General features: G+C 69.0%; 60 protein-coding genes (1 of these 60 cut by a window edge). 24 read left to right on the forward strand and 36 right to left on the reverse strand.

What is annotated here, in order from left to right; genetic code table 11:
* Window positions 1-371: 371 nt before the first annotated feature.
* From ACFP3H_RS18335 to ACFP3H_RS18345, 3 genes are all read left to right on the forward strand, one after another.
* Window positions 372-986: a YdcF family protein gene (locus ACFP3H_RS18335; RefSeq protein WP_378607651.1), complete on the forward strand. Its 615-nt coding sequence runs from the start codon at window positions 372-374 to the stop codon at window positions 984-986.
* 149 nt (window positions 987-1,135) lie between these two features.
* A complete protein-coding gene (locus ACFP3H_RS18340) occupies window positions 1,136-1,945 on the forward strand; it encodes an SAM-dependent methyltransferase (protein ID WP_378607653.1) in 810 nt (269 codons plus the stop codon).
* A 35-nt stretch (window positions 1,946-1,980) separates the two neighbouring features.
* The gene (locus tag ACFP3H_RS18345; protein WP_378607655.1) at window positions 1,981-3,273 is read left to right on the forward strand and encodes a diguanylate cyclase domain-containing protein; all 1,293 of its coding nucleotides are present in this window, start codon (window positions 1,981-1,983) and stop codon (window positions 3,271-3,273) included.
* A gap of 17 nt (window positions 3,274-3,290) precedes the next feature.
* Here ACFP3H_RS18345 and ACFP3H_RS18350 read toward each other — a convergent pair whose 3' ends face one another.
* Window positions 3,291-4,283: an acyl-ACP desaturase gene (locus tag ACFP3H_RS18350; protein ID WP_378607657.1), complete on the reverse strand. Its 993-nt coding sequence runs from the start codon at window positions 4,281-4,283 to the stop codon at window positions 3,291-3,293.
* A 218-nt stretch (window positions 4,284-4,501) separates the two neighbouring features.
* Between ACFP3H_RS18350 and ACFP3H_RS18355 the strand changes: the two genes are divergently transcribed.
* Both ACFP3H_RS18355 and fadD32 read left to right on the forward strand, forming a co-directional pair.
* A complete protein-coding gene (locus ACFP3H_RS18355; RefSeq protein WP_378608403.1) occupies window positions 4,502-5,749 on the forward strand; it encodes a KasA/KasB family beta-ketoacyl-ACP synthase in 1,248 nt (415 codons plus the stop codon).
* A 59-nt stretch (window positions 5,750-5,808) separates the two neighbouring features.
* Window positions 5,809-7,683 (forward strand): long-chain-fatty-acid--AMP ligase FadD32, encoded by a 1,875-nt coding sequence (fadD32, locus tag ACFP3H_RS18360; RefSeq protein WP_378608405.1) that lies wholly within the window; start codon window positions 5,809-5,811, stop codon window positions 7,681-7,683.
* A 16-nt stretch (window positions 7,684-7,699) separates the two neighbouring features.
* Here the strand turns inward: fadD32 and ACFP3H_RS18365 are convergent, their stop codons facing one another.
* The 4 genes from ACFP3H_RS18365 to ACFP3H_RS18380 form a co-directional block, all read right to left on the reverse strand.
* Window positions 7,700-8,854 carry an LCP family protein gene (locus tag ACFP3H_RS18365; protein WP_378607659.1) on the reverse strand — a complete coding sequence of 385 codons (1,155 nt, stop codon included), beginning with the start codon at window positions 8,852-8,854 and terminating at the stop codon, window positions 7,700-7,702.
* Between the two features lie 124 nt (window positions 8,855-8,978).
* Window positions 8,979-9,524 (reverse strand): YceI family protein, encoded by a 546-nt coding sequence (locus tag ACFP3H_RS18370; protein ID WP_378607661.1) that lies wholly within the window; start codon window positions 9,522-9,524, stop codon window positions 8,979-8,981.
* A 72-nt stretch (window positions 9,525-9,596) separates the two neighbouring features.
* Entirely contained in the window at window positions 9,597-9,809 is a 213-nt protein-coding gene (locus tag ACFP3H_RS18375) for a hypothetical protein (protein ID WP_378607663.1), read from the reverse strand.
* A gap of 109 nt (window positions 9,810-9,918) precedes the next feature.
* The gene (locus ACFP3H_RS18380) at window positions 9,919-11,139 is read right to left on the reverse strand and encodes an MFS transporter (RefSeq protein ID WP_378607665.1); all 1,221 of its coding nucleotides are present in this window, start codon (window positions 11,137-11,139) and stop codon (window positions 9,919-9,921) included.
* Window positions 11,140-11,262: 123 nt separating this feature from the next.
* Here ACFP3H_RS18380 and ACFP3H_RS18385 point away from each other — a divergent pair, with 123 nt between their 5' ends.
* Window positions 11,263-12,105, forward strand: coding sequence for a DUF72 domain-containing protein (locus ACFP3H_RS18385; protein ID WP_378607667.1), 843 nt, complete (start codon window positions 11,263-11,265; stop codon window positions 12,103-12,105).
* Between the two features lie 238 nt (window positions 12,106-12,343).
* A complete protein-coding gene (locus ACFP3H_RS18390; RefSeq protein WP_378607669.1) occupies window positions 12,344-12,757 on the forward strand; it encodes an Rv3235 family protein in 414 nt (137 codons plus the stop codon).
* A 5-nt stretch (window positions 12,758-12,762) separates the two neighbouring features.
* Here the strand turns inward: ACFP3H_RS18390 and ACFP3H_RS18395 are convergent, their stop codons facing one another.
* From ACFP3H_RS18395 to ACFP3H_RS18405, 3 genes are all read right to left on the reverse strand, one after another.
* Window positions 12,763-13,278 carry a DUF4254 domain-containing protein gene (locus ACFP3H_RS18395; protein ID WP_378607671.1) on the reverse strand — a complete coding sequence of 172 codons (516 nt, stop codon included), beginning with the start codon at window positions 13,276-13,278 and terminating at the stop codon, window positions 12,763-12,765.
* Window positions 13,279-13,358: 80 nt separating this feature from the next.
* A complete protein-coding gene (locus tag ACFP3H_RS18400) occupies window positions 13,359-14,504 on the reverse strand; it encodes an acyl-CoA dehydrogenase family protein (RefSeq protein ID WP_378607673.1) in 1,146 nt (381 codons plus the stop codon).
* Window positions 14,505-14,616: 112 nt separating this feature from the next.
* Window positions 14,617-15,177: an HD domain-containing protein gene (locus ACFP3H_RS18405; RefSeq protein WP_378607674.1), complete on the reverse strand. Its 561-nt coding sequence runs from the start codon at window positions 15,175-15,177 to the stop codon at window positions 14,617-14,619.
* A gap of 360 nt (window positions 15,178-15,537) precedes the next feature.
* Between ACFP3H_RS18405 and ACFP3H_RS18410 the strand changes: the two genes are divergently transcribed.
* Window positions 15,538-16,824 (forward strand): hypothetical protein, encoded by a 1,287-nt coding sequence (locus tag ACFP3H_RS18410; RefSeq protein WP_378607676.1) that lies wholly within the window; start codon window positions 15,538-15,540, stop codon window positions 16,822-16,824.
* A 56-nt stretch (window positions 16,825-16,880) separates the two neighbouring features.
* On the opposite strand, the gene ACFP3H_RS18415 is transcribed toward ACFP3H_RS18410, so the two are convergent.
* From ACFP3H_RS18415 to ACFP3H_RS18460, 10 genes are all read right to left on the reverse strand, one after another.
* Window positions 16,881-18,287: an AIM24 family protein gene (locus ACFP3H_RS18415; protein WP_378607678.1), complete on the reverse strand. Its 1,407-nt coding sequence runs from the start codon at window positions 18,285-18,287 to the stop codon at window positions 16,881-16,883.
* An 80-nt stretch (window positions 18,288-18,367) separates the two neighbouring features.
* Entirely contained in the window at window positions 18,368-18,916 is a 549-nt protein-coding gene (locus tag ACFP3H_RS18420) for a GNAT family N-acetyltransferase (RefSeq protein ID WP_378607680.1), read from the reverse strand.
* The gene (locus tag ACFP3H_RS18425; protein WP_378607682.1) at window positions 18,913-19,893 is read right to left on the reverse strand and encodes an ABC transporter substrate-binding protein; all 981 of its coding nucleotides are present in this window, start codon (window positions 19,891-19,893) and stop codon (window positions 18,913-18,915) included. The genes ACFP3H_RS18420 and ACFP3H_RS18425 overlap by 4 nt, the downstream gene beginning before the upstream one ends.
* A gap of 38 nt (window positions 19,894-19,931) precedes the next feature.
* Window positions 19,932-21,020 (reverse strand): FecCD family ABC transporter permease, encoded by a 1,089-nt coding sequence (locus ACFP3H_RS18430; RefSeq protein WP_378607684.1) that lies wholly within the window; start codon window positions 21,018-21,020, stop codon window positions 19,932-19,934.
* A complete protein-coding gene (locus tag ACFP3H_RS18435; RefSeq protein WP_378607686.1) occupies window positions 21,017-21,862 on the reverse strand; it encodes an ABC transporter ATP-binding protein in 846 nt (281 codons plus the stop codon). The genes ACFP3H_RS18430 and ACFP3H_RS18435 overlap by 4 nt, the downstream gene beginning before the upstream one ends.
* A complete protein-coding gene (locus ACFP3H_RS18440; protein WP_378607688.1) occupies window positions 21,859-22,812 on the reverse strand; it encodes a GHMP family kinase ATP-binding protein in 954 nt (317 codons plus the stop codon). Before ACFP3H_RS18440 ends, ACFP3H_RS18435 begins: the two co-directional genes overlap by 4 nt.
* On the reverse strand, window positions 22,805-24,151 hold the full coding sequence (locus tag ACFP3H_RS18445; RefSeq protein WP_378607690.1) for an MFS transporter: 1,347 nt from the start codon (window positions 24,149-24,151) through the stop codon (window positions 22,805-22,807). The genes ACFP3H_RS18440 and ACFP3H_RS18445 overlap by 8 nt, the downstream gene beginning before the upstream one ends.
* The gene (locus ACFP3H_RS18450; RefSeq protein WP_378607692.1) at window positions 24,148-25,188 is read right to left on the reverse strand and encodes a pyridoxal-phosphate dependent enzyme; all 1,041 of its coding nucleotides are present in this window, start codon (window positions 25,186-25,188) and stop codon (window positions 24,148-24,150) included. Before ACFP3H_RS18450 ends, ACFP3H_RS18445 begins: the two co-directional genes overlap by 4 nt.
* On the reverse strand, window positions 25,185-26,003 hold the full coding sequence (locus tag ACFP3H_RS18455) for a hypothetical protein (protein WP_378607694.1): 819 nt from the start codon (window positions 26,001-26,003) through the stop codon (window positions 25,185-25,187). The genes ACFP3H_RS18450 and ACFP3H_RS18455 overlap by 4 nt, the downstream gene beginning before the upstream one ends.
* Window positions 26,000-27,250: an ATP-grasp domain-containing protein gene (locus ACFP3H_RS18460; RefSeq protein WP_378607696.1), complete on the reverse strand. Its 1,251-nt coding sequence runs from the start codon at window positions 27,248-27,250 to the stop codon at window positions 26,000-26,002. Before ACFP3H_RS18460 ends, ACFP3H_RS18455 begins: the two co-directional genes overlap by 4 nt.
* A gap of 99 nt (window positions 27,251-27,349) precedes the next feature.
* On the opposite strand from ACFP3H_RS18460, the gene ACFP3H_RS18465 reads away from it, so the two are divergent.
* Together ACFP3H_RS18465 and ACFP3H_RS18470 are read left to right on the forward strand one after the other, a co-directional pair.
* Window positions 27,350-28,051: a DUF8020 domain-containing protein gene (locus ACFP3H_RS18465; RefSeq protein ID WP_378607698.1), complete on the forward strand. Its 702-nt coding sequence runs from the start codon at window positions 27,350-27,352 to the stop codon at window positions 28,049-28,051.
* A 113-nt stretch (window positions 28,052-28,164) separates the two neighbouring features.
* Window positions 28,165-29,592, forward strand: coding sequence for an amidase (locus tag ACFP3H_RS18470; protein ID WP_378607700.1), 1,428 nt, complete (start codon window positions 28,165-28,167; stop codon window positions 29,590-29,592).
* Here ACFP3H_RS18470 and ACFP3H_RS18475 read toward each other — a convergent pair whose 3' ends face one another.
* Both ACFP3H_RS18475 and ACFP3H_RS18480 read right to left on the reverse strand, forming a co-directional pair.
* Window positions 29,593-29,817, reverse strand: coding sequence for a hypothetical protein (locus tag ACFP3H_RS18475; protein WP_378607702.1), 225 nt, complete (start codon window positions 29,815-29,817; stop codon window positions 29,593-29,595).
* A gap of 199 nt (window positions 29,818-30,016) precedes the next feature.
* Window positions 30,017-30,457 carry a MarR family winged helix-turn-helix transcriptional regulator gene (locus tag ACFP3H_RS18480; protein WP_378607704.1) on the reverse strand — a complete coding sequence of 147 codons (441 nt, stop codon included), beginning with the start codon at window positions 30,455-30,457 and terminating at the stop codon, window positions 30,017-30,019.
* Between the two features lie 79 nt (window positions 30,458-30,536).
* Between ACFP3H_RS18480 and ACFP3H_RS18485 the strand changes: the two genes are divergently transcribed.
* The 5 genes from ACFP3H_RS18485 (at window position 30,537) to ACFP3H_RS18505 (ending at window position 33,921) form a co-directional block, all read left to right on the forward strand.
* On the forward strand, window positions 30,537-30,911 hold the full coding sequence (locus tag ACFP3H_RS18485) for a cupin domain-containing protein (RefSeq protein WP_378607706.1): 375 nt from the start codon (window positions 30,537-30,539) through the stop codon (window positions 30,909-30,911).
* 68 nt (window positions 30,912-30,979) lie between these two features.
* Window positions 30,980-31,921, forward strand: coding sequence for a metal ABC transporter substrate-binding protein (locus tag ACFP3H_RS18490; RefSeq protein WP_378607707.1), 942 nt, complete (start codon window positions 30,980-30,982; stop codon window positions 31,919-31,921).
* Entirely contained in the window at window positions 31,918-32,652 is a 735-nt protein-coding gene (locus ACFP3H_RS18495; RefSeq protein WP_378607709.1) for a metal ABC transporter ATP-binding protein, read from the forward strand. Before ACFP3H_RS18490 ends, ACFP3H_RS18495 begins: the two co-directional genes overlap by 4 nt.
* A complete protein-coding gene (locus ACFP3H_RS18500) occupies window positions 32,649-33,524 on the forward strand; it encodes a metal ABC transporter permease (RefSeq protein WP_378607711.1) in 876 nt (291 codons plus the stop codon). Before ACFP3H_RS18495 ends, ACFP3H_RS18500 begins: the two co-directional genes overlap by 4 nt.
* A gap of 37 nt (window positions 33,525-33,561) precedes the next feature.
* Window positions 33,562-33,921: an MmcQ/YjbR family DNA-binding protein gene (locus ACFP3H_RS18505; RefSeq protein ID WP_378607713.1), complete on the forward strand. Its 360-nt coding sequence runs from the start codon at window positions 33,562-33,564 to the stop codon at window positions 33,919-33,921.
* Here the strand turns inward: ACFP3H_RS18505 and ACFP3H_RS18510 are convergent.
* Together ACFP3H_RS18510 and ACFP3H_RS18515 are read right to left on the reverse strand one after the other, a co-directional pair.
* On the reverse strand, window positions 33,907-34,092 hold the full coding sequence (locus ACFP3H_RS18510; RefSeq protein WP_378607715.1) for a hypothetical protein: 186 nt from the start codon (window positions 34,090-34,092) through the stop codon (window positions 33,907-33,909). The genes ACFP3H_RS18505 and ACFP3H_RS18510 overlap by 15 nt on opposite strands.
* Window positions 34,093-34,104: 12 nt before the next feature.
* Entirely contained in the window at window positions 34,105-34,641 is a 537-nt protein-coding gene (locus ACFP3H_RS18515; protein WP_378607717.1) for a hypothetical protein, read from the reverse strand.
* Between the two features lie 185 nt (window positions 34,642-34,826).
* Between ACFP3H_RS18515 and ACFP3H_RS18520 the strand changes: the two genes are divergently transcribed.
* Both ACFP3H_RS18520 and ACFP3H_RS18525 read left to right on the forward strand, forming a co-directional pair.
* Window positions 34,827-35,369: a YaeQ family protein gene (locus ACFP3H_RS18520; RefSeq protein WP_378607718.1), complete on the forward strand. Its 543-nt coding sequence runs from the start codon at window positions 34,827-34,829 to the stop codon at window positions 35,367-35,369.
* A 70-nt stretch (window positions 35,370-35,439) separates the two neighbouring features.
* Window positions 35,440-36,345, forward strand: a complete 906-nt coding sequence (locus ACFP3H_RS18525; RefSeq protein ID WP_378607720.1) for an alpha/beta hydrolase fold domain-containing protein — start codon at window positions 35,440-35,442, stop codon at window positions 36,343-36,345.
* Here ACFP3H_RS18525 and ACFP3H_RS18530 read toward each other — a convergent pair whose 3' ends face one another.
* Window positions 36,346-36,927 (reverse strand): TetR/AcrR family transcriptional regulator, encoded by a 582-nt coding sequence (locus ACFP3H_RS18530; protein WP_378607722.1) that lies wholly within the window; start codon window positions 36,925-36,927, stop codon window positions 36,346-36,348.
* A gap of 89 nt (window positions 36,928-37,016) precedes the next feature.
* Here ACFP3H_RS18530 and ACFP3H_RS18535 point away from each other — a divergent pair, with 89 nt between their 5' ends.
* Window positions 37,017-38,054, forward strand: a complete 1,038-nt coding sequence (locus ACFP3H_RS18535; RefSeq protein ID WP_378607724.1) for a beta-ketoacyl-ACP synthase 3 — start codon at window positions 37,017-37,019, stop codon at window positions 38,052-38,054.
* Here ACFP3H_RS18535 and ACFP3H_RS18540 read toward each other — a convergent pair.
* The 6 genes from ACFP3H_RS18540 to ACFP3H_RS18565 all read right to left on the reverse strand — a co-directional run bounded on the left by ACFP3H_RS18540 (window position 38,033) and on the right by ACFP3H_RS18565 (window position 40,851).
* Window positions 38,033-38,572: a DUF1990 family protein gene (locus tag ACFP3H_RS18540; protein WP_378607726.1), complete on the reverse strand. Its 540-nt coding sequence runs from the start codon at window positions 38,570-38,572 to the stop codon at window positions 38,033-38,035. The two genes, ACFP3H_RS18535 and ACFP3H_RS18540, sit on opposite strands and share 22 nt — an antisense overlap.
* A 19-nt stretch (window positions 38,573-38,591) precedes the next feature.
* The gene (locus ACFP3H_RS18545; RefSeq protein ID WP_378607728.1) at window positions 38,592-38,921 is read right to left on the reverse strand and encodes a hypothetical protein; all 330 of its coding nucleotides are present in this window, start codon (window positions 38,919-38,921) and stop codon (window positions 38,592-38,594) included.
* A 98-nt stretch (window positions 38,922-39,019) separates the two neighbouring features.
* Window positions 39,020-39,601 (reverse strand): TerD family protein, encoded by a 582-nt coding sequence (locus ACFP3H_RS18550; protein WP_378607730.1) that lies wholly within the window; start codon window positions 39,599-39,601, stop codon window positions 39,020-39,022.
* Between the two features lie 47 nt (window positions 39,602-39,648).
* The gene (locus tag ACFP3H_RS18555; RefSeq protein ID WP_378607732.1) at window positions 39,649-39,927 is read right to left on the reverse strand and encodes a hypothetical protein; all 279 of its coding nucleotides are present in this window, start codon (window positions 39,925-39,927) and stop codon (window positions 39,649-39,651) included.
* A gap of 24 nt (window positions 39,928-39,951) precedes the next feature.
* Window positions 39,952-40,353, reverse strand: a complete 402-nt coding sequence (locus tag ACFP3H_RS18560; RefSeq protein WP_378607734.1) for a DoxX family protein — start codon at window positions 40,351-40,353, stop codon at window positions 39,952-39,954.
* A 21-nt stretch (window positions 40,354-40,374) separates the two neighbouring features.
* Window positions 40,375-40,851 (reverse strand): MarR family winged helix-turn-helix transcriptional regulator, encoded by a 477-nt coding sequence (locus ACFP3H_RS18565; RefSeq protein WP_378607736.1) that lies wholly within the window; start codon window positions 40,849-40,851, stop codon window positions 40,375-40,377.
* Window positions 40,852-40,880: 29 nt separating this feature from the next.
* Between ACFP3H_RS18565 and ACFP3H_RS18570 the strand changes: the two genes are divergently transcribed.
* The 4 genes from ACFP3H_RS18570 (at window position 40,881) to ACFP3H_RS18585 (ending at window position 44,098) form a co-directional block, all read left to right on the forward strand.
* Complete coding sequence (locus ACFP3H_RS18570; protein WP_378607738.1) at window positions 40,881-41,357, forward strand: cupin domain-containing protein; 477 nt, start codon at window positions 40,881-40,883, stop codon at window positions 41,355-41,357.
* Between the two features lie 53 nt (window positions 41,358-41,410).
* Window positions 41,411-41,803 carry a nuclear transport factor 2 family protein gene (locus ACFP3H_RS18575; protein ID WP_378607740.1) on the forward strand — a complete coding sequence of 131 codons (393 nt, stop codon included), beginning with the start codon at window positions 41,411-41,413 and terminating at the stop codon, window positions 41,801-41,803.
* Window positions 41,804-41,888: 85 nt separating this feature from the next.
* Complete coding sequence (locus ACFP3H_RS18580) at window positions 41,889-43,712, forward strand: alkyl/aryl-sulfatase (RefSeq protein ID WP_378607742.1); 1,824 nt, start codon at window positions 41,889-41,891, stop codon at window positions 43,710-43,712.
* Window positions 43,713-43,723: 11 nt separating this feature from the next.
* Window positions 43,724-44,098, forward strand: coding sequence for an SHOCT domain-containing protein (locus tag ACFP3H_RS18585; protein WP_378607744.1), 375 nt, complete (start codon window positions 43,724-43,726; stop codon window positions 44,096-44,098).
* Between the two features lie 18 nt (window positions 44,099-44,116).
* On the opposite strand, the gene ACFP3H_RS18590 is transcribed toward ACFP3H_RS18585, so the two are convergent.
* Window positions 44,117-46,291: a glutamine synthetase III family protein gene (locus tag ACFP3H_RS18590; protein WP_378607746.1), complete on the reverse strand. Its 2,175-nt coding sequence runs from the start codon at window positions 46,289-46,291 to the stop codon at window positions 44,117-44,119.
* Between the two features lie 166 nt (window positions 46,292-46,457).
* Between ACFP3H_RS18590 and ACFP3H_RS18595 the strand changes: the two genes are divergently transcribed.
* Window positions 46,458-46,898, forward strand: a complete 441-nt coding sequence (locus ACFP3H_RS18595; protein WP_378607748.1) for an RDD family protein — start codon at window positions 46,458-46,460, stop codon at window positions 46,896-46,898.
* Window positions 46,899-46,929: 31 nt separating this feature from the next.
* Here the strand turns inward: ACFP3H_RS18595 and ACFP3H_RS18600 are convergent, their stop codons facing one another.
* From ACFP3H_RS18600 to ACFP3H_RS18625, 6 genes are all read right to left on the reverse strand, one after another.
* A complete protein-coding gene (locus tag ACFP3H_RS18600) occupies window positions 46,930-47,823 on the reverse strand; it encodes a metallophosphoesterase family protein (protein WP_378607750.1) in 894 nt (297 codons plus the stop codon).
* Window positions 47,820-49,508: an ABC transporter permease gene (locus ACFP3H_RS18605; RefSeq protein WP_378607752.1), complete on the reverse strand. Its 1,689-nt coding sequence runs from the start codon at window positions 49,506-49,508 to the stop codon at window positions 47,820-47,822. Before ACFP3H_RS18605 ends, ACFP3H_RS18600 begins: the two co-directional genes overlap by 4 nt.
* Window positions 49,505-50,557 (reverse strand): extracellular solute-binding protein, encoded by a 1,053-nt coding sequence (locus ACFP3H_RS18610; protein ID WP_378607754.1) that lies wholly within the window; start codon window positions 50,555-50,557, stop codon window positions 49,505-49,507. Before ACFP3H_RS18610 ends, ACFP3H_RS18605 begins: the two co-directional genes overlap by 4 nt.
* Window positions 50,558-50,587: 30 nt before the next feature.
* Window positions 50,588-51,634 (reverse strand): ABC transporter ATP-binding protein, encoded by a 1,047-nt coding sequence (locus tag ACFP3H_RS18615; RefSeq protein ID WP_378607756.1) that lies wholly within the window; start codon window positions 51,632-51,634, stop codon window positions 50,588-50,590.
* 114 nt (window positions 51,635-51,748) lie between these two features.
* On the reverse strand, window positions 51,749-52,828 hold the full coding sequence (locus ACFP3H_RS18620; RefSeq protein WP_378607758.1) for a hypothetical protein: 1,080 nt from the start codon (window positions 52,826-52,828) through the stop codon (window positions 51,749-51,751).
* A gap of 313 nt (window positions 52,829-53,141) precedes the next feature.
* The gene (locus tag ACFP3H_RS18625; protein ID WP_378607760.1) at window positions 53,142-53,717 is read right to left on the reverse strand and encodes a TerD family protein; all 576 of its coding nucleotides are present in this window, start codon (window positions 53,715-53,717) and stop codon (window positions 53,142-53,144) included.
* A gap of 470 nt (window positions 53,718-54,187) precedes the next feature.
* Between ACFP3H_RS18625 and ACFP3H_RS18630 the strand changes: the two genes are divergently transcribed.
* Window positions 54,188-54,637, forward strand: partial view of a DUF1206 domain-containing protein gene (locus tag ACFP3H_RS18630; protein WP_378607762.1) — the 5' portion only. The gene runs 390 nt beyond the window's last position; only the first 450 of its 840 coding nucleotides appear in the window; it begins with the start codon at window positions 54,188-54,190; its stop codon lies beyond the right edge, outside the window.

Consider the following 54,637-nt stretch of genomic DNA (forward strand, 5'->3'; position numbering starts at 1 on the left):
CTTTTTGCGTTCCCGTGACAACTGATTTCGCGGGCACATGGGTAACTCACCGGGCACGCCCAGAGCGCAACGAATTACAGACCGCATGCCCGATCGAGAACGCACACCTTCGGGAGCCGCCGGCCGAGTTTCGGGGAGGCGGTACTGTTTCGCTCCGCGCTGTTCCCCCTGGTGGCGCTCCCGATCATGCTGCTCGGACTGCTGTCCGGCCAACCGTTCTGACCTCGGCGCGAAGGTCCTCCGGTTGCGGCCGGAGGGCTTTCGGCCTTCCGCGGTGACTGCTTTCAAAGCGAAGATGCAACATTTCAAAAAGCCTCATGCGCGGCGCCTCGGTGCGCGACGATTATGCGACGTCGCCTCGGGAGGTCCCCATGGATTGGTTCCGCACTCACCAGACACTGCGTCGTCGCGCGGCCGCGGTAGCCGTGCCCGCCGCGCTGCTCGGCGCGCTGGTCGCCACCGCACCGCCCGTGACGGCCGAACCGGATCCGCTGATCGGGGTGGTCGATGCGGTGGCCGATATCGCCGGCATCGATCTGCCCGCCACCTACGGTCCCGAGACCGCGATCGTGGTCCTCGGCTACGGGTTGCTCCCCGACGGCACCATGCGCCCCGAACTCGGAAATCGCTTGCACGCGGCCCTGATTCAGGCCTTCATGTCCCCGGCCTCGCCGGTGATCGTGACCGGCGGCAACCCGCGCAACGGCATCACCGAAGCCCAGGTGATGGCCGACTGGCTCAATGTCCGTGGCATCGCCAGGGATCGGCTGCACGCCGAGACCGAGGCGGGTTCGACGGTCCAGAACGCCGCGTTCTCCGCCCGGATGATGGCCGCGCTCGGCGTGACCAAGGCGGTGCTGATCACCTCCGCCGACCATATGCGCCGCGCCCTGGACAACTTCCTCGACGCCGGAATCCCGGTGGTGGCCACCATGACTCCCGATGTCGCGCCCCTCTGGGCGAAACCGTTCGGCCCCGCTCAGTAGCGCTCGCTTCGCAAGAACCTGAGTCACCGCGCGGGTACGCTCAGCCGTGTACCGACACAGATTCCGTCGGTCCGATCGCTACAGGCTCGTGGGCCAGTCTCCCGGCGGAAGTCTCGGGAGGGCCGAACAGGGCGGAACGGGGAGTGGACGTGCAGAGGCCACAGTGGGCGCCCGAAGGTGTCGACATGCAGTATCCGAGTCCGGCGCGAATGTATGACGCGCTACTCGGCGGTTCGCACAACTTCGCGGTGGATCGCGAAGCGGCGGAGACGGCCATCAAGATGGTCCCTGACCTGCCTCGGCTGGCACTGAGCAATCGTGCCTTCCTGCGCCGGGCGGTGCGGTTCATGCTCGACGCCGGGATCCGGCAGTTCCTCGACATCGGGTCGGGCATCCCCACCGCGGGCAATGTGCACGAGATCGTGCACGAGATCGATCCGCTGGCCCGGGTGCTCTACGTCGACATCGATCCGGTCGCGGTCGCGCACGCGCGCACCATCCTGGCCGGCAACGAGCGGGCGGGCGCGATCGAGGCCGACCTGCGCAAACCCGATGATCTGATCGCCGCGGTGCGCGAGACCGGGCTGATCGACTTCGACGAACCGGTGGGCTTGCTGCTGATCGCGGTGCTGCACCTGGTCGCCGCCGACGACGATCCGATCGGCAAGGTCGCCGCGCTGCGGGAGGTGGTCGCGCCGGGCAGTTTCATTGCCATTTCACATCTCACCTCCGAGCTTCGGCCCGACGACGCCGGTAAGCTGGGGACACATTCGGTGAACCAGTCCAAGGTCGGTATCCACTTCCGGTCCAAGGAAGAGATCGTGGCACTGTTCCAGGGGTGGGGGTCGATCGAACCCGGTGTGGTCGAGTTGCCGCTGTGGCGGCCCGAATCGGATCGCGATCAGCACGAGAAGCCCGGCCGATCGCTGGGGCTCGGCGGGGTCGCGCGCAAGGATTGAGCCGCCTGGACAAGGCGGGCGGTACACGATGACAGGTGGATGAGGCAGTGGGGTCGTGGGAGTTGGCGCGTCGGTGGGCCGACGCCCTCGACGGCGTCGTCGCTCCCACCCTCAACCGCACCCAGATCGAGGAGATGCTGGCGGCGGTGTGCATCGGGCTGATCGACGCGGTGCGCGGCGGGGAGGATCCCGATATCGCGCGCCGGGCCGCGCGCATGCTGGTCGCCGTCAACTATCGCGATCCCGCGGCGGTGAGTCGCTCGGTGCGCATCCTCGCCGCCGAGCTGGTCGAGGTCGCCGCCGACGGTCCCGACGATCCGGCGCTGCCACGGATCCGCGATCGGGCGATCGGCTTGGCCGCCGATTTCGCGGCGGGCTTCACCGCCGCGCTGCGGGGCGCCTCGCTCGAGGAGCAGGAGCAGACGTTGGCGGCGGTGCTCGACGCCGCGCAGGAGGCCGACACCCGCCGCGCGCTGTCGGAGGCCCGGTTCGAGGCGGTGTTCGACGGCGCGCTGGTCGGGATCGGCACCGTCGACATGACCGGTCGGGTGGTCAACTGCAACGCCACCATGGCCCAGATGCTCGGTCAGACCCCGGAGACCATGCCGGGGCGCACCGTCGCCGACATCCTCGGCCCGCAGAATCTCACCTTCGCGTTCGAGCAACTCCAACTCATGGTGGCGGGCGAGTCCGAGAGTTTCCGCACCGAGACCGAGCACCTGCACACCGACGGCCGGGTGACCGCGATCGACCTGTCGATGTCGGCGGTGCGCGGCACCGACGGCGGCATCGAGTTCCTGATCGGGGTGGCGGTCGACGTCACCGAGCGCAAACAGCTCGCCGACCAGCTGTGGCACGACGCCAACCACGACGCGCTCACCGGCCTGCCCAACCGTCCGCACCTGTTCAACCGGCTCGCGCACGCGCGGTCGCCGATCGGGATCTGCTACCTCGACCTCGACGGTTTCAAGGAGATCAACGATCTGTGGGGGCACGCGATCGGCGACCGGGTGCTGACGGTGGTGGCCGATCGGATGCGCGAGGTGGCGCGCCCGGTGGACGCGTTCGCCGCCCGGATCGGTGGTGACGAGTTCCTGGTGCTGGTCGAGAACTGTTCCGGCGAAACGCCGTTGGCGAGACTGGCCGACGAACTGTTGGCCGCGCTCATCGAGCCGCTGGAGGTGGACGGGCACATGCTCGCGGTCGGCGCCAGCATCGGCACCGCGTATTTCGCCGAATTACCCAGCGAGGTGGACGAATTGGTGCACGCCGCCGACGCGGCGATGTATCGCAAGAAGAACGACACCCGTCGCGACCCGGCCAGATAGCGACCGGGCCGGACGGCTCACACGAGTTGGCGGCCGCGTTGCGCCGCGCGCGCCAGGGAACGATCCCGCTGCTCCTCGAACCGCAGCACATCGCCGCGCAACCGCTCGAGGAAGGCGGCGAGACTCTCACGCGCCGCCTCGCCGCGCGGCCCGAAGTCGGTGCGCTCGAAGATGTTCCACTTGCGCAGCACCGGCAGCAGGACCTCTTCCAGATGCTGGCGCAGGTCGTAGATGCCGTGCTTGGCCATCAGCACGCCGTTGCGTCGCCAGCCCGGCATGCCGGCACCGGGCATCTGGAAGTTCTGCACGATGGTGTTGATCGCCTCGATGGTCTGGTCGGGGGCCAGGTCCAGCGAGGCGGCGCACAGGTTTCGGTAGAAGATCATGTGCAGGTTCTCGTCGGCGGCGATGCGGGCCAGCATCCGGTCGGCGACGGGGTCGTCGCACACGCGACCGGTATTGCGGTGGCTCACCCGGGTGGCCAACTCCTGGAATGTCACATAGGCGACCGAGAACAGGAATCCCGCGCCCGAAGCGGAATTGACGTCGAAGCCAGGGGCCTTGTCATCGACCACGGCCATCGCCGAATACCCGGTGGTCATGTGGATCATCCGAGCCTGCTCGAGCGCGACGGGGTCGACGCCGCGGGTGACCACGAGGTAGTCGCGCATCACGATGCCGTGGCGGTTCTCCTCGGCGGTCCAGCGGCCGACCCAGGTGCCCCACGCTCCGTCGCGGGAGAAGTTCTCGGCGATCTCACGGTGATAGGAGGGCAGATTGTCCTCGGTGAGCAGGTTGGTGACCATCGCCGCCTTGGCGAGTTCGCTGAGCCCGGATTGCTCTGGCTCCCAATCGATTCCGCCCAGCGCGGCGAAGTTGCGGCCACGTTCCCACGGCACATAATCGTGCGGGTGCCAGTCCTTGGCCATCGCCAGATGGCGGTCGACATTGCTCGCGGCGACGGGTTCGAGCTCGATCAGTAGTTCCAGTTGGGTCAGGTTCGGTGCCACGCTCGTTTGCCCTTTCCGGTCAGTGAAAAGCGAGACTTGCGTCGGTCCGGTAGTGTTGCCCGTCGTCACAATAGACCCGGCCTCGCGCACCTGAAAAGCGAACGCCTGGAAACGACACGGTGCGCTCGAGCGCCGTGCGAAGAATTTGGGCGCGTCGCGCCGTGTGCGGATACGCTCCACCGGTTCAGCTCCATCAGCGGTTCCCGATCAGTCGTGGCATAGCTAGAGAGAGTGAGCGAAAAATTATGACGGATATCGTGGTCACGAGCCTGGCGGCGACCACGTCGATCGCGGGTGACGTCGACTCGACCTGGAAGGGTCTGCTCAACGGCGAGAGCGGAATCGACGTCTTGGAGGATGCCTTCATCGACGAGTTCGAGTTGCCGGTGCGGATCGGCGGCCATCTGAAGGTCTCGCCTGCCCTCTCGCTCACCCGCGAAGAGGCGCGCAAACTGTCCTATGTCGAGCAGATGGCCGTGGTGCTCGGGCGCGAAGTATGGCGCAACGCAGGCAATCCCGAGGTCGACGGCGATCGGCTCGGCGTCTCGATCGGCACCGGGCTCGGCGGCGCGGAATCGCTGATCTACGCGCGCGACCGGCTGCGCAACGGCGGCTACCGCAAGGTCTCCCCGCTCACCGTGCAGGCCATCATGCCCAACGGTCCCGCGGCCTGTGTCGGCATCGAATTGGGTGCTCGCGCAGGGGTTTACACGCCGGTCTCGGCGTGCTCGTCGGGTTCGGAGGCGATCGCCAACGCGTGGCGGATGATCGTGATGGGCGATGCCGACATGGTGGTCACCGGTGGGGTGGAGGGGTCCATCCAGGCGGTGCCGATCGCGGCGTTCACCCAGATGCGGGCCATGAGCACCCGCAACCACGATCCCAAGGCGGCGTCGCGGCCGTTCGACGTCGATCGCGACGGCTTCGTCTTCGGCGAGGCGGGCGCGATGATGGTGATCGAGACCGAGGAGCACGCCAAGGCGCGCGGCGCGACGATCCACGCGCGGCTGCTCGGCGCGGGCGTCACCTCCGACGGATTCCACCTCGTCGCACCGGATCCCGAGGGCACCGGCGCCGCGCGCGCGATGACGCGGGCGATGCAGACCGGCGGGATCACCCGCACCGACGTGACCCACATCAACGCCCACGCGACCGCCACCCCGATCGGGGACACCGCCGAGGCCAACGCCATCGCCAAGGCCATCGGTTCGCACGCCTCGGTGTACGCGCCGAAATCGGCACTCGGCCATTCGATCGGCGCGGTCGGCGCGCTCGAATCGGTGCTGACGGTGCTCAGTGTGCGCGACGGGATCATTCCGCCCACCCTGAATTTGGACAATCAGGACCCGGCCATCGATCTGGATGTGGTGTCGGGGCAGGCGCGGCGCGGGCGGATCGATTACGCGGTGAACAACTCCTTCGGATTCGGCGGCCACAATGTGGCGATCTCGTTCGGGCGGTATTGACGATTTGCCGTGATTACGGCGGGCAGTGGTCATTACGGCGGTGAAAAGGATGGGGAATGATCGGCGAGACTTTCGACGACTATGTGGACGAACTCGGGACCATCCGGATTCCCGGTGATCAGACCTTGATCGACTTCGTCGACAAACACAGCGAGGCCAACGGCGACGACCTGGCCTACCGCTTCATCGACTATTCGACCGAACGGGAGGGTCGATACCAGGAGCTGACCTGGCGGGAATTCGGCGTGCGATTGCGCGCGGTGGCCGCGCGTCTACAGCAGGTGACCCGGCCCGGCGACCGGGTGGCGGTGCTGGCGCCCCAAGGGCTCGACTATGTGGTGGCGTTGTTCGCGGCGGTGTACGCGGGCAATGTGGCGGTGCCGCTGTTCGATCCGGAGGAGCAGGGCCACAGCGACAGGTTGCGCGCGGTGCTCGGCGACTGCGAGCCCGCCGCGGTGCTCACCGTCGGTAGCGCGGCGGCGGGCGTGCGGAACTTCTTCCGGGAACTGCCCGCGGCGCAGCGGCCCAGAATCATCGCGGTCGAGGCGATTCCGGATACGGTCGGCGCGCGGTGGCGCAGGCCCGACATCAATATCGACAGTGTCGCCTACTTGCAGTACACCTCCGGGTCCACCCGGGTGCCCGCCGGGGTGGAGATCACGCACCGCTCGGTGGGCACCAACCTGTTGCAGATGATCGATGCCATCGGGATCACCGAGAACGCGCGCGGGGTCACCTGGTTGCCGCTGTTCCACGACATGGGGCTGCTCACGGTGATCCTGCCGACCATCGGCGGCAAGTTCATCACCATCATGTCGCCGAGCGCGTTCGTGCGCAGGCCCGCGCGCTGGATCAAGGAGTTGGCCGCCCAGGCCGACGGGGCCGAGATCTATTCCGCGGCACCGAACTTCGCGTTCGAGCACGCGGCTACGCGGGGGCTGCCCAAGGCGGACGAGAACCTCGATCTGTCGAATGTGATCGGGCTGATCAACGGCAGCGAGCCGGTGTCGGTGGCCTCGATGCGCAAGTTCAACGAGGCGTTCGCGCCCTACGGGCTGTCCAAGACCGCGATCAAGCCCTGCTACGGGATGGCCGAGGCGACGCTGTTCGTCTCGGCGACCAAGCGCGACGACGAGGCGCGGGTGGTCTACGTCGATCGCGGGCAGTTGAACGCGGGGCGGATGGTGGAGTGTGACGAGCACGCCGCCGACGCGGTGGCGCAGGTGTCGTGCGGGTATGTGGCGCGCTCGCAGTGGGCGGTGATCGTCGACCCCGAGACCGGGGTGGAGCGGCGCGACGGTGAGGTCGGCGAGATCTGGTTGCACGGCGACAATATGGGCGTCGGATACTGGGGTCGACCGGCCGAGACCGAGCAGACCTTCCACGCTCGGGTGCGCGCGCGGGTGCCGGTGGGCAGCCGCGCCGAGGGCACGCCCGAGGACGCGAAGTGGATGCGGACCGGCGACTTCGGCGCGTATCACGACGGCGAGCTGTTCATCACCGGTCGGGTGAAGGACCTGGTGATCGTCGACGGCCGCAACCACTACCCGCAGGACCTCGAATACTCCGCGCAGGAAGCGAGTTCGGCCCTGCGACCGGGCTTCATCGCGGCCTTCTCGGTGCGGGCGGGGGAGTTGCCCGCGCAGGCGGCGCCCGAGGCCGCCGATCCCGAGGCCGAGCAGTTGGTGATCGTGGCCGAAAGGGGCACGGGCGCGGCGAAATTGGAGCCGGGGCCGATCGTGGAGGTGGCGCGGGCGGCGATCGCGCGCAGGCACGGGGTGATGGTGCGGGATCTGCTGCTGGTGCCCGCGGGGTCGATTCCGCGGACCTCGAGCGGGAAGATCGCGCGGCGGGCTTGTCGGGCGGCGTATCTGGACGGGACGCTGCGCGGGGGGTATCGCCAGGACGCGTATCCGGATGTGACGCAGGTGTGAGAAGCAGGCCGGAAACTCAGTCGACGCAGGGGATTTCGTCTTCCACCCCGGTGGACACGGCTCTGGCCGATACGGGCGGTCCCCCATCCGTCGGCGGCAGCGAGTCGGTGGCGGGCGGCGGGTCCACACTCAGGGCGAAATCGGTATCGACCCCGAACGCCGCCCGCACCTGTCGTTTGATCGCGGCCGGGTCGATGATGTTCACGTCCTGGCCGTTGATCACGTCGTACCCGACTACCGGCAGCGTCTGGAATTGCACCGGCACCGAGCCCGCGGCGCCGAGGTCGCGGGCGAAGTCGAACAGATTCCAGCCCTGCGAGAGCACCATGTTGCGGTGCGCCACATCCAGCAGCGAGGCCAGTTTGCTCAGTTCGGTCAGCGTCCCGGAGGCGGTGAGCGAGCGGGCGACCGAGGCGAGGAAGGCCTGCTGGCGGTGGGTGCGGTCGAGGTCGCCGTGCTGGAGTCCGTGGCGTTGGCGCACGAACGCCAGGGCTTGCGCGCCGTCGAGGTGCTGGCGGCCTGCCGGGAACACCGCGCCGGAGTACGCGCTGTCGTCGACGGGATTGTTCAGGCACACCTCCACGCCGCCGATCGCGCCCGCCAGGTCGTAGAACCCGGCGAGGGAGATCTCGGCGAAGTGGTCGATCGGCACCCCGACGAGGTCGCGGACGGTGCTCACGATGGACGCGCGGCCCGCCTCGCGACCTCGGCGTTCGAGCGTCACCGGATCGTGTTCGCCCTGCTCGATCAGCATCGACTGCACCGCGGCCTTCTTCAGCCCGTACGCCTCTTTGATCTTGATGTGCTCGTAGCCGGGGATGTCGGCGACCTGGACGTAGTTGTCGCGCGGGATCGAGAAGGCCACGACCCGGCTCGCGTCGGCCGGAATGTGCAGCAGGATCAGCGAATTCGCGTTGTAGCCGCCGTTGCTGCCGTCGCCGGCGTGCAACTGCTCGAGGATGTGGGGCGGTAAGTCGTTGCCGTCGAGGTCTTTTCGGGTGTCGAGGCCGATCAGCAGGATGTTGAGCGCGCCGCCGACCGAGCGCGGCGCGTTGACCTCGAGCGCGGTGGAGTGGGTGAAGCCGGTCTGCACGTCCTGGATCGCCGACCAGGCCATGGCGGTGCCGGTGAGCACCACCGTCGCGGTCGCCGCCGCGAGTGCCCTCGACATGAGCAACCCGGCGCGGCGCGCGTATCCGCGTCGAGCCGGGCGGGCGAGGACGGGCACGCCGACACGTCGCGGCCCGCCGGTGGTGTCGTCGCGTGCTGCCGGAGATCGCACCCCTCGCCCCGGATCAGCTCTGCAAGCCGACCTCGACATCGAGTGAGAGGTTGATCTTGTCGCCGATCACGGCGCCACCGTCGGCCATCGGCATCTCGGTGGTGAGACCGAAATCGCGGCGGTTGATGGTGGCGGTCGCGGTGAAACCGGCGACGGGCGCGTCGGCCATGCCGGGACCGGTGCCGAGGAATTCGACATCGAGGGTGACCGGGTGGGTATTGCCCCGGATGGTGAAATCGCCGGTGACCGAGAACTCGGTGCTCAGGGCCTTGAAACCGGTGGCCTTGAAGGTGGCGATCGGGTGGTTGGCCACATCGAAGAAGTCCGCGGTGGCCAGGTGGCCGTCGCGCTGGGCGTTGTCGGTGGTGATCGAGGCGGCCTTCATCTCGACCTCGGCGTCGGCGCTGCCGTCGGGGTGCACGACGAGCTTGCCGGAGAAGTCGGTGAAGCGCCCGCGCACTTTGCTCACCATCAGGTGTCGCACGGAGAACTCGAGGGTGGAATGGGCGGGGTCGATGACCCAGGTTCCGGCGGATAGGCCGTTGGTAGCTGCCGACATAGTCGTCTCTCCTCACTTGGCGATCCGGCCGCGAACGGGCCGGGCGGACGTGAAGCGATAGCGTCAACCACCCTAACCCCGTTCGGGGTCCGCGTCCGGGTCCTCGCTGCCGGTGCGTTGGCCGAGAAACCGCAGCAGGGCGGGGTCGGCGGAGCGGAAACGGTCGACTTCCTGGCCGCCCGCGCAGTCGTAGAGGGCGATGGTGACCGAGTCGGGGCGGCGGTCGACGACGCGCCAGACGGCACCGGAGTTCTCCCAGCGCAGCAGCATGTCGACCGGTGTCACGGGTTCAACTTAGCGCCGAGTAGGTAGACCGAGCCGTCGCGTGCGGCAGCGGGGCCGACTGCCGTGGTGTGCGGAGCCGCGCGAATCGTGGTGTGTGGAGCCGCGCGGTTCAGCGTCGTTCGCGGTAGTTCGCGGCGACCAGGGCCAGGCAGCCCGCGGCGATCGCGGCGGTGACCAGGTACATCGCCGGATAGCCGAAGCCGAGGCCGCTGTGCAGCGAGGACAGGATCGCGGGGACGCCGAAGCCGAGGTAGCTCACCGAGTAGAAGACCGCGGTGAGCCCGGCCAGGTCGGTGGGGCGCGCGATGCGTTCGATCTGCTGGAGGCCCGCGACCAGGCCGATGCCGTAACCGCTGCCGAGCACCACGGCGGTGAGCAGGGTGACCCAGATGCTCAGGGTCGCCGCCGTCCACGCGGCCAGGACCATGCCGGTGGTGAGCAGCACCAGCGCGACCACGGCGGCGCGCGCGGTGCCGGGGCGGTCGATGCGGCGCGCCACCGATTGGATGGTGAAACCGCAGCCGAGCGTGACCATGGTGACCAGGGCGGAGAAGGCGATCGGGGCCTGCTGCACGCGCGGCGACATCAGCGTCGGCAGCACCGCGTAGGCGGTGGCGTTGGCGGTGAACAGCCACAGGGCGATCGGCACCGCGACGCGCAGGAAGCGTCGATGGCCGGCGGCGGGGATCTTCAGATCATCGCGCAACCGCCCCGGATTCGCCGGCCGCGTCACGGTCTCCGGGGTCCTGGCCACCCACGACGCCGTCGCCAGACACAGCGCGACGTTCACGAGATAGGCGGTGGAATCGGGCAGCGGACCCCACTGGGCCAGCGTCCCGGCCACACCCGCGCCGAGCGCGAAACCGGCGGTCAGGCTCATCGCCGACCGGCGCGCGCCCTTGCCGACGGCGGCCGCCGCGAACGGTGGTTGCGAGAGTTCCTTGAGCCAGCTGCCGCCGACGGCCATCGCCAAGCCGAGGGCCACCCCGCACAGCATCCGCCCGGCGGCCAGCATCGGCACCGAGGCCGCGCCCACCGCGAGCAGCAGCGAACCGGCCGCGGCGATGAGCGGGGCGGGCAGCATGAGCGGGCGGCGACCGAACCGGTCCGAGAGCGGGCCGCCGATGAGCAGCGCGGGCACGATGCCGAGGACGTAGTAGAACAGCAGCAGGTCCACCGCGGTCAGCGGCAGGCCGTGGGCCTTGTACATCACCAGCAGCGGGGTGAACTCGTTGCCGCCCCACGCGATCGCCACCATGGCGGCGGACACGCCGAGCCACGCGCGGCTCGCGGTGGCGGCACGGGGCCGCTCGCTGGTGAGTATCGCCATCACAGGCCCTTTCCGTCGTGCGCACCGGAAACGACGGGACAGCCCGTCACCCGCGCACTGGGGCGACATGGTGGCAACCGGTCTCATTTTAGGCGCGGCCGGTGGCTGTATTACGGTCGGGCTGTGCGGGAACTGCGGGTGGGCTGTGCCATGTGGCAGCATCCGCGATGGCAGCAGCGAGCCTTGCCGCCGGGTGAGCGGTTGCGCGCCTACGCCGGACACTGCGGCGCGGTGGAGGGCAACACCACGTTCTACGCGACCCCGTCCGGGCCGACGGTCGAGTCGTGGGCCCGGCAGACGGCGCCGGATTTCCGGTTCGTGCTCAAGCCGCCGCGCGCGGTGACCCACGAGCGCCGACTGGTCGACGCCGGCGCCGAACTCGGCGCGTTCCTCGATGTGATGGCGCCGCTCGGGTCGCGGGTGCATGCCCTGTGGGTGCAGCTGCCCGCCTCGTTCGGGCCCACCGATCTCGGCGCGCTGGCTCGGTTTCAGCGGGAACTGCCCGGTGGGCTGCGGTGCGCGGTGGAGGTGCGGCATCCGGCGTTCTTCACCGACGAGCGCGCGGCGGTGCAGCTGGAACGGGTGCTCGGGCGGATCGGGGCCGAATGGGTGCCCTTCGATACGACCGTGCTGTTCGACGGGCCGCCCGGTGATCCCTCGGAGTTCGAGGCGCGGGCGAAGAAGCCCCGGGTGCCGCGGCGGACGCGGGCGCTGACCGAGTATCCGATCGTGCGCTACCACGGGCGCGCGGACATCGACCGGACCGTGGCGGGGTGGCAGCCGTGGGTGGCGACCGTGGCGGCGTGGTTGCGCGAGGGTCGTTCGCCGACGGTGTTCGTGCACACCCCCGACAACGCCGCCGCGCGCGATCTGGCCCGCCGGTTCCACGACGAGGTGCGCGCGGTGGTGCCCGAACTGCCCGCGCAACCCGTTCCCGAGCCCGACGGGCCGATGACCCTGTTCTGAGGTGCGGACACGGTGCGGACAACGTGCGGTGACCTGTTTCGAATCCGTGGAACATGTCGGAGCGCCGTGGCATGCTGTGCGCCATCACTGGGGAGTGGGTGGTGGGACTCGAGGGGACGAGCTCATGGTTTCGGATCGGCTGTCGTTGTCGCCCGCGCCGCATTGCGAGCCGGGGTTGGAGGGCGGGGACCAGATCTCGCGACCCGTGAACAGCGTTGCGAAGCAACGGGTTACGCCGATGCAGCGTCGTCGCCCGGCCGGTGGCACGCCCGCGAGCATCCGCCGGGTGGTGCGCGGCTCGTGCCCCAGTGCCGCGCCGCTGATCGAATCGGCCTCGAGCGCACAACGTTTCACCGAGCAGGTCCTTCGCCTCCTGCTCGAGGTGATCGACCGGCGCAGACCACCGCAGCACCTGCGCGAGTTCGCCGAACCCAAGGCGCTCGCCGCCGTCACGACGATGCTCACCCAGGATTCGGCGCCGGGCCGGGCACTGGGCACCGCCGCACTCACCCGGGTGCGGCTCACGCCCGCCGAATCGGGTGGCGCCGAGGTGTTCGCCTCCTACCAGCGCGGACCGCGCACCCTGGCCATCGCGGGCCGGATCGACACCGTCAAGGGGCGATGGCGGCTGGTCGCGGTGGGAATGCTGTGAACCCGCTACTCGCGGAGCCGATCGGGTTGGGTGTCAACGTCTTCGGGCGATTCACCGTCGAGTCCGTCGGGCAGTCGACGCGCGCCGCTGGCCACCTCGATCACGAGATCGTCGTACCCGCAGGACAATTCGTGCAGGCGCAGTTGCGCGGCGTGCAGGTCGGCGTCGGCGCCGCAGGTCAGGGCGCGGTAGGTGAGGGCGGCGAAGTGGGCCATCCGGTCCACCACCGCGCCGATGCTCTCGGTGTGGATCGGCGCCGAGGTGGCGGGGGTGGGGGAGCGCAGCACGACCCAGCGGTCGATCTCGCACACCAAACGGGCTCGGGCCCAATCGATCTCGCTGGTATCGCCGGGAATCAGCTGTTCGCGGCGTTCGTGCAGGGCGGCCAGTTCGTGCGCGGCGCGCAGCACGGGATCGCCGTCACCGGCGACCCCGCACACCGCCCGCATCATCCGCGCGCGATCCGGCAGCACCGGTTCCGGTCCGGGCCCTCGGGTCGCGTCGCTGCCGTCCGTGTCCACTGTTACCGCACCGTCCTCGCCCGAGTCGCGCTTGCCTTCCGAAGGACATTCGGCTCGGGGGCGAGGACGGATAGGTCGGGCTACAGACTGCGCGCGATGATCTCCTTCATGATCTCGTTGGTGCCCGCGTAGATCAGCTGGACCCGGTTGTCGACCCACATGCGCGCGATCGGGTACTCGTTCATGTAGCCGTAGCCGCCGAACAGCTGCAGGCAGGTGTCGGCGATCTGCATCGCCTTGTCGGTGGTCCACCACTTGGCCATCGCGACGGTGGGGATGTCGAGTTCGCCGCGGATGTGCTTCTCGACGCAGTCGTCGATGAACACGCGCGCGATGCGCGACTCGGTGGCGACCTCGGCCAGCTTGAACTTGGTGTTCTGGAAACCGAACACCGGACGACCGAAGGCCTCGCGCTCCTTGGTGTAGCGCAGGGTGTGATCCAGCGCCACCTCCATGCCCGCGACCGCGCCCATGGACACGATCAGGCGCTCCTGGGGCAGCTGCTGCATGAGCTGGACGAAGCCTTGGCCCTCCTGGCTGCCGAGCAGGTTGGTGACCGGGATGCGGACGTCCTCGAAGAACAGCTCGGAGGTGTCCTGGCCCTTCTGGCCGATCTTGTCGAGCACGCGACCGCGGCGGAAGCCGGGGCGATCGGCCTCGACCAGCACCAGCGAGACGCCGGACGCGCCCTGGGTGGGGTCGGTCTTGACGACCACGATGATCAGGTCGGCCTGGGCGCCGTTGGTGATGAAGGTCTTGGACCCGTTGACCACGTACTCGTCGCCGTCGCGGATGGCCTTGGCCTTGACCGCCTGCAGGTCCGAGCCGGTGCCGGGCTCGGTCATCGCGATCGCGCCGACGACCTCGCCGCTGGCCATCTTCGGCAGCCAGTGCTGCTTCTGCTCCTCGGTGCCGTAGGCGAGCAGGTAGTGGGCCACGATGCCGTTGTGCAGGCTGATGCCCCACGAGGTGTCGACCGCGCGGGCCTGCTCCTCCATGAGCACGGCCTCGTGGGCGAAGGTGCCGCCACCGCCGCCGTACTCCTCCGGGATCGAGATACACAGCAGGCCCACTTCGCCGGCCTTGTTCCACAGGTCGCGGTCGACGTGGTGCTGCTCGCGGTACTTGTCGATATTGGGGACCAGTTCCTTGGCCATGAACGCGCGCGTCATGTCGCGCAGGGCGTCGAGGTCCTCGTTCATCCAGCTGGACCGGTTGGCGGCCATCGAGTCTCCTTAGTGCGGCTCGGACAGCACCGGTCCAGGCGGCACCGGTGACTTCGATCACCAGTGTGCATCAGTATTGGCGCGGTGACAATAGCGCGTGGGTAAAGGGCGCTCACCAGCGAATCATGGGTAGCGGGGACAGCGGATGGATCAGGGTCCGCCGGACGGTGAGGTCGGCCAGCTTCCAGTGGAAGCCGCTGTCGGGGTAGCGGCGCAGCAGCGCGGCGTAGGCCGAATACGGCAGGCCGAAGCGGCGCGCGCCGCAGGTCACGTCGATCAGATCGGCGCGGCGGAACAGTTCGGTCGGATCGGCGGCGCCGCCGGTGGCGCGCAGGCGATGGTGGTCGCGGATCATCGCGGCGACCACTTCGGTGAGGTCCTCGCGCCGCTGCGCGATCAGCCAGTCGCCCGCCAGCGCGCACGAGGGTTCGAGATAGTCGAACGTGCCCGCGGCCCAGATGCCCAGGTCGTGAAAGGTCGCGGCCGCGCGGAACTCCTCGCGCGCGCTCGGCGCCGGACCCGGCTCGCCGGTGCGCGCGAACAGCAGATCGGCCAGGCGGAGCACCCGGAGCACGTGGTGGAAGTAGGCCTTGCGATCGGCCCCGAGTCGAGCGGTCCACGGTTCCAGTCGCTGCGCGATCGCCTGATCGAGTTCGCTTGTCTGCTCGGTCAATTCGTCACTTCCGCAGTAGATCTCGACGCCGCGCGCCCCCACGTCCAACCCTAGGCGCGCGGGCGCGCGCATGTCGGCGAAGCGGGCGGATCCGCCCCGGCGGCGGTGGCGGGCAACGGCATCGGCAACGGTCGCACATCGAACCGTCGAAAATCCGGCCGCGACCGGGGCGGTGGATTATCTTCGGTCTCTCGGCGTCGGACCGAAATACTTGCGCGTGTCGCGCGCGGCGCGCCGTGTCCGGGGTGCTCAGTGGGAACATCGGTTTCGCGCTCGAGGGTAAATCGACTAAGAATGGCCTGTGCCGTTCACACGTGTGATCACCCGCCTGCTTCTGCGCTCCCGGGGCGGTGGTCTGGCATGACGATCGAAACAGGTTCCACCGACGACGTCAGCCAGCTCGCCCAGCGGGTCGAGCGTGCCCGTGGGCGTCTCGCCTACCAATTCGATCCAGCTCTCACCGACGCGTTGTCGGAGGCGGAGCTGACCGCCGAACGTGAACTCGCCGAGCGCATCCGCGAACAGGATCGCGAACAGCGTTGGAAGCACGTCCAGGCGATGGCGTCCGCGTCGGACCGCGGCCGTCAGACCACCGAAGCGATCGAGAAGGCCGACATGCGAGACCTCCTGCTCGCCAGAAAGGCGATGGCTGCCCAGCGTCGCGAATCGAGCCCGCACGCGAAGCTCGCTTCGCTGTACCGGCACCGATCGTGGTCGCTCAAGGCACTGGCGGGCGTCGTCGGCGCCGGCATGCTGTGGTCGGCGGTGAACGTGCAGCAGAACATCGCCCCTGGTGGGCCGAGCGATCCGCTGTTCTGGTTCAGCTACCTGCTCGAGGCGATGATCAGCGTGTGTCTGATCATCATCATGGTCGGCACCAACAAGGTCGCCGAGTGGGGCGTGATCGACAACCGCCGCCAGGTCGCCCTCGCCGAGCTCGCGCTGCTCAGCCTCACCGTCACCCTCAACACCTATCCCTATGTGCGCGACGGGCGTTGGTACGACGTGGCCGTGCACGCGGTGGCGCCGGTGATGATCGGCGTGGCGCTGCTCATCCACGACGCCGTGAGCGCCCGGTACGGCCTGGCCATCACGCGCGCGACGAGCCAGGTCAGGGACCTGCCCGATCCGTCCACTTCGCTGCTGGCCGGGCAGTCCAGTGAGGGCATCCGTCTCACCTACACCCCGCCGGTCGCGGGCGCGCCGCGCGTCGAGGCCATCGCCGCCGCCCCGGCCGCGACGACCCCCGAGATCACCCGCGAACCGGCCTGGACGCCGACCGAACCGGTCGCGAGCCCCCGCCCCACCGAGAAGCGCAAGCGGTTCGGCATCGGCAAGCCGTCGCTGTCGGACAAGGCCACCGCGAAGAAGACCGTCACGGCCCCGGCGGCTCCCGAGCCCGCCGCCGAACCGGTCAAGACCGAGGCGGTCGAGGCCGCCGACGCCGCGCCGGTCGCGCGCAAGCGGATCTCCGATATCGAGGCCCGCGTCGAAAAGGCTTTCGCCGAAGCCAATTTCGGCTACGAGGCGATCGAGCCGACCAGCATCTACGACACCGGCCAGTTCCGCATCGCCGAGAGCCTCGAGCAGGAACTCAACGATATGCGCGAGGCCCGGCGCCAGGCCCGCAAGGAGCGCACGGGGTAATCAGCAGCGAAAAGGCCGATACGCACCGCGCGTATCGGCCTTTGTCGTATTCGGGTTCAGCCGAAGATGCTGCCGCCGGTGCCCGCCTGCTGGCCGCCGCCGGTGCCGCCGATCAGGCCGCCCGGTGGCAGCTCGGAGGGCTGGACGATGACGAAGCCCTGACCGGAGAACGACAGGGTGCTCGCCTCACCGGTGCTACGGCCGATGAGTCGGCCGAGGCCGAAGGAGTCGTTGCGTTTGATGCCGGTCCGCAGGCTCGACGACCACGCGACGGCGGCATTGGGGTCGGCGTAGGTGGCCTGGTCGACATTGAGCACGACCGGGCTGCCGTGGGTGGTGATGGCGATGCGGCCGCGGCCGGTGAAGACGCAGTTGAACAGGCCCGCGTTGGAGGCGTACCCGGCGGCGCCCTGCACGCGGCCGACGTCGTAGCGCAGGGTGGAGTCGAAGGCGAGCACGTTGGCGCCGTTGATGGTGAGCCCGTCGGAGCCGTCGAGGTCGATGAGGTGCACGTCGGCGGCGCTGTTGGCCAGGAACAGGTCACCGCGCCCGGACACCTTCATCAGCGGCACGCCCTCGCCGGTCAGGTGCTGGCGGATGGCGCGTCCGATGCCGCCGGAGCCGAGCGCCTCGAATTTCAACTCGCCCTGGTAGGCGACCATCGACCCGGACCGCGCCATCACCTCCCCGTTCAGGCCCACCTTGACCATCTTGCCGCCCTGTTTCTGGATGCCCAGGCCGTTGACCTCGGCGTGCGAGGGATCGAAAAGGTCGCTGTGCACGGGCGGAGCTCCTTGCTGGGAGGCGAACGAGGGAGTGGGGGCGGGCTGTCCCTGAGCGGGGTGGGGTGCGGCAGTGGCCGGATACGCCGGTCGGCTCGGCGGCTGGGCGAACTGCCCCGGCTGCGAGGGGTAGGCGGGAGGCTGGGCTGAGGGCGGAACAGGCTGTGCGGCAGGGGGTTCGGGGTCGTCGTCGAGGTTGACGCCGAAAGCTGAAGCGAAGCCTGCCAATCCGTCGTCGTAGCCCTGGCCGATCGCCCGGATCTTCCAGTCCGCGCCTCGGCGATAGATCTCCACGCACACCACGCCGCTCTCGGTGGTGAGCCCCGAGATCGGGAAAGTCAGTGTGGTGGAACCGGATCCGATGGTCGCGGTCAGATTCCCGACCGTGGCGAAGGTGGCGGGGCCGCGCCCGTCGAGGCTCGCGGTGACCACCACCTTGTCCACGTCGGCGGGCAGGGCCGAGGTCTGTACCGTCACCACATCGGGGCCGCCGTTGCCGTGGCGGTAGGTGACTCCCGGTCCGGCGGGCTGGTTGAAGAAGACGAAGTCGGCGTCGGAACGCACCGTGCCCGCCGCGTTCACCAGCAGCGCCGACACGTCCACCGAGGCGGAGCTCGCCACGGTGACGGTCAGCTGCTCGCCGGGGGCGGGCCGGTTCTCACCGGGGGCCAGCGCGGTCACGACGCCGCACCTCGACGTCGCGTGATTCGCAGATCTGCCACGAGTTCGATAGTGCCGTGTCCGTCGTGACCGCGCCAGTGTCAGTGCCGGGTTCGATCCAGCGGGATTTCCAGGTGCACCGTCTGGAACCCGTCGTGGGCGCCGCGCGCGTCACTCACTATGTGGCCGAACGTCAGCCAGAAGTCCAGCGCTCCCGGCGTTCGGTCGTCGGTGTGCAGGTACAGCCGGTCGAATTCCGGTGTGGCGGTGACGTGGTCGACGGCCGCGCGCACCAGCCGGGTGGCCAGGCCGCGGCGGTGGTGTTCGGGGCGCACGTAGACCCGGAACAGTTGGGCGGTCGTCGCGTCGGGGTAGCGGCGCGCGAGTTCGGCCGGGTGCGGCGGGTGTGCCGGTCCCTGCGCCCGGATCGCGGTGGTGCCCACGATGGTGCCCTCGTGTTCGGCGATCCAGAGCCGGTTGCGCGGATGGCGCAGGTAGGCGGTGTCGGGGTCGATCACGTCGCGGTGGTAGTCGGGCAGGTAGCCGATGCCGAACACCCGGTAGAAGGTGTCGAGCATGACGCTGCGGGCGCCGGGCAGGTCGTCGAGCCCGGCGGGCCGCACGCGGTAGTCGGTGGTCGTCGCGGTCATCGCAGCGCCGTCAGTTCCCGGTCGAGGACCTCGAGGCCCTCGACGGCGACCGGGCCCGGACCGGTGTAGCCGAAGGGCACCACGATGATCCGGTTGTCGCGGATCGCTTGCAGCCCGGCCAGTTCCGGTCGCTGGCGCAGGGTGGTGCGGACCTCGTCGGGGGTCTGATCGCCCTGGGTGAGCAGGATGATCACCGCGGGATCGGCGGCGATGAGCGTTTCGGTGTTGGCCTCGAAATTGCGCTTGGCGATGTCGCCGTAGATGTTGTCGAGGCCGAGGATGCGCATCTGTTCGTGCACGGTGCTCTTGGACCCGTAGGCCTTGAGCTGGGCGCCGTCACGCGACAGGATCAGCGTGGCGCCCGGACGCGAAGCCGTTGTGCCACTGTGCTTGTCGGTCACCGCCTGCACGCGTTGTCTCAGCGTGGCGACCTCGGCGTCGGCGGCCTCGGCGGTGCCGAAGAGCTTGCCGTAGAGCTCGATGTCGGCGAAGGTGTCGGCGAAGGTACCTGCCGCGTCCTTGCAGTACCCGCGGTTCACGATCAGCGGGATGTTCACCTGCGCGAGATCCTCGTGGCTCACCGTGAGTCCCTCGACGCTGACCACCAGGTCGGGCGAGCGGCTGATGATCTCCTCGCGGGCGAGTTCGGCGGTGGGCGCGGTGATCTCGATGTCGTGCAACGCATCGGCGTACTCGCCGGGGAACGCGGCGGCCTCGAAGGTGCGGGTGACGATGCGGTCGGCGGCACCCGCCGCGGCGATCAGCGGCGCGGCGATCGAGCCGACGGTGACCACGCGCTGCGGTGCCGACGTGAACGTCACATCCCGTCCGCAACTCGAAATAGTCAGGGGGAAGCCGCTTTCCGCGGCGGTGGTGGCGGCCGGGGCGGGACCGCCGCAGCCGGTGACCACGGCGGTGGTGAGCAGGGCGAGCACGGGGACGGCGCGGCGACGCGCCGCGATAACACTGGTGAACACGGTATTCCTCATCGTTGGTGGAGCGGTTGTGCGGAAAATCAGGCTGGGCCGGTGGCGCGCAGGCGGCGGATCAGGATCAGGAGCAGGGGCGCGCCGACGGCGGCGGTGACGATGCCCAGCGGCAACTCGCGCGGCGCGAACACGGTGCGGGCGGCGACATCGGCGATGACCAGGAACAGCGCCCCGAGCAGGGCACTGATCACCACCACCTGACGGTGCGTGCCGCCGGTGCACAACCGGGCCACGTGCGGCACGATCAGGCCGACGAAGCCGATCGCGCCCGCCACGGCCACCACCGCGCCCACCGCGAGCGCCACGACGATCAGGGCCAGCAGCCGGATCCGGTTGGGCGCGACGCCGAGGGTGCGCGCGGTGTCGTCCCCGGCGGCGAGCGCGTCCAGGCGCGGGGCCAGCAGCAGCACCGCGATCAGGGTGGCGGTCACGACGGTGACGGTGGTCGCCACCGAGGTCCAGTTGGCCGGCGCCAGGGACCCGAGCAGCCAGAACAGCACGGTCCGCGCGCCCTCGGCCTGGTCGGAGGCGAAGATCAGGAAACTGGTCGCCGCCGAGAAGATGTAGCCGATGGTGACCCCGCCCAGCAGCAACCGCAGCGAGGTGAGCTGCCCGTTCATCCGCGAGATCGTGAACAGCAGTGCCGTGGCGGCCAGCGCGCCGAGGAACGCACTCGCGGTGAGCGCCGTGGTGGTCGTGGCGGCGGTGATCCCGAACAGCAGATACACCGCGGCCCCGGTCGAGGCCCCGGAGGTGACGCCGAGAATGTGCGGGTCGGCGAGCACATTGCGCACGATGGTCTGCAACACCGCGCCGGTGATCGCCAGCGCGGCACCCACGAGCGCACCGAGCAGTACGCGCGGCACCCGAACCAGCCAGACGATGGAATCCTGCGCGGACGTCCAGTCGACGGCCACCGGGTGACCGACGGTGTGGTGCCCGATGATCCGGGCCACCGTCCCCGGCGGTACGGCGACCGGGCCCGACCCGGCCGCGATCAACAGGGTGATCAGCAGCGCGACGCCGAGACCGCCGGTGAGCAGCAGGGTGCGGAGCCGGTGGCGGGCATGGTCGAGGTCGTCGACGATCGGTTCGATCGTCAGGGTGGCAGTCATCGGGCGGCCGCCTCTCGTGCGTCGGTCGAGTGCGAGTCCGCGTCGTCGATGGTCTGGTCGGGCCCGGGTGGTGGATCGGTGTCGGGGGTCGGGCCGAAGAGGAGTTGGATCGCGCCGAAGGCGGTGGCTCGGTGGACCTGGATCTTGTAGACGGGTTCGAGGATTCGGGGGGTGAGGACCTCGGTGACCGGGCCCGCGGCGGCGACGCGGCCCTGGTCGAGCAGGACCAGGTGGTCGCAGTAGCGGGCGGCCAGGTTCAGTTCGTGCAGGACCACGATCGTGGTGGTGGTGCGCAAGCCTCGGACGAGGGTGAGCAGTTCGTGCTGGTAGCGGATGTCGAGGTGGTTGGTCGGTTCGTCGAGCAGCAGGTGGTCGGCCTGCTGGGCCAGGGCTCTGGCGATGAGGACGCGCTGGCGTTCCCCGCCGGACAGGGTGGCGAAGCGGCGCTCGGCCAGCGCGCGGGCCCCCACCCGGTCGAGGGCGGCGGCCGCGGCGATCCGGTCGGCCCGCGAGTAACCCTGGAAGGCGCCGACCCACGGCGAGCGGCCGAGCAGGACGGTCTCGGCCACCGTGACCGGGGTGTCCGGCGGCGCCTCCTGGGCCACCACGGCGAGGCGACCGGCGAGCTCGCGCCCCCGCAACCGCTGCACCGGTATCGAGTCGACGACCACGGACCCGGCCGCCGGGCGCAGGGCCCGGTACATCAGCCGCAGCAGGGTCGACTTGCCCGACCCGTTCGGTCCGATCAGCCCGACGGTACTGCCGGGTTCGGCCCGGAAACTGATGTCGGAGAGGGTGATTCGGCCGTCATAGGCGAAGCGGATCTGCTCGACGGTGATCATCGCGGGGTGCTCTCTGTTCGGGGAAGGGTCGAGGGGTGTGCGTGCTCGGCGGCGCCGACCCGCTGGTCGGCGGCCGTGCCGGGCCGCCAGGAGTGGTGCACCGCCACCGAACAGGCGAAGTCGGCGCAGATCTCCCGCGCGGCCACCACTTGCTCGCGCAGGCGCGGGTGCCGGTCGTCGAGCAGGACGGCGGTGGTGGTGCCGCTGTGCGCGACGACGACCCCGACCGCCTCGATCGCCCGCGCCGCGCGGATGGTCGCGTCCAGGTGCCGCCGCTCCCGCACCAGCGCGCTCGCGACCGCGCTGCGGGTGGCGACCGCGCCGATCCCGGCCAGGTCACCGCGCGCGAACGCGGCGCCGAGTTCGGTGAGCAGCCGGTCGTACTCGCGTTTGTCGGCGGCGCTGAAAGCTGGTTCTGCCCGGTTGAATTCGACGGTGTCGATCGCGCCGCCCTCGTCGCCGGTGACGATCGTGAGCGCGGGCAGGGTGCCGAGCCGGGCGAGCAACCGGCATTCGCGATGGAAGTAGGCGACGCTGCCGGGGTACATGATCCCGTCGGAGGGCTCGATCGCGCGCAGGTCCGATTCGAGTTCACGGACCGATACGGTGCGGCCCTCGGCATCGGCGACCGCGCGGGCGGTCGCGACGAGGTCGGCGGTGGAACTGGCCAACCCTTTGCCCTCGGGCAACTCGCTGTGCAGGGTGAGCCGTCCACCGCGCAGTGTCCGTGACCGGACGACCATCGCGGTCGCCAATTGACGCGCCTTCGATTTACTGTGCGGCACAACAGTTGTCGGGCCCTCGCTGGGCTCGAAGACCGCCACCGTGCCACGTCGAATGGGCAGGGTGACCAGGAAGTGTCGGTCTCGCGCGGTGACGCCCTGGAGAAGTTCCCCGCAGCTCCCGTAGGCGCGACCGATCCCGATGACCGGCGCCATGTGTTCAGTCATCTTGCCGGTCACCGGCTTTCGACATTGTGGGGACCGCGCCGCCGCTCGGGCAGGCCGGTGCCGGTGCCGTCACCGGATCGGCTCGCACGTGGCCTTCCGCTGAGGGCAACAGCTTTCGCCGGTGCAACCGCAGGATCGCGACCGCTGACAGCAGGCCGGCCCCGGCACACAGCAGCGCCGGGGGCCAGCTCATCGGCCCGCCGGTGCGATCGAGTACCGCGCCGGTGAGGGAGGTGGCGAGCACCGTGAACACCCCGGCCGCGAGATAGAACGCGCCGAAATACGTTCCGGTCAGACGGTGTCCGGCGAAGCGGCCGATGGCCTCGTTGACGAACGGCTGAACCGCCATCACGCCCACGCCGAGCACCACGGCGGCCGCGACCACGGGTGCCACCCGAATCACCGTGCCGGACAGTCCGTTCCCCGAGTGGGACACGAGCCGTGCCGCGAGCGGCGGCAGCAGAAAGGCCACCCCCATGAGCGCCATCCCGAGCGCCATCGCGGGCCCGCGCTCCGCCCGTCGGCCCAGAATCGCCGTGACCCGCACCTGGAGCACCACCACCGCGATCGTCTCCACCACGAACAGCGCCGCCACCGCACCGGCCCCGTGCCCCGGACCCGCGCTGTCCTGCGCTTGCAGCGTGAACAGGAAATAGATCTGGCTCTGTAGGGCGAACATCGGCATCAGCGCCAGGGCGAACGCCACGAACCGGCGGTCGGTGAACACCGTCACGAAGTCCGCGCCGAGTCCCCCGGCATGGGTGGGCACCGCCCGCGCGGGCAGCAGCAGCCACTGCGCCACCGCGAGCACCGCGAAGATCGCCGCCGCCACCACCGCCGAGATGCGGAACCCGGCCACGATCAGCACCGTGCCCACCACGGGACCGATGGCCGCACCGGCATTGCCGAACACGTTGAACAGCGCGAACGCGCGCGCCGAGTGGTCCCCGCTGTCGCGGGCGATGAACGCGCGCACCGCCGGGTTGAACAGCGCGCCGGCGAAACCGGTCAGCACCGCCGCGGCCAACACCACCGGCAGCGACCCGCCGACGGCGAACAGGCCGAAGCCGAGCGCCCGGATCGCGAGTCCGACGGTGATCACCCCGCGCGCGCCGATCCGGTCGGCCGCCATCCCGCCGACCAGGAACAGACCCTGCTGACTGAGATTGCGCACCCCGAGCACCACGCCGACCACCGCCGCCGACAGCGCGAGATCGTCGAGCAGGTAGTCGGCCAGGAACGGCACCAGCAGGTAGAAGCCGATATGTCCGACCAGGTGATTCACCAGCAGCAGCCGGACCGCGCCCGGAAGCGCGCGGAAGGTGGCGGGCCCGCTCACGCGCTCACCTCGGCGAGGGGGTCGCGCACGACCGAGCATCGGCCCCAGCCGTGCACTTCGGCGCTGCCGGGGTCGGCGATCTCGGTGGGTTCGCTCACTCGCGCGGCGAGCAGGTCGTTGGCGCGACACCAGTCGTCGTCGTAGATGGTGCGCAGGTAGCGGTGCGGTCCGTCGGGGAACACCGTCAGGACCCGGGATTCGGGTTCGCGTTCGGCCACCCAGCCCGCGACGAGCCCCGCCGCGCCGGTACTCCACCCACCGGCCAGCCCGGTCGTCGCCGCCAGCCGCCGACACGAGGCGACCGTCTCGACCGGGCCCACCCAGTGCACCTCGTCGAAATCGGCGTAGGCCACATTGCGCGGCAGGATGCTGCTGCCCAGCCCGCGCATCAGCCGGCGCCGGTCGGGTTGGCCGAAGATCCGGGAGCCGACCGCGTCGACGCCGATCACCCGCAGTCGCGGCCAGCGGGTGCGCAATACGCGGGTCAGGCCCGCGCAGTGACCACCGGAACCGATGGCGGCGACCAGCACGTCGACGGTGTCGACCTGGTCGAGAATCTCCTCGCCCATCGCCCGGTAGCCGCCCGCGTTGTCGGGGTTGTCGTACTGGTCGGGCCAATACGAATCGGGTTGCGCGGCACGGAGTTCGGCCAGTCGATCCAGTCTGGCCTGCTGCCAGCCGCCGCTCGGATGCGGTGCGGTGACCACCTCCAGGCCGACGTCATAGGCCGCGAACAGTGACCGCAGGTCGGGTTCGAGTTCGTCGTCGACCACGAGCACCAGGGGGTGGCCGAGGGCTTTCGCGGCCAGCGCCAGGCCCAGACCGAGTGTGCCGCTGGTGGATTCGATAATCGTCGCGCCGGGTGCGAGTTCGCCCCTGCTCGTCGCGGCGCCCAGCATCGACACCGCCGCCCTCGCCTTCATCCCGGCGACGCTCGCGGACTCGAGTTTCGCGGTGTACCAGCTGTTTTGGGTCGCGATGTCCACGGTGGGCGTGCGTCCGATCAAACTCAGCAGGGCGGGTTGTGCGGGGCTCATGACAGCTCTCGATAGGTGACCACGGTGCTCGGACCGCCGTCGAGGGAGAAGAACGGGTAGGGCTCGGCCGAGACCGCGTGCACCCCCGCGCCGAGGAACCACGGCAGCACCGCGCTGCCCGTCTGCGCGAACGCGACCAGCGGCAGCCTGCGCCGGGTCGCGACGGATCGGAACTCGTCGAAAGTCTCGTTGCCCAGCGACATTCCGGTGACCAGCAGCGCGTCGTAGTCCGTCGGCGCCTGCTCGACCGCTTCGTAGACCGGCTCGCCCCACTCGGTGACCCCGCCCGCGAGATCGCACGGCAGGTAGGCGATGGCGCGCGCCCGCAACTCGGCCAGCAGCGAACCGACCACCCCCACCACCAGCACGCGCGACACCTCGGCGGGCAACAGGTCGACGACCGTGCTCGCCCGGCGTCGCGACTTGGTCAACGAGGTCGGCCCGTCGATCACCACCTGTCGGCCTGCTCGCCCACCCGCGTGCGGATGCGGCCGCACCTGCATGAGGTAGGCGTCGAGTGCGGCCACGCGGACCGCGGCGACCGGATGTTCGAGCAGTTCGGCCACGGTCGCGTCGACGCAGTGGTCGATGAGATCGGCTGTCCCGGTGTGGGGTTCGAGACCGCACGAGCCGACGGCCGCGCCGACCCGGACGCTGAGCACCTCGTTGCGGTAGTGCCGATGGCGACCGGGGTGGCGGGTGCCGTAGGTGGTGAGAAACGCCGTCGATGCGCGCAGCGTGCCCGGTTCGGGGCCGAGGCGGCCGGCGCGGGCCCACGCGGTCAGTTCGGCGACCGAAGCGGGGGACTCGATCATGCGGGTTCCAGTTCGAAGCGCAGGTCCGCGATCAGCGACTGGGCGAGATCGCCTGCGGCGAAACCGGTTTCGTCGGTGACCATGACGTGCCCGAGATAGGTGTTGTTGTCGGTCGCGGGCCGCACGGCGGTGCCAGGGGAGGGGAGCTTCGTTTCCACGATCCGGTCGTCGCCGACCCAGTCCGCCCCGTCCACCCGGGCCAGCACCCCGCTGCGATCGGGCACCGCGAAGGCGATCGCCGCGCTCGCGATACCGGTGGGACGCGCGGTGAGGTCGGGGGATCCGCCGGTCACCGCCTCGACATGGACCGCGGTGAGGTCGATTCCGGTGACGCGCCGGACCAATTCGGTGATCCGATTGCCCGCCGGGCGCGGATTCACCTCGATCAACCGGGGACCGCGCGCGCCGAGTTTGACCTCGGTGTGCGCGACGGTGGCATCGAGTCCGAGCGCGCCGATCGCCGCCACCGCGACCTGGGCGACCGCGTTCGCGTCGTCAGTCGACAGCGCGGCCGGGAACATGTGTCCGGCCTCGATGAACGCGGGCGCACCGGTGATCCGCTTGTCGGTCACCCCGATCACCGTGGTCCGTCCGGCCACGGTCACCGTCTCCACGCTGAATTCCGGCCCGTCCACGCATTCCTCGACCAGGATGCGCGGCGAGCGCTGTTGCCCCCGCGCGTTGACCGGGAAGCCGGTGATCCGCTCGACGGCCGCGCGCAACTGGGCGTCGTCCTCGACCCGGCAGACGAACATCCCGCCGCACAGGTCGACCGGCTTCACCACCAGGGGATAGCCGAGTTCGACTGCGGCACCGAGCAGTTCGTCGAGAGTGTCGGCGACGGCGAAGTTCGGCCCCGCCACCCCGGCCGCCCGGCAGACCTCGCGGGTCCGGTGCTTGGCGCAGGCGTCGGCCACCGCGGCGCGCCCCGGACCGGGCAGTTCGAGCGCGGCGGCGAGTGCGGCGACCGTGGGCAGGTAGTAGTCACACGAGGTGAGCACGCCGTCGAAAGCGAAGAGCTCGTGCAGTTTTCGTACCTGCGACAGCAGCGCGGCTTCGTCGTTGGTCTCAGCGGTGAACACGTTGTCCGCGCGCAACAGCGGGTGCGGGGTGGGGGCCGAGGCGCGCAGGTAGTGCCCGAGATCCCTGGTCAGGAAGCTGAATCGGTGCCCGCCGTTCGTGATTGCCGTCGGCAGCAGGGTGCTCATCGAGCCGACCCAGCTTTCCACCATCAACAGATGTCCCATGTGACCTCCGAACTAGAGCGATATGCAAATGATAACCATTTTCGATAGTGTTTCGGAAGTCGAGCGCTCGCTCGACGACGATCTGATGAGGAATCACCCATGTTTCTGAGGAAATTCGTTGCCCCCGTAGCGCTCTCGCTGGCGGCGGTGTCGCTCACCGCCGGGGTGGCGCACGCGCAGCCCGCGGACCAGCCCGTCGCCTTCACCGCGCGGGCCACCGAGACGGCCTCGATCATCGACATCGAGCACGGGTCGCTGGCGGTGGCCGACGGCGCGCTCGAGGTTCGCGACAGCGCGGGCACGCTCGTCGCCGCGACCCCGCTGACGTTCACCATCGACGAGTTCCAGTTCCCGATCACGGCCCGAATCGACGGCCGCACAGCGACTCTCACCCCCGAGCTGAGCATGGACAAGGCCGTCTACCAGCCGGTCGCGCTGCCGTTCGAGAACCAGGCGCCGTGGAAGACCGAGTACGAGCGTGAGCAGGCCGCCTGGTCGCGCATGACCAGCACCATCAGCCTCGGCGCCGGCATCGGCACCCTGGTCGGCGGACTCGGCGGCGCCACGGTGGGTTGTGTGCTGGGCGGGCTGGCCGGTGCCACCGTCGCCGCGGCCACCATCGTCGGCCTGTTCGGTCCGTTCATCCCCGCCGCCGCGCTCGGCTGTCTCGGCGGCATCCTCGCGGTGGGCGCGCTCGGCACGCTGGCCGGTCAGATCCTGGTGACCGCGCCGGTGGCCGCCGGTGCGGCGATCCAGTACTTCGCCACGATCAACCAGCCCTTCACCCCGCCCGCGAAGTAGTCCACCGGGCCCGCGCGGACCGTCGGGCGGTTCGCGCGGGTCGCAACTGGACATGTGACCTGGAAAACTTCATTACCGCTGCGAACGGCCCCGCACTCGCTTACGCTGCGGCTATGAGCTCTGCCGTACACGGATTCACCGACGATGCCCTCGGAACCCTCGACGCGGTCGGGGTGGCCGCGGCACTGCGGGCGGGCGAGGTGAGCCGATCGGAGGTCATCGAGGCCGCGATCGAGCGGACCCGACGGATCGACCCCCAGCTCGACGCCGTGCGGATGACCTGTTTCGAGCGGGCCACCTCGGCGCCGGCGACCACGGGCGTGTTCGCGGGCGTGCCCGCCTTCGTCAAGGACAACACCGATATCGCCGGACTGCCCAGCTGCCACGGCTCGGCCGCGTTCACCCCGCACCCGGCCAAGGCCACCGGCGGTCCCGGCGCGCAGTTCCTGCATTCGGGCGTGGTGGTGCTCGGGAAATCGACGCTGCCGGAGTTCGGGCTCACCGCCAGCACCGAGTTCACCTACCGCGCGCCGACCCGCAATCCGTGGAATCCGGCGCACTCGGCGGGCGCGTCCTCGGGCGGGTCGGCCGCGCTGGTGGCGGCGGGCGTGGTGCCGATCGCACACGCCAACGACGGCGGCGGATCGATCAGGATCCCGGCCGCGGCCACCGGGCTGGTCGGCCTGAAATCCACCCGCAATCGACTGCTCGACCAGCCGGGCGCGCGCGCACTGCCGGTGAACCTGCTCTCGGAGGGCGTGCTCACGCGCTCGGTGCGCGATACCGCGCACTACCTGGCCGGCGTCGAACAGTTCGGCGCGCATCGCACGCTCGAACCGGTCGGTTTGGTCGAAGGGCCGAGCGCGCGGCGACTGCGGATCGGGCTGATCACCGCCGACATCCTCGGCCGCCCGGTGCACGAGGACAACGCCGCGGTGCTGGCCTCGGCCGCGAAGGTCATGGGCGGACTCGGGCACGAGATCGTCGAGACGCGGCTGGACGTGGATCCGCGCTTCATCGACGACTTCAAGCAGTACTGGGCGTTCATGGCCGCGGCGATGACGCTGTCGTTCCGCCTCGGGCAGCGCGCGCACTTCGACGCGGGCAAGCTCGAGCCGTTCACCCAGGGTCTGATCGGGCTGGTCAAGCGCCATCCGCTCGGCGCGGTGGGCTCGGCGTGGCGCCTGCGGACCGCCGCGGCGGCGGCCTACGACAAGCATTTCGCCGGGGTCGACGTGCTGCTCACGCCGGTGCTCGCGCACCCGGCCCCGCGCCTGGGCGAACTGGCACCGGATCAGCCGTTCGCGGATCTGTTCACCAAGCTCGCCGACTACGCGGGCTTCACCCCGCTCAACAATGTCGGTGGGGCGCCGGGCATTTCGTTGCCGCACGGGCTGCTGCCCTCGGGTCTGCCCGGCTCGATCCAGTTCGCTGGTCGCCGCGGCGACGAGCGAACCCTGCTCGACCTGGCCTACCAGTTGGAGGCCGCGAGCCCGTTCCCGCGGATCATCGACCGACCGGCCGCCGCGGGGGCCGCCTGATCAGTTGGCGCGGGCGGCGACATTGATCGGACGCAGGCGTCCGGGGCTCGAGGTGCCCGCGTCGAACGCCCAGTGCTCGCCGTCCCACCCGGGGTAGTCGGCGCGCCATCGGTCGACCAGGCGCGCGTCCTCGAGCGAGGCGACGATCCCGGCCGAGCCGGTGTACTGCAGTCGCTCGTACTTGTGCCGGGTCACGGTGTCGATGGCTGGGGCTAGAACTGACATTGATCCTCCGGGATCTTCCAACGGTGGCGTGACGAGTGCCTGCCCCGGACCGGGGAGTCCGGGTGTCGCGGTGGCGCGTCACCGCTCGAATTCGAGAGTATGCCGCGCTCCGCGATGCCGCGCAGGTTTTGAAAATCTCGCCGTTCGGATTAACGAATACCCGTTATGAAATCGTCGGTACGCGTCGATTGGTTACGGATCATCTACTCGGTCGGACTCGACCCGGACTCACTACGCGCGCCAAGGCCCGGTTGACCTGCGCGAGCGTGTTCGCGCCGAGAGTGTCCGACCAGCCGCGGGTGAACTCGGCCAGCGCGGCATCGGCGGCGCGGGTGGCCGCCCAGCCGCGCTCGGTGAGGGTGATCAGGCGGGCGCGCGCGTCGCGTGGGTGCGGATTGCGCTCGGCGTAGCCCTTGGTGACGAGCTCGTCGACGAGCTGACTGGCCGCCTGTTTGGTGACCTCGAGATGTTCGGCGATCTCGCCGACCGTGGCCCCGTCGGGCGTCATGCGCACGAAGGCGAAACCGTGGGTGGGCCGGATATCGGTGAACCCCGCCGCCTCGACCCCGGCCTGCGCGGCCCGACTCACCTCGGCCGCCGCGCTGAGCAGCAGGAGGGGCAGGTCGGCGTTGTCGGGCACGACAGCCATTGTGGCACTTGACAGGATGGTCAATTTACTTGACCATATAGACAAGTTAATTGACTATATGGAGGTTCGCATGCCGGTAGTCCGTTCCGTCGACGCGCAGGTGCACGAGATCCACAACGCGCGCTTCACGTCCATGATCCGCCCCGGCACCGGCAGTGCCGAACTGTGCGTCTGGCAGACCGAGATCGCCCCCGATTCGGTCGGCGTCGCCCATCGCATCCTGGGCGAGGAGGCGTTCGTGCTGCTCACCGGCGAGGTGACCATCACGATCGACGGCGAATCCGCGCCGCTGACACCGGGCGATGCCGCCGTCGCGCCCGCGAACTCGATGATCGCGATCGCCAACACCACCCCCGCGCCCGCGGTCCTGCTCGTCACCGTCGGTGTCGGCTTCGCCGCGGAACTGCCCGATGGGTCCACCTTCACCCCGCCCTGGGCATCCTGAGCCGTCACCGCCCCTGTTTCCCGGCCTAGAACTTGAAAGTTCGGGTCGCCGAACAATATACTTTGCGGATGAAGGTTGGTTTTCCCCGTTCGCCTGCTCGACGGCGGATCGTCACGGCGTGTTTTCTCAGTGTCCTGGCGATCGCGCTCACGGCGTGCGGCGGGATCACCTCCTCCGACGACGACGACCGCAAGGTCGTGCTCACCACCTTCACCGTGCTGGCCGACATGGCCCGCAATGTCGCCGGCGAGCACCTGCGGGTCGAGTCGATCACCAAGGTCGGCGCGGAGATCCACGGCTACGAGCCGACGCCGGGCGATATCAAGAAGGCCGCCAAGGCCGACCTGATCCTGGACAACGGCCTCAACCTCGAGGCGTGGTTCAACCAGTTCGTCGCCGATCTGGACGTGCCGCACGCGGTGGTCACCGAGGGTGTGGCGACGATGGACATCAGCGAGGACGCCTACCGCGGCAAGCCCAACCCGCACGCGTGGATGTCGCCGGTCAACGCTCAGATCTACGTCGACAACATGGTGCGCGCGTTCAGCGACCTCGACCCCGACCACGCCGAGGCGTATCGCGCCAACGGTGCGGCCTACAAGACCCAGATCGGCGCCGTCCACGACGACCTGGTCGCCGCGGTGCGCACCCTGCCCGCCGACCAGCGGGCCCTGGTCACCTGCGAGGGCGCGTTCTCCTACCTCGCGCGCGACGCCGGGCTGACCGAGAAGTACATCTGGCCGGTCAACGCCGAACAGCAGGCCACCCCGCAGCAGATCGGCTCGACCATCGACTTCGTCCGCCAGCGCCGCGTGCCCGCCGTGTTCTGCGAATCGACCGTGTCCGACGCCCCGATGCAGCGCGTGGTCGAGGCGTCCGGCGCGCGTTTCGGCGGTGTCCTCTACGTCGACTCGCTCTCCGAAGCCGACGGCCCCGTGCCCACCTACCTCGACCTGATCCGCCACGACGCGAACACCATCGCCACCGCACTCGCCGGGACCGCCAAGTGACCGCGCCCGTGGTCGAAATCCAGGACGTGACAGTCCATTACGGTGACGTGCTCGCCCTCGACAAGGTCGAACTGACCCTGAAATCGGGTCGGGTGTGCGGGCTCATCGGGATGAACGGCTCGGGCAAGTCCACGCTGTTCAAGACGGTGATGGGGCTGGTCACGCCCGATCGCGGCCGGGTGCTGATCAACGGTCGCCCGCCGGCCGCCGCGCGCAAGGCGGGCAGCCTCGGTTACGTGCCGCAGTCCGAGGACGTGGACTGGAGTTTCCCGCTGTCGGTGCGTGACGTGGTGATGACCGGACGCTACGGGAAAATGGGGTTCACCCGTCGCGCGAGCAAGGCCGACCGCGCCGCCGTCGACGCGGCCCTGGCCAGGGTCGATCTCACCGACCTCGCCGACCGCCAGATCGGACAGCTCTCCGGCGGGCAGAAGAAGCGCACGTTCGTGGCTCGCGGCATCGCGCAGGAGGCGACGATCCTGCTGCTCGACGAACCCTTCGCCGGGGTGGACAAGCGCTCGGAGGCGACCATCACCGCGCTGCTGCGCGAACTCGCCGCCGACGGCGCCACCATCCTGGTGTCGACCCACGACCTGCACGCACTGCCCGCGCTGGCCGACGAGGCGGTCCTGTTGAACCGCCGCGTCCTCGAACACGGCGACCCGGCGGTGGTGTTGCGCCCGGAGAATCTGGCCAAGGCCTTCGGACTCGATGTGGAGCAGGACCGATGAGCCTCGAGGAATTCTTCATCGACCCGCTGCGCTACGAGTTCATGGTGCGGGCGCTGGCCACCACCGTGACCGCGGCGGTGGTGTGCGCGGTGCTGTCGTGCTGGTTGGTGCTGATCGGCTGGTCGCTGATGGGCGACGCGGTCTCGCACGCGGTGCTGCCCGGGGTGGTGCTGGCCTACATCATCGGGTGGCCGTTCGCGGTCGGCGCGGTGATCTTCGGGTTCCTGGCGGTGGCGTTGATCGGGGTGGTGCGCGACACCAGTCGCGTGAAAGAGGACGCCGCGATCGGCATCGTGTTCACCACGCTGTTCGCCTTCGGCCTCGTGCTGGTCTCGGTCACGCCCAGCCAAACCGACCTCAACCACATCGTTTTCGGCAATCTGCTCGGTGTGAGCCGGGGCGAGATGGTCCAGATCATGATCCTGGCCGCCATCGTGCTGATCGCGCTGGTCCTCAAACGCCGCGACTTCACCCTCTACGCCTTCGACCCCACCCACGCCCACGCCATCGGCCTCAACCCCCGCGCGCTCGGCATCGCCCTGCTCGGCCTGCTGGCGTTGACCTCGGTGGTCGCGCTACAAGCGGTCGGCGTGGTGCTGGTGGTGGCGATGCTGATCATCCCCGGGGCCACCGCCTACCTGCTCACCAACCGGTTCTCGCGGATGCTCGTCATCGCGCCCACGGTGTCGGTGCTGTGCGCGGTGACCGGCCTCTACATCAGCTACCACCTCGACACCGCCGCGGGCGGCATGGTCGTGGTCACCCAGGGCGTCGCCTTCACCCTGGTCTACCTGTTCGCCCCCCACCACGGCATCATCGGCCGCCGCATCCTGGCCGCCCGCACCCGCAGGGCGGTCGCGGCGGCCGGCTGATCGGTTCCTGTCGGTGGCCTCTGTCAGGATGTCGGACATGGTGGTCACCGGGGATGACGTCCGCAGCTATGTCCTGAGCCTGGCGCAGGTGACGGAGCAATTCGCCTGGGGCATGCCGATTTTCAAGGTCGCGGGCAAACTGTTCCTCACCCTGCCCGAGCAGGAGACCTCGATGGCGGTCCGCTGCCCGATCATCGAACGCGACGAGTTGGTCCTGGCCGAGCCGAACAAGTTCTGGATCGCCCCGCACGAGGCGGCCAACGCGTGGGTGCGCGTCCGCCTGGCCGCCCTCGACGACCGCGAGGAACTGGAGGCGATTGTCACCGATTCCTGGTCCCAGGCCGCACCGCGAGAGTTGCTCGACAATTCGTCGTCGACTGGCTCAGGCGGCGAGTAGCTCGCTCTTGCGGTACAAGCCGTCAACCGGCTCGTCGGAGCCCTCAACGGAGAACGTGACGTGGACGTTGTCGCCCGAAACGCTGGTCACCACGGCATCCATCACATAGAGGCTCCATCGGACTCGTACCGGATCTCCCGGCTTCACCTCGGTGTTCTTCGCCTTCGCCATCGGTCCCACCTCCTATCTGTGCCAGCCGGTGCTTGCTACTTCTGTCAAGTATGCCCCGGTCACTTTGTCGAATCCAGCGGCAGCACCGTCCAGCGACCGGCGCCATCGTTTGAAGGTGGCCAGGTCGAGCGGTTGTGCTGCCTTCACTACGGCGAGTTGGGCATCATTGCGATGCGCGATGGCGTTGCGTGCACTGTTCAAGCTGGTCAGGGTCGCGTTCCAGCCCTTTCCCCGCGACGGGTAGGCGGCATGCACCGCTGACCACAGTGGGAGGCCGAGGAGTTGGAAGTCCGCGCCGAGCGCGCTCGGCTGCGCGTTGCCCTGATCGAGCTTCCGCCCGCGAACGAGGGTTGCCCGCAGGGAAGTGATTCGAGGGTCGGTCGTCGGACCGAGACTGAGCGCGAAAACGTTCGCCGCGTCGTCGTGGAGATCACGGCAGTAGCCCTGGAATTCTGCCGCGAGACTGACGAAGAGGGCCAGGTTCAAATGTTCGGTCGCGTATTGGCGTCCACGGCGCCGACCCGTGACAGCGCTGTGGACGGCTTCCAAGCTGTCGAGTGCGGCGCACCGTCGATTGGTCCATCTAGCGAGCGCGGCTGAGTGGGTGCGTGGCACACGAGGACAGTAGAGGACCCCGGGCGAGGCAGTCAAATCATTTGGCTATCAATTGATTACGAAGCGACAGGCTGGTGGCGAGGGGCGTGGGCGCGTCGACCGGTAGGCTCGGATGTCCTATGGCACTCAGCGCGACACTGCACAACTTCGCCCTTCAACTCGCCGACGTGGATCGGGGGGTTTATGAGGATTTGGAATTGCGGGTCGCTCGGCATCCGTCGGAAACGCTCGAGTACATGATCACGCGCATTCTCGCGTACTGCCTGCAGTACGAGGAGGGGATCGTGTTCAGCGAGGGCGGGATCTCGGCCACCGATGAGCCCGCGGTGCAGGTCCGGGACATGACCGGGCGCACCACCGCGTGGATCGAAGTGGGCGCTCCCGACGCCGACCGTATTCATCGCGGCAGCAAGCTCGCCGGTCGCGCGGTGGTCTACACCCACCGCGACCCCGTCAAGGTGCTCGCCCAGTACGCGGGCAAGAAGATCCACAATGCCGCGCAGATCCCGCTGATCAGCTTCGATCGCGCGTTCATCGACGAGGCGGCGGCGCTGGTCGATCGCCGCAATACGGCCAGTCTGTCGGTCACCGAGGGTGAGCTGTTCCTCGACCTCAACGGCACCAGCCTGCGCACCGAGATCGCCGAGCAAGCCCTCGGCTGACCGGTAGCGTGGGGCCGACGGCGCCCGGTCGTCGTCTCGCCGTCGAGTGGAGGTCGTCGTGTCCGGTGTGATGAGTCGGTTCGTGATTCCGGGCATTCTCCGCCTCACCCGGCGCAACCGCAACTACGTCGACGCGCGACGGGCCACCGCCCACGTGCGCGAACGCGCGCTGCGGCCGCTGCCCTACGGCCCGCCGCGCACCCTGCGCGGCGTCGAGGTGTCGGTGGTGCACGAGCGCGGCTGGCCGATCTACACGCTCACCCCGTCCGACGGGCACTCGCGCGGCGGTCTGGTCTACGCGCACGGTGGGGGATGGGTCGGCGAGATCGCTTCCACCCATTGGCAACTCGCGGCCCGCATCGCCGCCGAGGCACACCTCACCGTGACGGTGCCGATCTACCCGCTGATCCCCTTCGGCACCGCCGCCGAGGTGATCCCGCGCATCGCCGAACTGGTCCTCGCCTGCCGCGAAGCCCACGGCCCGACCTTCCTGGCCGGTGATTCCGCCGGTGGTCAGATCGTCCTGTCCACCGCCCTGCACCTGCGCGACCAGGGCCACCCCGCCGTCCCGCGCACCATCGCGATCTCGCCCGCCCTCGACCTCACCCTCGAGAACCCGGACATCGACACGGTCCTGCCGCGCGACCCCTGGCTCGGCCGCGACGGCGGTCTGGTGTTCGGCAGGCTCTGGAGCGGCGACCTGCCCATGAAGGATCCCCTGGTCAGCCCGCTGTTCGGCGAGTTCGACGGCCTCGGCCCGATCACCCTGTTCACCGGCACCGACGACATCCTCAACCCCGACGCGCGGCTGTTCGCGGCGAAAGCGCGCGCGGCGGGCGTCGACCTCGATTACGTCGAGGAACCCGGCCTCGTGCACGTGTATCCGCTGACCCCCAGCGCGGAGGGCGCGGCCGCGCGCCGCCACATCATCGCCACCCTGTCCACGGAACTCGATGGCGCGCAAAGCATGTCGTGACTACCGCTGCGACAGGTGCAGGTTGAACAGGATGGTCAGCTGAGTCACTGCCTGGTCGAACGGGTGTGGTGACTTCAGGGCCCGGCTGTGCACGATGGTGCCCTCGATGGTGGTGAGCAGGAACCCGGCCAGCGACACCGCGGTACTTCGCTCGATCCCGGCCGCGACGATTCCGTCGGCCAGCCGCGCGGTCCACTCGGCGAACGCCTGACCGGCGATGGACTGCACCGCCGGGTCCAGTTCGTCGAGCGCGGCCGCCATCATGAACGAGCCCGCCGCGTAATCGGATTTCTCCAGGGGGATACGCCAGAACGCGAGCAGGTCGGTGAGCCACTGCTGTGCCGAGGGCGCGGTTTGCAGCGCGTCGGCCATGGCGCTCACGTGCGAGTACACCAGCCGCGACACGATCCGCGCCGCCGTCTGCACCAATTCGCCTTTGCCGGAAGGGAAATGCTGATACAGCGAGTTCCGGGAGGTGTTGCTGCGCTTGAGCAGCTCACTCAGTGCGGCGGCGTGCACGCCGTGCTCCTGGACGGTGCTGATGGTGTGTTCGATGAGTCGGGCGCGCGGTCCGGCTGCCATCCGATCTCCTCCTACCCCTTGATTGTACCGATCGGTTCATGTTAAACCTGATCCCACGTGAACCGATCGGTTCATATGGAGAGGATGTCATGCCCACCCCCATCGCCACCGCTCTTCCAGTCGCCCACGCCGGAATTCTCGGCCTCGGCGTGTACCGCCCGCGCCGTGTCGTGCCCAACGCCGAGATCGTCGAGGCCATCGAGTCCTCCGACGAGTGGATCAAGACCCGCTCCGGCATCGCCAACCGGCACTGGGCCCAGCCCGACGAGACCATCGTGTCGATGAGTGTCGCGGCCGCGCGCGAGGCGTTGGCCGCGGCCGGGGTGAGTGTGGCGCAGGTGGACGCGGTGGTGCTGGCCACTTCGTCGCAGATGGTGTTGGGCCCGTCGGCGGGCGCGGTGGTGGCGAGCGAGCTCGGCATGCACGACACCGCGGCCTTCGATATCTCCGCGGGCTGCGCGGGCTTCTGCTACGCCCTGGCCGACGCCGCGAACCTGGTGCGTTCGGGCCAGGCCGGGCACGTGCTGGTGATCGGGGTGGAGCGGCTCTCGGACCTGCTCGACACCACCGACCGCACCTGCGCGTTCATCTTCGCCGACGGCGCGGGCGCGGTGGTCGTCGGCGCCGCCGAGCAGGAGGGGATCGGCCCGGTCGCGTGGGGGTCCGACGGTGCCCGCACCTCGGCGATCAAGCAGGACAAGGACTTCGCGCAATACTTCGCCGAGGTCGCCGCGGCCGAGGCGAGCGGCGGCACCACCCAGCGCCCCTACATCCGGATGAACGGCACCGAGGTCTTCCGCTGGGCCGTCACGTTTTTGGAGAAGGCCTGCCGCGACGCCCTCGACAAGGCCGGCCTCACCGCCGCCGACCTCGACGCGTTCATCCCGCACCAGGCCAACATTCGCATCACCGACGCCCTGATCCGCACCCTCGACCTGCCCGACACGGTCGCCGTCGCCCGCGACATCATCGACACCGGCAACACCAGCGCCGCCTCCATCCCCATGGCCATGGAACAGCTCCTGCGCTCCGGCCAGGCAGCACCCGGCGACACCGCCCTACTCCTCGGTTTCGGCGCGGGCCTTGCCTACGCGGGCCAGGTCGTTCACCTGCCCCCGATCGCCTGATCCACCAGCGCCCGCAGATACCGCCGCCGGTAGCAACGCTGCGCCACGAGCAGGATCGGAAAGGTGAGCCGCCACGGTCCGTTCGGCGCCGGTCGCGTCAACGACCGCAGCGTCAGCGACACGGTTCCGTCCGAATCCCGGTGCACGACAAAGGTTTCCTCGCCGGACACCGGATGACCGGGCAGTGTGCCGTAGGCGAAACCACACCGGTTCTCGGTGTCGACCACCGCGACCACGCGAACCGGTTCGTGCACCGACAGCGGTCCCCGGCCCGCGCAGATCCGGTACTCGGCGCCCGGCGAGACCGGCTCATCGGAAGACACGCGAAACCCACTGCGGCGCTTGATGCCCCAGCGCGGCACGGCGTCGGTCGCGGCCGCCCACGCCCGCTCGCCGTGGCCGATCACGACCGTGGTCTCGAACCGGCGGAAACCGGGAAACTCGGTGGGCCAGGCGTCCTCGGCGGGACTGGTCGCGCCTGCGGGTCGGTAGGTGAGTGCCTGCGATGTGGTGGCCATGTACCTCCTGGTCAGGTCGTCATGCGTTCGCCTTCGCGCGCCGGGAGCGCTCGGTCACCGGCACGGCGTACGCGGCGCCGTCGCGGATGCCGAATTCGAAGCAGCAGGGGAACAGGGAGGGCAGGCCGGTCGCGCGGAGGTCGAAATTCGCGGCGAGGGTCTGCATGGCCCAGCTCTGCAACGAATCCGGGAGTTGCAGGGTGGTTCCGTCGACGCAGCACACGTAGGCGTGGGTGCGCTCGCCCTCGATGGGCAGGGGGTTGCGCAGACCCACTGCGCCGATTTCCAGAATGCGGCCGGCGTTGTGCCCAGATGAGACGCTCGGCAAATCCAACTCGATGTCGTCCATGCGCGAAACCGTAGCGCAGCAACTATTCAGAGAACACCGAAATCGCGTGGACTTGACGAACTTCGCCGATGTCGCAAATGGGCACTACCGAATTCCGGTCAGCCCAGCGCGAAACGCAGCAGCGCCTGGCGATCACCCTGCTTGATCTTGCCCTTGCGATCGAGCACCTCGAGCTGCCAGACCGGACCGTTGCGGAAGGTCCGCGCGATCGCGTTGGCGTTCTCGGCGCCCAGCAGCGACGGCCAGATCTCGGCGACCGGCTGGGTATCACCGCCGGTGGCGTCGTAGATCTTGAACGAGACATTGTTGGCCTTCTCGAACGACGACCCCTTCTTGAACGCCGCCGCCACGAACACGATCGAATCGATTCCGCCGGGCACATCGGCGAAGGTGACGTGCACCGTCTCGTCGTCGCCCTCGGCCGCGCCGGTCTGCTCGTCACCGCTGTGCAGAACCGAATTGTTGCCCAGGGGATTCAGCGAATCGAGCCCGGCGAAACGCACCGGCTCGCCGCCCTGCATCAGAATCGCGATCAGGTCCAGGTCGACGCCGCGCTTGCGCCGCGCCATGCCGAGAATGCCGCCGCTGGCCCCCGCGGACGGATCCCAACTCACCCCCACGCTCATCTTGGTGATGCCGGCGAGATCGGCCGCGCCGTCTTCTTTTTTGAGAGTAATCACGGCTTCGAGGCTACGGACTTCGCAGTCGGCATGCACCCCAGCGCATTTCACGCGCTGTGGGTCGCCAGATAGACGAGCGCGATCACGCCGAGCGCGAGCGCGCCGAGGATCCCGCCGACGAGGGTGTCGAGGCGATTGGTGGCCACCCCGCGTTCGATGCGGTCCCAGCCGACGAACGCCGCGACCACCGCCGCGACCGCGCAGGGTGCGGCGAGGAACTCGCTGATGAACGGGATGAACGAGCACGCGCAGGCGACGATCCCGAGGATCAGGGCCGCCAGCCCGACGCCGTTGCGCGGCGGGGGCAGTGCCTCGGGTCCTGGCATGTCCCCGAGCCTAGCCGCGCCGGGTCAGAGCAGCTGATCGACCGAGATCTGGCCCGCGCCGAAGAGCACGAGCACCCCGGCCAGCGTGAACAGCATCAGGTCGTACTCCCAGCCGCCCGAGGCCGCCCAGTACGGGCTGTGCCACTTGAGGATGTGCATGCTCATGGTGCAGATCATGAGCAGCATCAGGCCCAGCGCGGGCAGGGGGGTGAGCACGCCGAGTATCACGCCGACGGCGCCGAGTAGCTCCGCGGTCGCCAGGAAGTAGGCCAGCGGCAGCGGCACGCCGTTGTCGGTGGCGAACTTCGGCATGTTCTTGAACTTGTTGCGGGAGCTCGTGAAGAACGAGGCGGCGATGATCACCCGCACGAGCAGTAGGAACACCGAGATCACGAAATCCGGGACGTGCTCGTGGAGTCCTTCCATCGCCTCAACATACCGCTCGACCTACGGCACAGCGGGTAACCGGGAGTTCGCGGTGTCGATGATGGCGCGCAGATCGGCGCGGAGTCGGTCGGCGTGGTCGGCGCCGAACAGTTCGTCGAGCGCGTCCTCGATGGCGGGCACGGTCGACTGGGCGATCGTGATGACCTCGCGGCCGCGCTCGGTGGGCGCGACGAGTTTGGCGCGGCGGTCGGCGGGGTCGGGTTCGCGCGTCACGTATCCGTGTTTTTCCAGGTAGAGCACGAGTTCGGCCATGGACTGCTTGGTCATCCGCGCGCGCTCGGCCAACGTGCTGACGGTGGTTCCGCTGTCGTCGAGGTGCTGGAAGACCACCCCGTGCGCCGGGCGGACGGCGTCGTGGCCCGCGGCGGCGAGGCGGGCGAGCGGGACGGCGTTGAGGACGTTGAACGCCTCGCGCAGCAGCACGGCGGTGTTCATGGGGCGCGGACTGCCGTCGGTGAGGGGCCGATCCGTTGACATCGACAGGACTCCTGTCTATCGTGGGGAATATGGACATGCTACCTGTCGATCGAACGAACGCCGAATGCTGGCAGCTCGGCACCGATCAGATCACCGTGCTCACCACCTGCGCCCAGACCAGCGGGCAGATCTTCGCGGTGGAGATCCGGATGCCACCCGGCGGCGGCCCCCCGGTGCTGCACCGCCACGACCCCAGCGAGGTGTACTACGTCCTCGAAGGTGAGTTCACCTTCTACGTCGGCGGCGAGGGCGGCGTCACCCGGCATCGCGCCGGCGTCGGCGATGTGGTCCCGCTCGACGGCGGCACCCCGCACACCGTGCGCAACGAATCCGACGCCGACGCGGTCGCTTTCGCCGTGCACACCCCCGGTGCGGTGATGGAGGGCTTCACCCGTGCCGCGGCGGTGCTCGGCGCGCCCGGGGCTCGGCCGACGATGGAGGAGGTGCTCGCCCTGGCCGACGCGCACGGCATCGAGATGCTCGGCCCGGTTCCCGCCCAGCTCTGAGCCACGTTCCAATCGTCCAAGACCGCGCCCCGATCCGGTTCTAGCGTCGAGGGATGACTACAACACACAGCACCGACCGGATCGACGAACTGCTCGGCGTACTCGACGAGTGGCAGGGGGCGATCGTGGCCAACGACGCGGATCGGATCGGGTCGTTCATGGCCGAGGAATGGATCATGGTCTCCGAGAACGGGATCACCACCGCCGAGCGCTTCCTGGCGTTCGTCCGGTCCGGCGAGCTCACCCATTCGGCGATGGTCCGGGTGGGTGAGCCGCGCGTCCGATTCCACGGCGAGCTCGCGCTGCTGTCGACGCGGATCACCAACACCGCGCACTTCGGCGGCGCCCGGTTCGACGCCGACGAGTGGACCTCCGACGTCTTCCGCTACCGCGCGGGCCGCTGGGAATGCCTGCTGACCCAGATCACCGCCACCAAACTCGACTGAGGATTTCACCCGTTGAGGGTGAATCCGATCGGGCCCGGGGTTCGTAGGGTCGGCCGTGACCTCTCCGGCAACCACAGGGCGGACCATGAGCGACTACCCGGACTTCGACGACAGCACCGATTTCGCGAACGCGCGCCGCGGCCTGGTCGCCGAACTGAACCCGCCGGTGATCACCGCCGCCGACGGACGGGTGGTGTGGGACATCCGCGCCTACGACTTCCTCGACGGCCCGTGCCCGCCCTCGGCGAATCCGAGCCTGTGGCGACAGGGCCAACTCTGCGATATCCAGGGCTTGTTCGAGGTCACCGAGGGCATCTATCAGGTCCGAAATCTCGACCTGTCGAATATGACGATCGTCGAGGCCGAGACCGGCGTGATCATCATCGACCCGCTGATCTCGGCCGAGACGGCCGCGGCCAGGCTGGCGCTGTATCGCGAGCACCGCGGCGACCGCCCGGTCACCGGCATGATCTACACCCACTCCCACGCCGACCACTTCGGTGGCGCGCGCGGTGTGGTCCCCGAAGGCCATCCCGAGGTCCCGATCCTCGCCCCGGAGGGGTTCCTCGAACACGCGGTGAGCGAGAACGTGTACGCGGGCAACGCGATGACGCGCCGCGCGATCTTCATGTACGGCACCGGTCTGGCCAAGGCGCCCGACGGGCAGATCGGCTGTGGTCTCGGCATGACCACCTCCACCGGCACGATCACCCTCATCCCACCGACCGTCGACATCACCCACACCGGCCAGACGGAGGTGATCGACGGTGTGCGCGTCGTCTTCCAACTCACCCCCGGCACCGAAGCGCCCGCCGAGATGAACTTCCTGTTCCCCGAGCGGCGCGCCCTGTGCATGGCCGAGAACGCCTCGCACACCATGCACAACGTGCTGACCCTGCGCGGCGCGGTCGTGCGCGACGCGCGGATCTGGTCGAGCTACCTCGACGAGGCGATCGGCATGTTCGCCGACAAGGCCGACGTCGCCTTCGCCTCGCACCACTGGCCCACCTGGGGCGCCGAACACTGGACCGCCTGGCTGGCCGGCCAACGCGACATGTACGCCTACCTGCACGATCAGACCCTGCGCCTGATCAACCAGGGCCGCAACGGCACCGAGATCGCCGAAGAACTCACCTTCCCGCCCGCCCTGGACGGGCTGTGGGCAGGTCGTGGCTACTACGGCTCGCTGAGTCACAACGTCAAAGCCGTCTACCAGCGCTATCTCGGCTGGTTCGACGGCAACCCGGCGCACCTGTGGGAACACCCCGAGGTCGCCAAGGCCGAGCGTTTCGCCGCGGACTACGGCGGCGTCGACGCGTTGATCGCCAAGGGGCGTGACTACGCGGCCCGAGGAGATGCGCGGTTCGCGGCCACCCTGCTCAACTACGCCGTCTTCGCCGACCCGGACAACACCGCCGCCCGCCACGCCCTCGCCGAGGTCTACGACACCCTCGGCCAGGGCAGCGAGAACGGCACCTGGCGCAACTTCTTCCTCGTCGGCGCCGCCGAACTGCGCGACGGTCCGACCCCGGTCAGCCTCGACACCACCGATCCGCAGATGATGGCGGCCCTGACCGTCGACATGATCATCGATTCGATCGCCGTGCGCATCGACGGGATGCGCGCGGCGGAAACGAACTTCGTGATCGACCTGAACATGCTCGACTCCGCCTCGACCGTGCGGCTGACCATGTCCAACGGCGCGCTCACCCATCGCGGCCGGTCCGAGGCAGCGCCTTTCGTCGGCCTCGCCGACCTGACCCTGTCCCTCACCGAACCCGAGTTGCTCGCGGGCCTGGGCGGGCACGGCTTCGACGGCGTCGAGATGGTGGGCCAGACGTCGTTGCTGACAACGCTGATCGACCTCATCGAGACGCCCGACCCCCGATTCCCCGTCGTCACCCCCTGAGAGGACCCGCCATGTCGGTCTGGAACGTGCTGTGGCTCATCATCGTGAGCTTCGCCTTCGTCGCCTACCTGTTCCTGCTGTTCGCGATCATCACCGACCTGTTCCGCAACCACCAGAGCTCGGGGTGGGTGAAGGCGATCTGGGTGCTGTTCCTGTTCATCTTCCCGCTGCTCACCGCGCTGATCTACCTGATCGTGGAGGGCAACGGGATGGCCAAGCGCAGCGCCGCCGCCGAGAAGCAGTCCCGCAGCGAGACCGACGATTACATCAAGCACACCGCGGGCACCAACCCCGCCACCCAGATCGCCGACGCGAAGAAACTGCTCGACGCGGGCACGATCACCGACACCGAGTACCAGCAGCTCAAGGCCAAAGCACTCGCGTGATGATCGTGCCCGTGGGTCTCACAGGATGAACAGCAGCTCCTGGTAGGTCGGCAGCGGCCACAGATCGTCGGCCACGATCGATTCCAGGGTGTCGGCCGCCGAGCGCACCGCCGCCATCGCGGGCAGCAGGGTGTCGCGGGCGTGCTCGGCCTCGGCGTAGGCCGTGTCGCCGGGGTGGTAGGCCAGCGCCTCGCCGAGGGTGCTCAGCGCGCTGCGCAAGGCGGACAGCGGTTCCGAGACGGCCTTCAGATGCGAGGCGTCCGGTTCCACCCCCGCCGCCGACAGCGCCGCGATGTTGTGGGCCACCTCGGTCTGGTACCGCATCGCCGCGGGCGCCACGATCGTCGTGCCGATCTCGAGGGTCAGGCGGGCCTCGACGCCGATGGTCAGCGCGTACTGCTCGAGGCCGATCTCGTAGCGGCTGTGCATCTCGCGGCTGTTGAACACCCCGTACTTCTCGAACAGCGCGATCGCCGAGTCCGAGATCAGCTCCGGCAGCGCGTCGAGCGTGGTGCGCAGGTTCGGCAGCCCACGGCTGGCGGCCTCCACCTGCCACATCTCGGAGTACCCGTCCCCGTTGAACACCACCGCGCCGTGATCGGCGATCACCGCGGTGAGCAGGTTCTGCACCGCGGTGTCGAAATCGGTGCCCGCCTCGACCGCGGCCTCCAGTTCGGTGGCGAGGTAGTCGAGCGAATCGGCCATGATCGTATTGAGCGTCACCATCGGCACACTCACCGTCTGCATCGAGCCCGGCGCGCGGAACTCGAACCGGTTGCCGGTGAACGCGAACGGGCTGGTGCGGTTGCGGTCGCCCGGATCGGTGGGCAGCACCGGCAGGGTGTCGGCGCCGATCATCATGGTGCCCTTGCCCTTCGACGAGGTCGCCGCGCCCTTGGCGATCTGCTCGAACACATCGGCCAGCTGATCGCCGAGGAAGATCGAGATGATCGCGGGCGGCGCCTCGTTCGCGCCGAGGCGATGATCGTTGGTGGCCGAGGCGACCGAGACCCGCAGCAGGCCCGCGTACTTGTGCACGGCCCGGATCACCGCGGCGCAGAACACCAGGAACTGGGCGTTGTCGTGCGGGGTGTCGCCGGGCACGAGCAGGCTGCCCAGCTGGGCATTGCCGAGCGAGAAATTGACGTGCTTGCCCGAACCGTTGACCCCGTCGAACGGCTTCTCGTGGAACAGGCACTCCATGCCGTGCTTCTTGGCCACGGACTTGAACGTCGTCATCAGCAACTGCTGATGATCGGCGGCCACATTGCCCCGCTCGAACATCGGCGCGACCTCGAACTGGCCGGGCGCGACCTCGTTGTGCCGGGTCTTGACCGGAATGCCGAGCTTGAACAGCTCGCGTTCGGTGTCGATCATGAAGCCGAGCACGCGCTCCGGGATGGCGCCGAAGTAGTGATCGTCGAACTCCTGGCCCTTGGGCGGCTTCGCGCCGAACAGGGTGCGACCGGCGTTGAGCAGGTCGGGGCGGGCGAGGAAGAAGTGCCGGTCGACCAGGAAGTACTCCTGCTCGGGACCGCAGAACGACACCACCGGTTCCGGATTCGCGTGCCCGAACAGCTTCAGGATCCGCTCGGCGTGCTTGCCCATCGCCTGCTGCGAACGCAACAGCGGGGTCTTGTGATCGAGCGCCTCACCGGTCATCGACACGAAAACCGTGGGGATACAGAGGGTGTTGCCGTTCGGGTTCTCCAACACATACGCCGGACTCGTCACGTCCCAGCCCGTGTACCCGCGCGCCTCGAAGGTGTTGCGCAACCCGCCGTTCGGGAAACTGGACGCGTCGGGTTCACCCTGGATCAGCGTCTTGCCCGCGAACTCCGCCAGCGCCGACCCGTCCCCGAGCGGTTCGAAGAAACTGTCGTGCTTCTCCGCGGTCAGTCCTGTGAGCGGATAGAACACATGCGCGTAGTGGCTCGCGCCCTTCTCCAGCGCCCAGTCCTTCATCGCCACCGCCACCGCGTCGGCCACCGACGGATCCAACGGCGCCCCCCGCTCGATCGTGGCCGCCACCGATTTGAACACCGATTTCGGTAGGCGTTTCTGCATGACCGCCAACGAGAAGACGTTCGTGCCGAAAACCTCACCGGGCGTTGCCGGTTGGTCGGACACCGCGGGCGGCACGGCCGCCTCGACATCCCGGATGGCCTGCGATCGAAGCTGGTTCCCACTCATCTCGGTATTCCACACCCGGCCCGTTAGCGTCTGGTGCCGGTTATGTTTCGCGCGCGCGACAATAGAGATATATACGGGTCCGGGAATGTGAGATGCTCGGTGGGCCACCGTGTCCGGTGCGTCTTCGCCGACCACGGTGCCGTGTGATCGCACCCGAGGAGGAACCATGACCACTGTCGGCACGATCCCCGCTGGAATCGGAAGCCGGGCCGTCGCGCGATTCACCGACTGGATTCTGGCCGGCATCGTCGGCGGGATCCTGTTCTGGCTGTTGGAGCGGTTCACCGATCTGCCCAGCTGGATCGCGATTCTGCCCGGGGCCGGGTTCGGATTCCTGTACTTCGTGTTCTTCGAGGTGGTGACGGGGTCTACGCCGGGTAAGAAGATCCTGAACCTGCACGTGAACGGTCCGGGTGGGGCGGCCAAGCCGGACCTGGTCGAATCGGCCAAGCGCAATGCCTACATGTTGCTCAACCTGATCCCGTGGATCGGCGGCCTGCTGTGGTTCGTCGCGGCGATCGCCATCGCGGTGACGGTGAGCTCGAGCCCGACCAAGCAGGGCTGGCACGACAAGTTCGCGGGCGGCACGCAGGTCGTCAAGGACTGATCGCGGGGCGACCGTTCGCGAGGTCGCTCGGTCACGCCACGGCGAAACCGGGGTAGGAGCGGGCGATCTCGCGGGCGGGGCCCAGCAGTTCCGCGGGGCCCGCGAGGGTCCAGACCACCGGGTGTTCCGGTGCGGCGTAGGCCGCGAACCGCTGTTCGATGTCGGCTTCGGTGTCGGCGGTGAGCAGTTCACGCACCACCGGCGCGGTGTCGATCGCGGTGACGGTGATCGTGTCGCCGCAGCGCAGTTCGAGGAATCCGCGTGGCCCGAGTTCCCGGGGGCGGGCGGGGTGGGTGCTTCCCGGGTAGGCGATGGTGTCACGCACACGCATGCGGTGATGGACGTGGCCGAGTGCCCAATAGTCGTATCCGTGGTCGACGAGCGCCTGCGACGTGGTGGGTGCGCAGGGTCGGCGGCTGTGTTCGCCGGTCAGGCTGGTGTGCAGCATCCCGATATTGATCGAATCGGGCTGCGAGGCAGGGTAATTCACGGCGAGGTCGCGCGATTGGTTCGCCGCGCTGATGGATTGGGCGTGCACGACGGTGCCCAGGTCGGGCCACGAGCAGCTGGCCGGTGCCTCGTCCGGCGCCACCCAGCAGGAGGGCGGCAGCCGAAGACGCGCGGGCAGCGGCGATTCGGCATCGTGATTGCCCCACCCCAGCGCGACGGGGATACCCGCGTCGTGCAGCGCCGTCAGCGCCGACCGCGCGGCCGCCAGCGCGCGCGGTCCGGTTTCGTGCCGATCGAAGAGGTCACCGGCGAGCAGGACGGCGTCGTAGCGTCCGTCGATCAACCGCGTCAGCAGGGCGTCGAAGGCGTCGTAGGCCGCCTGGGTCGCGTCGATGTCCGGGCAGCCCGGGTAGTCGGGCAGCCCGGACAGTCGGGCACCGAGGTGGACATCGGCGACATGTGCCAGACGGATCATCGAACTCGCTTCTCGCTCATCCTGTTTCGCCACCATTCCAGCACCACCAGGATCACCGTGGAGCCGAGCACGCCGATCACGGTCATCGCCATCGCCTCGGCTCGCCGTCCCTGATCGAACTGCGACAGGATCCACGGCGAGAGCAGCTGCATCGAGGACGGTCGCACCATCGACGACGCGACGACCTCCCGCACACCGAGCAGGAACGCCAGCAGCCACCCCGCGACGATGCCGGGCACCAGCAGCGGCACGGTGATCCGCCACAGCGTCTGCCAGGAATTCGCCCCCGCGATCGCGGCCGCCTCGAAGAACTTGTCGTCGATCGAGGCGTAGGCGGCCTTCACGTTCTGCAAGACCAACGGCAGGGTGATCACGACGTAGGCGAGCACGACCATGGCCCTGGTGTTGTACGGGGTCACCGGCAGCTGGGGCGCGTTCCACAGGAAGATGAACCCGATGACCAGCACGATGGTCGGCACCATGTCGGGAGCCACCCCGAGCATGTCGATGCCGCGCCGTGCCCGGCCCGCGCCGCGTCGCCGGGCGATCACCATCGCGCAGATCACGGCGAGCACCGTCGCCACCGTGGCCGCGATCAGCGCCAGCACGACGCTGTTCTGCAACGCCTCGAGACCCCGACCCGGCCGCAGCACCCGCGCGAACCAGTCGAAGGTGAGATTGTCCGGTGTCGGTGGCCGCGATCGCAGAATCGTCATGGCGCCCAGCACGATCGCCACATACGGCACCACCACCGACAGCATCAGCACCACGACCAGCCACAGCCAGCCGATCGCCGTCCACCGGCCGGTGCGGACCCCGGCGCGGCGGGCGATCCGCCCACCGAAGGGCACGTCGCGTCGACTCACCCACTGCTGGAGGCCCCACACCGTGATGCCCATGGTGAGCAGCACGGTCGAAAACGCCGCGGCGCGCGGGAAATTCAACGGGTCGAGGGTCACATCGCCATAGATCTCCGAGACCAGGACGGGAAACCCGATGCGATTTCCCAGGGTGACCGGGGTACCGAATTCGCCTGCGGCGCGGATGAACACGACAAGCGCGCCGAGCGCGAACGTCGGACTCAGCAGGGGCGCGAGCACGAGCCGGAACCGCTGGCTCACCGAGGCGCCCGCCACCGCCGCCATCTCGTCGGTCGAGGCGGGCACCGCGTCGAGTCGGTTGCGCAGCAGCAGGTACAGGAAGGTGAAGATCTCGCACGCCATGATCGCCGCCATGCCGACCGGCGTCTCCACGCCCGCGCGCAGCCAGCCGCCGACCGGCCCGAGCCAGCTTTCGGCCAGGCCGTTGACGCGGGTGAAGTCCAGCCACGCCATGGCGGCGACATAGGGCGGGGTCAGGAACGGCACCATGACCGCGATGTCGATCCACCGATGGCGGCGCATCGGCGTCCACGACATGAGAAACGCCAGCGGCGCGGCCATGACGGTGGCGATGAGTACTACCAGCACACCGAGCAGCACGGTGTTGCCGACGATGCGAAGGTTCTTCGGCTCCGCCAGTTGGCCGAGAGCCGAGGGCGTGCCGTCGTAGCCGATCACGGCACGGATGAGCACCGCGACCAGTGGCGCGGCCACCGCGACGAGCAGGAGCGCGAGCAGCGCGTAGACCCCCGCGCCGGACCGGGATCGAGTCCGCGGTCCGGCGGGGTCGAGCTGGGAGGTCACGGGCGGCTCAGGTACCGCTCGGTGAACTCGTCGAGCACGGACTTACCGTCGGCGGTGACCTGATCCCAGGTGAACGACAACTGCTCGACCTCGGCGAACGAGCGCGTCTGCGCGGCGACCGGCACATCGGTGCGCGCGGGAATCATCTTGTGCCCCGCGGAGATCTGCTGACCCTGCGCGGAGAACATGAAGTCCAGGAAGGCCTTCGCGGCGTCGGGGTTCTTGCTGTCCTTGACGAGGAACACCGGGCGCGGGGTGATGGTGGTTCCCGAGGTGGGGGCGATCACGCGCAGCGGTTCGCCCTTGTCGATGGCGGCGTAGGCGGAGTAGTCGACGCCGCCGAGCACCACCGCGTGCGAACCGGCGGTGACGTCGTCGAGCGCGGGTCCGTTGGCGCCGTGCACCACCATGCCGTTGTCGAACAGCTTGTCGAACAGCTCCCAGGTCTTGTCCTTGCCCCACGCGACGGTCATGGCCGTGATGAGATCGCGGGCGGTCCCGGATTCGCGCGGGTCGGGCATGATGACCTTGTCCTTGTACTCGGGCGCGGTCAGGTCGGCCCAGTCCTTCGGCGTCGCGCTCGAGACCTTGGTGTTCACCACCAGCATCAGCGCCGAACCGTCACGGCCGTGGAAGTTGTCGCCGCTGCCCGCCCAACCGGTCTGGATCGTGTCCGCGCCCTGCGGTCGGTAGGGCAGGGCCCGGCCCGCGGCGGCGTACTTCGCGACCGGCGCCCAGGAGGCCAGGTAGACCAGGTCGGCCTGCGGGTTCTGCCATTCGGCGTCGAGCTTGGCGGTGATCTTGCCGGTCTCACCGCCGAAGACGTTGACCTTCACCCCGGTGGCGGCGTTGAACGCGGCGACCAGGTCGTCGGTGAGGGCCTGCGGGTTGGCCGAGTAGAGGGTCAGCTCCCCGGACAGTCCGCTCGGCGCGGCCCAGGTCGTCGAGGGTTGTGCCGCGGGTGCGGCGTCTTCGACCTTTCCGCAGCCGGCGACCGCGAGCGAGGCGGTCAGCACGGCCGCGGCGAAGGCACGGCGAGACAGGGACATGGTGTTCCTTTCGAAGAGCGGATCGGGAAGTCAGGAGGCCGGGGTGATGACATCCCCGGCGGTGAGCGCGAGCCGCAGCGCGGTGCCGGGCGCGTGGGCGCGCGCGTGCGGCACGACCCATGGCCGGTCCACGCCCGCGACCTCGCAGCGCAGGTGGTAGGCGCCGCCGGTGAAGACCACCGAGCGCACGGTCGCGTCGACGACCAGCGAGTTCGGTGCGCTATCGCGGGGCTTCGCGCCCGCCGAGTCGCGGTTCGTCGCGGTGGGGTCGTCGTCGAGCACGAGCACGCGTTCGGCCCGCACGCCGCCACCGTCGGGCAGGTGATTGAAGATGCCGACGAATTCGGCGACGAAGGCGTCGGCGGGTCGGTGATAGAGATCCTCGGGGCGACCGTGCTGGAGGATGCGACCCGCGCGCATCACCACGATGCGGTCGGACAGACTCATCGCCTCGGCCTGATCGTGCGTCACGAAGACCGTGGTCACGCCGTACTCGGTGGTCAGCGAACGGATTTCGGCGCGCAACTGTTCGCGCAGCGCGGCATCCAGGGCCGAGAGCGGCTCATCCAACAGCAACAATCGTGGCCGCGCGACCAGCGCGCGGGCGATGGCCACCCGCTGCTGCTGACCACCGGAGAGCTGGTGCGGCATCTTCGCCGCCATCGCGGCCAGCTCCACGCGTTCCAGCGCCTCGGTCGTCCGCCGGGCGATCTGCGCCCGCGAGACACCGGTGACCCGCAGCGGGAATCCGACATTGGCGGCGACACTCAGATGCGGCCACAGCGCCAGATCCTGGAAGACCATGCCGAGCCGACGCTGCCGCGGCGGAACGAACACCCCGCGCTCGGCATCGCACACCACATCGTCGGCGACGCGGATCAGCCCCTGCCGCGGCCGATCCAATCCGGCCAGCAACCGCAGCAGCGTCGACTTCCCGCAGCCGGACGGACCGAGAACGGACAGGAACTCACCGGACTCGATCACCAGATCGGTCGGCAGCAGCCCGGTCCCATCGGCGTAGGTGCGACAAAGCCCCTCCACCTCGACCCGAGCACCGATCCGATCCACTGACAGCATGGGCGCAGACGCTAAGCAGCACATCTGAAGCGATGGCGCGTGGCGAGTGAACAGCGGATGACATCTCCGCACGGCCGGGTGGTCGCCGCCGGTTCACTCGCCCGGCCACGCGGCTCAACTGCCGACTTCGGCCTGCCATCGGCTGTAGCCCTCGAGGTACTCCCCGACGGCGCCCGCGCCCGACACCACCGCGTCGATAATGCTGTCCTTGTTGCGCCACAGGTAGCTGATCAACGTCAGCGGGCTCTGCGCGGGCCCGCCGGCGTGCGCGGCCGCGTCGCGACCGGCCTGCCGTTTGGCGGCGACGGCGTGGGAGATATTGATCAGCTCGGCCAGTGTCTCTATCTGCCGCTGCGCCGCGATCCGCGCGGGACTGTCGAGGACCGGCATCGCGGTGAAACTCTTGGTGGGCAGGGTGATCGGCTCGAACGCGGCGAGGCGGGCGTCGGCGACGGCCTGGCGCAGGGTCTCCCGCTGCCAGTAGACGCGCAGCAGCAACGTGGTCGCCGAAGCCTGACCCGCTGGGTCGCGCGCGAGCAGGCGGTTCACGAGCTCGATCTCGGGGTCGAGTCCGGTGGCGGCGGTGACGAGTTCGCGTCGGACCGCACCGGTCCAGTTGTGGCCGTTGTACGCCGGTTCGGTGCTGGTGCTCGGCCGGTAGGCGTCGGTGACCGAACGCAGCAGGACCTGCGAGTCCACGGTGATCTGCTGCGCGCTCAACTGCGCGCGGATCTCGCCGATCCGTTCGACCAGCACGTTTTCGACGGCGGTGAAGTCCTCGTCGTCGGGCAGCGGGAGGGCGCCGGTGTCGAGGTCGAACGCGTCGATCGCGGCGCAACGATCGGTGAGGACCTTGGTCAGGTCGGGATCCTTGATCAGCCGGGCATGACGTGCCAGCAACGACCGGGTCTGGGCGATCCCGTCGCGCAGTCGCGCACGCTGCTCGGTCCACTGCTCGTACTGTTGCGGTCCGAGCGTGCCGTCGTCGGCGGCCGCCCAGCCGAGCAGTGCCACCTCGACGTCGGTCCGAGCCCACAGCGGTGTCGGTGTCACGAGCTCGGCGCGCGTCACGGATTCGATCGACTCACCACTGCGGGCCGCCCGGACTGTGTTCCCGGCGACGAGTCGAACGAAGCCCTCGCGAACCTCGGGGGCCCATGGGTCGATCGTGATGATGGGTGTGAGCGCGGTCATGACTCGAGTCCTCTTCTGCCAGAAGGGTTTTCATGCGCCGGTCGGAGATCGGTAGCCGGTCCCGGCTCATCGAGGGTAACGCGCGGACCGTGCCGCGGAACTCGAATCCGGGAACGATGGCGGCGGGTCTGTTCTGTGAAAAGTGTTGTCGCACAGTAAGTGTCAGTGAGGCGATCGAGGATGCCCCGCACACGCGAGCGCGGTCGTGCACGAATGCACGACCGCGCTCGAGGTGGTGAGAAGTCGCGTGGACAGCGCGACCGCGCCGGTGGTCTACTCCGGACGCACTGAATTCACCGGAACGGGAGGCCGATCAGAGGCTGACGCCGAAATCGCGGGCGATGCCGGCCAGACCGGAGTCGTAGCCCTGACCGGTGGCGCGGAACTTCCACTCGGCGCCGTTGCGGTACAGCTCGCCGAACACCATGGCGGTCTCGGTGGAGGCGTCCTCGGACAGGTCGTAGCGGGCGAGCTCCTCGCCGTTGCTGCGGTCGATCACGCGGATGTAGGCGTTGCGCACCTGGCCGAAGGACTGGCCCCGGCTCGCGCCGTCGTAGATCGAGACCGGGAACACGATGGAATCGATGGTGGCCGGGGTGGCGGCCAGGTCGACATTGATCGTCTCGTCGTCGCCGGCGCCCTCACCGGTGAGGTTGTCACCCGCGTGCGCGATGGCGCCCTCCGGCGACTTCAGATTGTTGAAGTAGACGAAATGCTCGTTCGACACCACCTTCTTGTCGGCGCCGAGCCCGATCGCGCTCGCGTCGAGATCGAAGTCGGTCCCCGTGGTGGTCCGCAGGTCCCAGCCGAGGCCGACCGCCACCGCGGTGAGGTTCGGCGCCGCCTTGGTCAGCGAAACGTTGCCACCCTTGGTCAAACTGACACCCATGCCGATATCTCCTGTCGATCGCCGCGGCACGAAGGATGCCGTCTGCTCGAAACTAGCACGCACAACTGTATGGTTCACCGGAGTTGGCCACGAATTCCCTTGCCGTGCAACCGAATCGGCGCGTCGCGGCGAGCTCGCACGACATGTTTAGAACGGGATCGCATTTCGCGACGAGTGGTCGAGGCCCCTCCACCCCTGAACAGCCAACATAGCGGTGAGACATCGAATCCCGCAATGATCCGATCGAACTCGTGCGGTCGAAGGCCGACGCGTCTCAACGGAACTTCCGCCCGTGCGGCAGGACAGGGTGGCGTGTGTAGGAACGGTCGTTTGGCCGAACGGATCAGGGGCAACCTGCAACAGTCCGGCGCCGGGCTCGAGAACTGGCGTCGAACGGGACTCGCAGGAGAACCTGCGGGTCGACCGTCGCGGACCACGCGGACGGCTCCACCAGATTCAGGGTGATCGCCATGCCTCACAACACCGTCTCGGCCCCGTCCTCCGGCAACGCGACCAGCTCCGTGGCCCGGGTAGCCCAGAACAGCATCTTCGAACGATTCGCCCGCGCCGGCCTGGTCATGAGCGGCATCGTCCACCTGCTCATCGGCTACATCGCCATCCGTCTCGCTCTCGGCGGCGGGGCGGGCTCGGCCGACCAGTCGGGAGCCATGGCGGAACTGGCCGCCAAACCGGGCGGTGTCATCGTCCTCTGGATCGGCACCGCGGCCTTCGCGCTGATGGCATTGTGGCGGCTCGCCGAAGCGGCACTGGGCAGCTCGTCCGAACCCGACGCCGACAGCAAGAAGTCCGAAGCCGTCAACCGCGCCAAGGCCTTCGCCCTCGCACTGGTCTACCTGGGCTTCGCCGTCTCCGCCTTCGGATTCGCCCGCGGCGCAGGCACATCCAGCAGCGAACAGAGC

Origin of the sequence: Nocardia lasii (assembly GCF_042658545.1) — a bacterium.
GTDB lineage: Bacteria > Actinomycetota > Actinomycetes > Mycobacteriales > Mycobacteriaceae > Nocardia > Nocardia lasii.

What these genes read in the sequence shown, in the direction of transcription:
- ACFP3H_RS18335 (WP_378607651.1), top strand. Translation starts at nt 372, where the DNA reads ATGGATTGGTTCCGCACTCACCAGACACTGCGTCGTCGCGCGGCCGCG.
- ACFP3H_RS18365 (WP_378607659.1), bottom strand. Translation starts at nt 8,854, where the DNA reads ATGTCGAGGGCACTCGCGGCGGCGACCGCGACGGTGGTGCTCACCGGC.
- ACFP3H_RS18370 (WP_378607661.1), bottom strand. Translation starts at nt 9,524, where the DNA reads ATGTCGGCAGCTACCAACGGCCTATCCGCCGGAACCTGGGTCATCGAC.
- ACFP3H_RS18380 (WP_378607665.1), bottom strand. Translation starts at nt 11,139, where the DNA reads ATGGCGATACTCACCAGCGAGCGGCCCCGTGCCGCCACCGCGAGCCGC.
- ACFP3H_RS18390 (WP_378607669.1), top strand. Translation starts at nt 12,344, where the DNA reads ATGCAGCGTCGTCGCCCGGCCGGTGGCACGCCCGCGAGCATCCGCCGG.
- ACFP3H_RS18400 (WP_378607673.1), bottom strand. Translation starts at nt 14,504, where the DNA reads ATGGCCGCCAACCGGTCCAGCTGGATGAACGAGGACCTCGACGCCCTG.
- ACFP3H_RS18410 (WP_378607676.1), top strand. Translation starts at nt 15,538, where the DNA reads ATGACGATCGAAACAGGTTCCACCGACGACGTCAGCCAGCTCGCCCAG.
- ACFP3H_RS18420 (WP_378607680.1), bottom strand. Translation starts at nt 18,916, where the DNA reads ATGACCGCGACGACCACCGACTACCGCGTGCGGCCCGCCGGGCTCGAC.
- ACFP3H_RS18430 (WP_378607684.1), bottom strand. Translation starts at nt 21,020, where the DNA reads ATGACTGCCACCCTGACGATCGAACCGATCGTCGACGACCTCGACCAT.
- ACFP3H_RS18435 (WP_378607686.1), bottom strand. Translation starts at nt 21,862, where the DNA reads ATGATCACCGTCGAGCAGATCCGCTTCGCCTATGACGGCCGAATCACC.
- ACFP3H_RS18440 (WP_378607688.1), bottom strand. Translation starts at nt 22,812, where the DNA reads ATGACTGAACACATGGCGCCGGTCATCGGGATCGGTCGCGCCTACGGG.
- ACFP3H_RS18450 (WP_378607692.1), bottom strand. Translation starts at nt 25,188, where the DNA reads ATGAGCCCCGCACAACCCGCCCTGCTGAGTTTGATCGGACGCACGCCC.
- ACFP3H_RS18455 (WP_378607694.1), bottom strand. Translation starts at nt 26,003, where the DNA reads ATGATCGAGTCCCCCGCTTCGGTCGCCGAACTGACCGCGTGGGCCCGC.
- ACFP3H_RS18460 (WP_378607696.1), bottom strand. Translation starts at nt 27,250, where the DNA reads ATGGGACATCTGTTGATGGTGGAAAGCTGGGTCGGCTCGATGAGCACC.
- ACFP3H_RS18465 (WP_378607698.1), top strand. Translation starts at nt 27,350, where the DNA reads ATGTTTCTGAGGAAATTCGTTGCCCCCGTAGCGCTCTCGCTGGCGGCG.
- ACFP3H_RS18470 (WP_378607700.1), top strand. Translation starts at nt 28,165, where the DNA reads ATGAGCTCTGCCGTACACGGATTCACCGACGATGCCCTCGGAACCCTC.
- ACFP3H_RS18475 (WP_378607702.1), bottom strand. Translation starts at nt 29,817, where the DNA reads ATGTCAGTTCTAGCCCCAGCCATCGACACCGTGACCCGGCACAAGTAC.
- ACFP3H_RS18485 (WP_378607706.1), top strand. Translation starts at nt 30,537, where the DNA reads ATGCCGGTAGTCCGTTCCGTCGACGCGCAGGTGCACGAGATCCACAAC.
- ACFP3H_RS18490 (WP_378607707.1), top strand. Translation starts at nt 30,980, where the DNA reads ATGAAGGTTGGTTTTCCCCGTTCGCCTGCTCGACGGCGGATCGTCACG.
- ACFP3H_RS18500 (WP_378607711.1), top strand. Translation starts at nt 32,649, where the DNA reads ATGAGCCTCGAGGAATTCTTCATCGACCCGCTGCGCTACGAGTTCATG.
- ACFP3H_RS18505 (WP_378607713.1), top strand. Translation starts at nt 33,562, where the DNA reads ATGGTGGTCACCGGGGATGACGTCCGCAGCTATGTCCTGAGCCTGGCG.
- ACFP3H_RS18510 (WP_378607715.1), bottom strand. Translation starts at nt 34,092, where the DNA reads ATGGCGAAGGCGAAGAACACCGAGGTGAAGCCGGGAGATCCGGTACGA.
- ACFP3H_RS18520 (WP_378607718.1), top strand. Translation starts at nt 34,827, where the DNA reads ATGGCACTCAGCGCGACACTGCACAACTTCGCCCTTCAACTCGCCGAC.
- ACFP3H_RS18525 (WP_378607720.1), top strand. Translation starts at nt 35,440, where the DNA reads ATGAGTCGGTTCGTGATTCCGGGCATTCTCCGCCTCACCCGGCGCAAC.
- ACFP3H_RS18530 (WP_378607722.1), bottom strand. Translation starts at nt 36,927, where the DNA reads ATGGCAGCCGGACCGCGCGCCCGACTCATCGAACACACCATCAGCACC.
- ACFP3H_RS18535 (WP_378607724.1), top strand. Translation starts at nt 37,017, where the DNA reads ATGCCCACCCCCATCGCCACCGCTCTTCCAGTCGCCCACGCCGGAATT.
- ACFP3H_RS18540 (WP_378607726.1), bottom strand. Translation starts at nt 38,572, where the DNA reads ATGGCCACCACATCGCAGGCACTCACCTACCGACCCGCAGGCGCGACC.
- ACFP3H_RS18545 (WP_378607728.1), bottom strand. Translation starts at nt 38,921, where the DNA reads ATGGACGACATCGAGTTGGATTTGCCGAGCGTCTCATCTGGGCACAAC.
- ACFP3H_RS18555 (WP_378607732.1), bottom strand. Translation starts at nt 39,927, where the DNA reads ATGCCAGGACCCGAGGCACTGCCCCCGCCGCGCAACGGCGTCGGGCTG.
- ACFP3H_RS18560 (WP_378607734.1), bottom strand. Translation starts at nt 40,353, where the DNA reads ATGGAAGGACTCCACGAGCACGTCCCGGATTTCGTGATCTCGGTGTTC.
- ACFP3H_RS18565 (WP_378607736.1), bottom strand. Translation starts at nt 40,851, where the DNA reads ATGTCAACGGATCGGCCCCTCACCGACGGCAGTCCGCGCCCCATGAAC.
- ACFP3H_RS18570 (WP_378607738.1), top strand. Translation starts at nt 40,881, where the DNA reads ATGGACATGCTACCTGTCGATCGAACGAACGCCGAATGCTGGCAGCTC.
- ACFP3H_RS18575 (WP_378607740.1), top strand. Translation starts at nt 41,411, where the DNA reads ATGACTACAACACACAGCACCGACCGGATCGACGAACTGCTCGGCGTA.
- ACFP3H_RS18580 (WP_378607742.1), top strand. Translation starts at nt 41,889, where the DNA reads ATGAGCGACTACCCGGACTTCGACGACAGCACCGATTTCGCGAACGCG.
- ACFP3H_RS18585 (WP_378607744.1), top strand. Translation starts at nt 43,724, where the DNA reads ATGTCGGTCTGGAACGTGCTGTGGCTCATCATCGTGAGCTTCGCCTTC.
- ACFP3H_RS18590 (WP_378607746.1), bottom strand. Translation starts at nt 46,291, where the DNA reads ATGAGTGGGAACCAGCTTCGATCGCAGGCCATCCGGGATGTCGAGGCG.
- ACFP3H_RS18595 (WP_378607748.1), top strand. Translation starts at nt 46,458, where the DNA reads ATGACCACTGTCGGCACGATCCCCGCTGGAATCGGAAGCCGGGCCGTC.
- ACFP3H_RS18600 (WP_378607750.1), bottom strand. Translation starts at nt 47,823, where the DNA reads ATGATCCGTCTGGCACATGTCGCCGATGTCCACCTCGGTGCCCGACTG.
- ACFP3H_RS18610 (WP_378607754.1), bottom strand. Translation starts at nt 50,557, where the DNA reads ATGTCCCTGTCTCGCCGTGCCTTCGCCGCGGCCGTGCTGACCGCCTCG.
- ACFP3H_RS18615 (WP_378607756.1), bottom strand. Translation starts at nt 51,634, where the DNA reads ATGCTGTCAGTGGATCGGATCGGTGCTCGGGTCGAGGTGGAGGGGCTT.
- ACFP3H_RS18620 (WP_378607758.1), bottom strand. Translation starts at nt 52,828, where the DNA reads ATGACCGCGCTCACACCCATCATCACGATCGACCCATGGGCCCCCGAG.
- ACFP3H_RS18625 (WP_378607760.1), bottom strand. Translation starts at nt 53,717, where the DNA reads ATGGGTGTCAGTTTGACCAAGGGTGGCAACGTTTCGCTGACCAAGGCG.